The 56442-nt window shown below is 71.8% G+C and carries 51 protein-coding genes and 1 pseudogene (2 of these 52 cut by a window edge); 24 read left to right on the top strand and 28 right to left on the bottom strand.

Annotated features, from left to right (window positions below; all coding sequences use genetic code 11):
• The 3 genes in view from AB0F72_RS00540 to AB0F72_RS00530 are tightly spaced (at most 18 nt apart) and all read right to left on the bottom strand, a layout consistent with a single transcriptional unit that may run on beyond the window.
• Positions 1–1601, bottom strand: the 5' portion of a protein-coding gene (locus tag AB0F72_RS00540; RefSeq protein WP_360422815.1) for an SMC family ATPase. 889 nt of this gene lie to the left of the window's left edge; only the first 1601 of its 2490 coding nucleotides appear in the window; its start codon is at positions 1599–1601; its stop codon lies beyond the left edge, outside the window.
• Positions 1598–2770 carry an exonuclease SbcCD subunit D gene (locus AB0F72_RS00535; protein WP_360422812.1) on the bottom strand — a complete coding sequence of 391 codons (1173 nt, stop codon included), beginning with the start codon at positions 2768–2770 and terminating at the stop codon, positions 1598–1600. Before AB0F72_RS00535 ends, AB0F72_RS00540 begins: the two co-directional genes overlap by 4 nt.
• An 18-nt stretch (positions 2771–2788) precedes the next feature.
• Positions 2789–4534 (bottom strand): ATP-binding protein, encoded by a 1746-nt coding sequence (locus tag AB0F72_RS00530; protein ID WP_360422809.1) that lies wholly within the window; start codon positions 4532–4534, stop codon positions 2789–2791.
• Positions 4535–4713: 179 nt separating this feature from the next.
• Here AB0F72_RS00530 and AB0F72_RS00525 point away from each other — a divergent pair, with 179 nt between their 5' ends.
• A complete protein-coding gene (locus tag AB0F72_RS00525) occupies positions 4714–5322 on the top strand; it encodes an RNA polymerase sigma factor (protein ID WP_360422807.1) in 609 nt (202 codons plus the stop codon).
• Positions 5319–6293 (top strand): CU044_5270 family protein, encoded by a 975-nt coding sequence (locus tag AB0F72_RS00520; RefSeq protein WP_360422804.1) that lies wholly within the window; start codon positions 5319–5321, stop codon positions 6291–6293. Before AB0F72_RS00525 ends, AB0F72_RS00520 begins: the two co-directional genes overlap by 4 nt.
• A 23-nt stretch (positions 6294–6316) precedes the next feature.
• Here AB0F72_RS00520 and AB0F72_RS00515 read toward each other — a convergent pair whose 3' ends face one another.
• The gene (locus tag AB0F72_RS00515; RefSeq protein ID WP_360422801.1) at positions 6317–7024 is read right to left on the bottom strand and encodes a pyrimidine reductase family protein; all 708 of its coding nucleotides are present in this window, start codon (positions 7022–7024) and stop codon (positions 6317–6319) included.
• Positions 7025–7145: 121 nt separating this feature from the next.
• Between AB0F72_RS00515 and AB0F72_RS00510 the strand changes: the two genes are divergently transcribed.
• Complete coding sequence (locus tag AB0F72_RS00510; protein WP_360422798.1) at positions 7146–7859, top strand: amino acid-binding protein; 714 nt, start codon at positions 7146–7148, stop codon at positions 7857–7859.
• 125 nt (positions 7860–7984) lie between these two features.
• Positions 7985–9025: a GNAT family N-acetyltransferase gene (locus AB0F72_RS00505; RefSeq protein WP_360422795.1), complete on the top strand. Its 1041-nt coding sequence runs from the start codon at positions 7985–7987 to the stop codon at positions 9023–9025.
• Between the two features lie 220 nt (positions 9026–9245).
• Here the strand turns inward: AB0F72_RS00505 and bioB are convergent, their stop codons facing one another.
• Complete coding sequence (gene bioB / locus AB0F72_RS00500) at positions 9246–10241, bottom strand: biotin synthase BioB (protein WP_360422792.1); 996 nt, start codon at positions 10239–10241, stop codon at positions 9246–9248.
• A gap of 85 nt (positions 10242–10326) precedes the next feature.
• Here bioB and AB0F72_RS00495 point away from each other — a divergent pair, with 85 nt between their 5' ends.
• The 4 genes from AB0F72_RS00495 to AB0F72_RS00480 all read left to right on the top strand — a co-directional run bounded on the left by AB0F72_RS00495 (position 10327) and on the right by AB0F72_RS00480 (position 14241).
• On the top strand, positions 10327–11460 hold the full coding sequence (locus tag AB0F72_RS00495; protein ID WP_360422789.1) for an 8-amino-7-oxononanoate synthase: 1134 nt from the start codon (positions 10327–10329) through the stop codon (positions 11458–11460).
• Between the two features lie 455 nt (positions 11461–11915).
• Positions 11916–12623: a dethiobiotin synthase gene (bioD, locus tag AB0F72_RS00490; protein WP_360423788.1), complete on the top strand. Its 708-nt coding sequence runs from the start codon at positions 11916–11918 to the stop codon at positions 12621–12623.
• A gap of 122 nt (positions 12624–12745) precedes the next feature.
• Positions 12746–13498, top strand: coding sequence for an ROK family protein (locus AB0F72_RS00485; RefSeq protein ID WP_360422787.1), 753 nt, complete (start codon positions 12746–12748; stop codon positions 13496–13498).
• The gene (locus AB0F72_RS00480; protein WP_360422784.1) at positions 13498–14241 is read left to right on the top strand and encodes an HAD family hydrolase; all 744 of its coding nucleotides are present in this window, start codon (positions 13498–13500) and stop codon (positions 14239–14241) included. Before AB0F72_RS00485 ends, AB0F72_RS00480 begins: the two co-directional genes overlap by 1 nt.
• A 203-nt stretch (positions 14242–14444) precedes the next feature.
• On the opposite strand, the gene AB0F72_RS00475 is transcribed toward AB0F72_RS00480, so the two are convergent.
• A complete protein-coding gene (locus tag AB0F72_RS00475; protein WP_360422781.1) occupies positions 14445–15071 on the bottom strand; it encodes a 50S ribosomal protein L11 methyltransferase in 627 nt (208 codons plus the stop codon).
• 114 nt (positions 15072–15185) lie between these two features.
• On the opposite strand from AB0F72_RS00475, the gene AB0F72_RS00470 reads away from it, so the two are divergent.
• The 6 genes from AB0F72_RS00470 (at position 15186) to AB0F72_RS00445 (ending at position 22490) form a co-directional block, all read left to right on the top strand.
• Positions 15186–18215: an EAL domain-containing protein gene (locus tag AB0F72_RS00470; RefSeq protein WP_360422778.1), complete on the top strand. Its 3030-nt coding sequence runs from the start codon at positions 15186–15188 to the stop codon at positions 18213–18215.
• A gap of 401 nt (positions 18216–18616) precedes the next feature.
• Positions 18617–18964 (top strand): Lsr2 family protein, encoded by a 348-nt coding sequence (locus tag AB0F72_RS00465; RefSeq protein WP_014446911.1) that lies wholly within the window; start codon positions 18617–18619, stop codon positions 18962–18964.
• Positions 18965–19111: 147 nt separating this feature from the next.
• The gene (locus AB0F72_RS00460) at positions 19112–20182 is read left to right on the top strand and encodes an NAD-dependent epimerase/dehydratase family protein (RefSeq protein ID WP_360422775.1); all 1071 of its coding nucleotides are present in this window, start codon (positions 19112–19114) and stop codon (positions 20180–20182) included.
• A 487-nt stretch (positions 20183–20669) separates the two neighbouring features.
• A complete protein-coding gene (locus tag AB0F72_RS00455) occupies positions 20670–21221 on the top strand; it encodes a hypothetical protein (RefSeq protein ID WP_360422772.1) in 552 nt (183 codons plus the stop codon).
• 181 nt (positions 21222–21402) lie between these two features.
• Positions 21403–22125 carry a HipA family kinase gene (locus AB0F72_RS00450; protein ID WP_360422769.1) on the top strand — a complete coding sequence of 241 codons (723 nt, stop codon included), beginning with the start codon at positions 21403–21405 and terminating at the stop codon, positions 22123–22125.
• The gene (locus AB0F72_RS00445) at positions 22122–22490 is read left to right on the top strand and encodes a DUF3037 domain-containing protein (RefSeq protein WP_360422767.1); all 369 of its coding nucleotides are present in this window, start codon (positions 22122–22124) and stop codon (positions 22488–22490) included. The genes AB0F72_RS00450 and AB0F72_RS00445 overlap by 4 nt, the downstream gene beginning before the upstream one ends.
• A 119-nt stretch (positions 22491–22609) precedes the next feature.
• Here the strand turns inward: AB0F72_RS00445 and AB0F72_RS00440 are convergent, their stop codons facing one another.
• Both AB0F72_RS00440 and AB0F72_RS00435 read right to left on the bottom strand, forming a co-directional pair.
• Positions 22610–23542: a transglutaminase-like domain-containing protein gene (locus tag AB0F72_RS00440; protein WP_360422764.1), complete on the bottom strand. Its 933-nt coding sequence runs from the start codon at positions 23540–23542 to the stop codon at positions 22610–22612.
• A 5-nt stretch (positions 23543–23547) separates the two neighbouring features.
• Complete coding sequence (locus tag AB0F72_RS00435) at positions 23548–24357, bottom strand: MerR family transcriptional regulator (protein WP_360422762.1); 810 nt, start codon at positions 24355–24357, stop codon at positions 23548–23550.
• A 170-nt stretch (positions 24358–24527) separates the two neighbouring features.
• On the opposite strand from AB0F72_RS00435, the gene AB0F72_RS00430 reads away from it, so the two are divergent.
• On the top strand, positions 24528–25595 hold the full coding sequence (locus AB0F72_RS00430; RefSeq protein WP_360422759.1) for an ATP-dependent DNA ligase: 1068 nt from the start codon (positions 24528–24530) through the stop codon (positions 25593–25595).
• Positions 25596–25630: 35 nt separating this feature from the next.
• Complete coding sequence (locus AB0F72_RS00425) at positions 25631–27193, top strand: alpha/beta hydrolase (RefSeq protein WP_360422756.1); 1563 nt, start codon at positions 25631–25633, stop codon at positions 27191–27193.
• Here AB0F72_RS00425 and AB0F72_RS00420 read toward each other — a convergent pair.
• Positions 27144–27602, bottom strand: coding sequence for a potassium channel family protein (locus AB0F72_RS00420; RefSeq protein WP_360422753.1), 459 nt, complete (start codon positions 27600–27602; stop codon positions 27144–27146). The two genes, AB0F72_RS00425 and AB0F72_RS00420, sit on opposite strands and share 50 nt — an antisense overlap.
• 56 nt (positions 27603–27658) lie before the next feature.
• Between AB0F72_RS00420 and AB0F72_RS00415 the strand changes: the two genes are divergently transcribed.
• Positions 27659–28114 (top strand): GNAT family N-acetyltransferase, encoded by a 456-nt coding sequence (locus AB0F72_RS00415; RefSeq protein WP_360422749.1) that lies wholly within the window; start codon positions 27659–27661, stop codon positions 28112–28114.
• Here the strand turns inward: AB0F72_RS00415 and ligD are convergent.
• The 3 genes from ligD to AB0F72_RS00400 all read right to left on the bottom strand — a co-directional run bounded on the left by ligD (position 28109) and on the right by AB0F72_RS00400 (position 30348).
• A complete protein-coding gene (gene ligD / locus AB0F72_RS00410; protein WP_360422746.1) occupies positions 28109–29131 on the bottom strand; it encodes a non-homologous end-joining DNA ligase in 1023 nt (340 codons plus the stop codon). The two genes, AB0F72_RS00415 and ligD, sit on opposite strands and share 6 nt — an antisense overlap.
• A 91-nt stretch (positions 29132–29222) precedes the next feature.
• Positions 29223–29759 carry a hypothetical protein gene (locus AB0F72_RS00405; RefSeq protein ID WP_360422744.1) on the bottom strand — a complete coding sequence of 179 codons (537 nt, stop codon included), beginning with the start codon at positions 29757–29759 and terminating at the stop codon, positions 29223–29225.
• A 100-nt stretch (positions 29760–29859) separates the two neighbouring features.
• The gene (locus tag AB0F72_RS00400; protein WP_360422741.1) at positions 29860–30348 is read right to left on the bottom strand and encodes a hypothetical protein; all 489 of its coding nucleotides are present in this window, start codon (positions 30346–30348) and stop codon (positions 29860–29862) included.
• A gap of 62 nt (positions 30349–30410) precedes the next feature.
• Between AB0F72_RS00400 and msrB the strand changes: the two genes are divergently transcribed.
• Positions 30411–30815 (top strand): peptide-methionine (R)-S-oxide reductase MsrB, encoded by a 405-nt coding sequence (gene msrB / locus AB0F72_RS00395; RefSeq protein ID WP_360422738.1) that lies wholly within the window; start codon positions 30411–30413, stop codon positions 30813–30815.
• 3 nt (positions 30816–30818) lie between these two features.
• Here msrB and AB0F72_RS00390 read toward each other — a convergent pair whose 3' ends face one another.
• The 6 genes from AB0F72_RS00390 to AB0F72_RS00365 form a co-directional block, all read right to left on the bottom strand.
• Positions 30819–33209: a hypothetical protein gene (locus AB0F72_RS00390; protein ID WP_360422735.1), complete on the bottom strand. Its 2391-nt coding sequence runs from the start codon at positions 33207–33209 to the stop codon at positions 30819–30821.
• A 1-nt stretch (position 33210) separates the two neighbouring features.
• Positions 33211–34239 carry a glycosyltransferase family 2 protein gene (locus AB0F72_RS00385; RefSeq protein WP_360422732.1) on the bottom strand — a complete coding sequence of 343 codons (1029 nt, stop codon included), beginning with the start codon at positions 34237–34239 and terminating at the stop codon, positions 33211–33213.
• A 103-nt stretch (positions 34240–34342) separates the two neighbouring features.
• Positions 34343–34843, bottom strand: a complete 501-nt coding sequence (locus tag AB0F72_RS00380; RefSeq protein WP_360422729.1) for a dihydrofolate reductase — start codon at positions 34841–34843, stop codon at positions 34343–34345.
• A gap of 46 nt (positions 34844–34889) precedes the next feature.
• Complete coding sequence (locus AB0F72_RS00375) at positions 34890–35687, bottom strand: thymidylate synthase (protein WP_360422726.1); 798 nt, start codon at positions 35685–35687, stop codon at positions 34890–34892.
• 49 nt (positions 35688–35736) lie between these two features.
• Entirely contained in the window at positions 35737–36342 is a 606-nt protein-coding gene (gene wrbA / locus AB0F72_RS00370; RefSeq protein WP_360422723.1) for an NAD(P)H:quinone oxidoreductase type IV, read from the bottom strand.
• A 65-nt stretch (positions 36343–36407) separates the two neighbouring features.
• Complete coding sequence (locus tag AB0F72_RS00365) at positions 36408–36683, bottom strand: isoamylase early set domain-containing protein (protein WP_360422720.1); 276 nt, start codon at positions 36681–36683, stop codon at positions 36408–36410.
• Between the two features lie 82 nt (positions 36684–36765).
• On the opposite strand from AB0F72_RS00365, the gene AB0F72_RS00360 reads away from it, so the two are divergent.
• Complete coding sequence (locus AB0F72_RS00360; protein ID WP_360422717.1) at positions 36766–37212, top strand: GNAT family N-acetyltransferase; 447 nt, start codon at positions 36766–36768, stop codon at positions 37210–37212.
• Positions 37213–37570: 358 nt separating this feature from the next.
• On the opposite strand, the gene hemQ is transcribed toward AB0F72_RS00360, so the two are convergent.
• From hemQ to hemE, 3 genes are all read right to left on the bottom strand, one after another.
• Positions 37571–38272 (bottom strand): hydrogen peroxide-dependent heme synthase, encoded by a 702-nt coding sequence (gene hemQ / locus AB0F72_RS00355; protein WP_360422714.1) that lies wholly within the window; start codon positions 38270–38272, stop codon positions 37571–37573.
• Positions 38269–39702, bottom strand: coding sequence for a protoporphyrinogen oxidase (hemG, locus tag AB0F72_RS00350; RefSeq protein ID WP_360422711.1), 1434 nt, complete (start codon positions 39700–39702; stop codon positions 38269–38271). The genes hemQ and hemG overlap by 4 nt, the downstream gene beginning before the upstream one ends.
• Positions 39703–39922: 220 nt before the next feature.
• The gene (gene hemE, locus AB0F72_RS00345; protein WP_360423785.1) at positions 39923–40981 is read right to left on the bottom strand and encodes a uroporphyrinogen decarboxylase; all 1059 of its coding nucleotides are present in this window, start codon (positions 40979–40981) and stop codon (positions 39923–39925) included.
• A gap of 60 nt (positions 40982–41041) precedes the next feature.
• Here hemE and AB0F72_RS00340 point away from each other — a divergent pair, with 60 nt between their 5' ends.
• Positions 41042–41614: a DUF3000 domain-containing protein gene (locus tag AB0F72_RS00340; protein WP_360422708.1), complete on the top strand. Its 573-nt coding sequence runs from the start codon at positions 41042–41044 to the stop codon at positions 41612–41614.
• A 109-nt stretch (positions 41615–41723) separates the two neighbouring features.
• Here AB0F72_RS00340 and AB0F72_RS00335 read toward each other — a convergent pair whose 3' ends face one another.
• Complete coding sequence (locus AB0F72_RS00335; protein WP_360422705.1) at positions 41724–42725, bottom strand: S1C family serine protease; 1002 nt, start codon at positions 42723–42725, stop codon at positions 41724–41726.
• 144 nt (positions 42726–42869) lie between these two features.
• On the opposite strand from AB0F72_RS00335, the pseudogene AB0F72_RS00330 reads away from it, so the two are divergent.
• The 4 genes and pseudogenes from AB0F72_RS00330 to AB0F72_RS00315 form a co-directional block, all read left to right on the top strand.
• Positions 42870–44141, top strand: a pseudogene (locus tag AB0F72_RS00330) (ribonuclease D); the annotation flags it as partial.
• A gap of 946 nt (positions 44142–45087) precedes the next feature.
• Positions 45088–46284, top strand: a complete 1197-nt coding sequence (locus AB0F72_RS00325; RefSeq protein WP_360422702.1) for a thiolase family protein — start codon at positions 45088–45090, stop codon at positions 46282–46284.
• Entirely contained in the window at positions 46281–48341 is a 2061-nt protein-coding gene (locus AB0F72_RS00320; RefSeq protein ID WP_360422699.1) for a 3-hydroxyacyl-CoA dehydrogenase NAD-binding domain-containing protein, read from the top strand. Before AB0F72_RS00325 ends, AB0F72_RS00320 begins: the two co-directional genes overlap by 4 nt.
• Positions 48342–48469: 128 nt before the next feature.
• Positions 48470–49426: a hypothetical protein gene (locus AB0F72_RS00315; protein ID WP_360422696.1), complete on the top strand. Its 957-nt coding sequence runs from the start codon at positions 48470–48472 to the stop codon at positions 49424–49426.
• A gap of 28 nt (positions 49427–49454) precedes the next feature.
• Here the strand turns inward: AB0F72_RS00315 and AB0F72_RS00310 are convergent, their stop codons facing one another.
• The 6 genes in view from AB0F72_RS00310 to dxs are tightly spaced (at most 50 nt apart) and all read right to left on the bottom strand, a layout consistent with a single transcriptional unit that may run on beyond the window.
• Positions 49455–50627, bottom strand: a complete 1173-nt coding sequence (locus AB0F72_RS00310; protein ID WP_360423782.1) for a HAMP domain-containing sensor histidine kinase — start codon at positions 50625–50627, stop codon at positions 49455–49457.
• A 41-nt stretch (positions 50628–50668) separates the two neighbouring features.
• Positions 50669–51343 carry a response regulator transcription factor gene (locus tag AB0F72_RS00305; RefSeq protein WP_360422693.1) on the bottom strand — a complete coding sequence of 225 codons (675 nt, stop codon included), beginning with the start codon at positions 51341–51343 and terminating at the stop codon, positions 50669–50671.
• 9 nt (positions 51344–51352) lie between these two features.
• Positions 51353–52642 (bottom strand): PQQ-binding-like beta-propeller repeat protein, encoded by a 1290-nt coding sequence (locus AB0F72_RS00300; protein ID WP_360422690.1) that lies wholly within the window; start codon positions 52640–52642, stop codon positions 51353–51355.
• Positions 52643–52692: 50 nt separating this feature from the next.
• Positions 52693–54060: a PQQ-binding-like beta-propeller repeat protein gene (locus tag AB0F72_RS00295; protein WP_360422687.1), complete on the bottom strand. Its 1368-nt coding sequence runs from the start codon at positions 54058–54060 to the stop codon at positions 52693–52695.
• A 25-nt stretch (positions 54061–54085) separates the two neighbouring features.
• Positions 54086–55381, bottom strand: a complete 1296-nt coding sequence (locus tag AB0F72_RS00290; RefSeq protein WP_360422684.1) for a PQQ-binding-like beta-propeller repeat protein — start codon at positions 55379–55381, stop codon at positions 54086–54088.
• Positions 55382–55429: 48 nt separating this feature from the next.
• Positions 55430–56442: the 3' portion of a 1-deoxy-D-xylulose-5-phosphate synthase gene (gene dxs, locus AB0F72_RS00285; RefSeq protein WP_360422681.1), read on the bottom strand. 913 nt of this gene lie beyond the right edge of the window; only the last 1013 of its 1926 coding nucleotides appear in the window; its start codon lies beyond the right edge, outside the window; the stop codon is at positions 55430–55432.

Here is a 56442-nt window from a genome sequence, read left to right as displayed (position 1 = left end):
CGCTGCTGCTCCTCGGCGGCCCGGACGGCGGCCTGCGCCCGGCGCTGCGTCTCCCGCGCCGCACGCACGGCGGCCGCCGCGTCCTCGAGCCGGCCCTGCAACCGGCCGAGGTCGGCCAGCCGGGCCCGCACCGCCTCCACGTCGGGCAGGCCGGACACCGCGGCGCGCACCTCGGCGAGACGGGACAGATGGTGCTCGTACTGGCCGCGCTTGCGCTCCAGGTCGCTCTCCAGGTTGCGGGCCACCGCGTCGCGTTCCCGCCAGCGCGCCGCCGCTGACTCGGCGGCCGCTTTCGCCGCGGCGCCGGCCGCCTCGGCCAGCCGGACCGCCGACTCCCTCGGCACCTCCGGGACGACCGTGACGGTCTGCTCGCAGACCGGGCACTCGTGACCGGCGACCAGATGGCCGCGCAGGGCCGTGGCCCGGTCGCGCTGCTGGGCGTCCCGGTAGTCCTGGCGGGCCTGCTCCAGCAGCTGCTGCGCGCCGGTGTGCTCGGCCTGGGCCAGCTCGGCGGCGGCGCTGGCGTCCCGGTACTCCACCTCGGCGACCGACACCTTGCCGGCGAACCAGTCCTCCTGCTCGGCCAGCCGCTGCAGCTCGGTGTGCCGATCGAGCATCAGCCGCAGCGTCCCGGCGTCGCCCGCCGCGGCGAGCTCACCGCGGATCTTCTCCTCCGCCTCCTCGGCCGCGTGCACCTCCCGCGCCGCCTGCTCCGCGGCGGCACGGGCCGCGGTGGTCGCCCCGGTCGCCTCGGCGAGCCCGTCGGGGGTACGCACCGACTTCAGCGCCGTCAGCTCCGCGTCGATCGTGTCCCGCGCCGCCACCGCGGACTTCTCCGCCTCACGGGCGGTCCGCAGCCCCGGCACCGCCAGCTCCACCGCCCGGGTCAGCTCGCGCATCCGCTCCAGCCGCTCGGCAGCCGCGCCGACCGCCTCGTCGGTGGCGTCCGCCAGGGCCTCGAGCTGCTGCTCCACCACGGACAGCTTGGCCTCCGCGGCCTTGCCCCGCTCGGACGCCTTGAGCTGCACGTTCTCGTAGACGTGCAGGCCCAGCAGGTTGACCAGGATCTGCTGACGGGTGGCCGGCTTGGCGTGCAGGAAGTCGGCGAACTGCCCCTGCGGGAGCACCACGCAGCTGGTGAACTGCTCGTACGGCAGGCCGACCGCGTCGAGCACCGCGGCTTCCATCTCGGCCGGGGTGCCGGCCAGGGCCTCGCCCAGGTCCTCCAGGTCCATGCCGGTGTCGAGCTTGGTGACGTCGAAGCCGGCCGGCATCAGCTGCAGTCCGGCGCCGGCCGTCTTCACGTTGCCCCGGCCGTCGCGGCGCACCACCCGGGTCGCCACGTACCGATCGCCGGCCGACTCGAAGCAGAGCCGCACCCGCGCCTCGGTGGCCGAGGGCGCCAGCGCGTTGGCGATCCCCCGGGCGCCGCCCCAGCGCGGCACCGTGCCGTAGAGGGCGAAGCAGATCGCGTCGAGCACCGTCGACTTGCCGGAGCCGGTCGGGCCGATCAGGGCGAAGTAGTCGGCGTCGGTGAAGTCCACGGTCGTCGGGTCGCGGAACACCGTGAATCCGGCCATGTCGAGCCTCAGTGGCCTCATTGGTTGCTGCTCACCTCGTCGTACAGCTCGTCGAAGAGCTCGCGGACACCCTCTTCGGCGTTGCCGCGACTGTCCAGGTAGTCGCCGAACAGCTCGCGTGGAGAACGGCCGGCCCGCTCCGCCGACCGCTGTTTCGACGTGTCGGGCAGCATGTCCGGATCGATGCGCACCTCCAGCGCGTTCGGCAGGAGCTCCTGCACGTCCTCGCGCAGACCCGGCCGGGGCGTCTCCCGGACCAGGACACGAAGCCAGGCGTCCGGAAGGTTCACCGTGCCGAGCTGTTCCAGGGTGCCGCGCACGGTGCGCAGGGTGAGCGCCGAGGTCACCGGCACGTCGCGGACCCGGGCGGCCTGGTCGGCGGAGACGTCGACGATCGCGACCGAGGAGACGTTCTCCTCCTCGCCGAAGTCGACGGCGAGCGGGCTGCCGCAGTACCGCGTCGGGCACGGCGAGATGATCTGCTGGGCGCGGTGCAGGTGGCCGAGGGCCACGTAGTGCGCGTTCGGCGGGAACACCGTGGCGGGCACCGCGTAACCCATGATGGTGTGCGCCTCCCGCTCGCCGCCGCCGGTGCTGGCGCCGACGATCGTCAGGTGCGAGGTGAGCAGGTTGACCACGCCCCGCCCGTCCGGGCCCGGCTCGGCGAACGACGCGCTCAGCTTGGCGATCAGCCGGGCGACCAGGTCCGCGTAGGTCTGGTTGGCCTCGGCGGCGGTCAGGTCGTACATCTCGGCGGCGCGGATCGCCAGCCGCTGCGAGAGGAACGGCAGGGCCACCAGCCGCCAGCGCTCGCCACCCTCGGTGACCCCCTCGATCAGCAGGTCACCGACGTCCTCGGCACGGGGGAACGAGCCCCGCAGCTCGATGCCGGCGGCATCGGCCCACGGCCGCAGCGCGTCGAGCGCCGCGCCGTTGTCGTGGTTGCCGCCGATCGCCACCACCCGCGCACCGGTCTTGCGCAGCGCGGACAGCGCCCGGGTGACCAGGCGGGTGGCGTCGGCCGTCGGCGCCGCGGTGTCGTAGAGGTCACCGGCGACGATCACCAGGTCGGGGCGCTCCGCCCGGGCGATCTCGACGACCTGGGCGAGGACGCGGATGTGCTCCTCGTGCCGGTTCCGGCCCTTCAGGACCTTGCCGACGTGCCAGTCGGAGGTGTGCAGGATGCGCATCGCGAAACCTTAGAACGCTCAGAAGGGGATGTCGTCGTCGGAACGGCCGCCGCCGCCCACCACGGCGAACGGGTCGGCGCCCTGGACTATCGAGCGCAGCGTCTCGGCGGGCGGCGGCCCGGACTCCGACTTGCGGGTCGCCCAGGCCGGGAACGGGAACTCGACGCAGAGCGGCACCGGGATGTCCGGCTGGTTCACGAACATCGTGCCGGGCCGGGCCAGCAGCGCGCGCTGGCGCATCGCGGGCGGCAGGAACCCGTACTCCGGCCGGGACGCCTCGGCCGGGTCGAGCCGGCCGACCACCCGGATCGCCGAGTTCGTCACGATCCGGCGTTCCACCTCGCTCGCCGTCTGCTGGGCGCCGATCAGGATCACCCCGAGCGAGCGGCCGCGCTCGGCGATGTCGAGCAGCACCTCCTTGATCGGCGAGCTGCCCTCGCGCGGCGCGTACTTGTTCAGCTCGTCGAGGACCACGAAGAGCAACGGCCGGCCGGTGCCGGACTTCTCCTTCTCCTCGAACTCGGTCTTCAGCGTCACACCGACCACGAAGCGCTGCGCCCGGTCCGGCAGGTTGTGCAGGTCCACCACGGTGACCTGGGCGCTCGCCGCCGTCTTGATCTGGTGCGGCCGGCGCGAGGCCAGGTCGCCGCGGATCAGCCGGGACAGGTCCCGCTTGCTGCCGATCAGCCGGCGGGCGAACGCGTTGACCGTACCCATGTTGACAGCGCTGCCCGCCCAGGTGGACCGGGTCTCGTCGTCGGTGAGCTGCTCGACGACGTGGTCGACCAGATCCTGGTACGACCCGATGCGCTTGCCGTCGATGCTGATGCCACCCTCGGCGGGCACCGCGTACCGGTTCAGGTGGGCGGTGACCGAGTGGACCACCATCGTGTACTGCTGGCGCTCGTCGTCGGCGTCGGCGAACACGTAGGGCAGCAGCTTGTCCGAGCAGAACTCGGCGAGCGTCCAGTAGAACGAGTCGACCCCGGTGAGCCGGCTGCTGACATCGGGCGCGCCGGACGAGTCGCCGGGCCGGGGCGGCGCGTAGACCCGGACGTCCGGGAACGGCGCCGCCGGCAGGCCGAGCAGCGCGTACGCCTCCCGGGTCCGGTCGTCGAGCTTGGTGTTCGGATGGTCGAGGAAGAGCAGGTCCTCGCCCTTCACGTTGAAGATCAGGGCACGCGCGTTGGCGCCGTCCGCGCCGAGCTGACCGGACCGGAACACCGAGTAGAGCAGGAATGTCGCGAAACTGGTCTTGGTGGCCACGCCGGAGATGCCGGAGATCGACACGTGGGCGCCCCGGGTGCCGTCGAGGAAGTCCGCGTTCAGGAAGACGGGCACACCGTCCCGGCCGGTGCCCATCGGGACCCGCCGCTCCATCCGGTCGAAGTGCAGCGCCGCGTCCCGGGCCTCGCCGCTGGCCCGGTGCACGATCGCGCCGGGCGCGGGCGGCACGTAGAGCTCCGGGTCGACCCGGGTGGTGGTGATCTCGGCAGCCTCCTGGACCATGGCCGGCAGCGTGCCGTCGGCGATGGCGAAGACGTCCGAGTCGAACTGGGCCCCCTCGTGCCGGGCGCGGACCTGGGTCACCACGCCCGCGATCGTCACCGGTTCGCGGTCCGGCAGGTCACGCTGGGTCACCACGACATCGTCGAGCTGCAGGTAGGAGCCGGGAGCCACGGCCGTCCAGAACTGCAGCGGGGTGGCGTCCGCGGTACCGAGCACCCGCCCGACCGGGGAAGTTTCGTCAGACACGGGGATCATGGTGCCTCAGGTGTACGACAAAATGCCCGTCGCGTTCGCGGTCCACAACTTCTGGTGTCCATCCACAGAGTTATGCACAAGATCTTGATCAGATGACGGAGGCGCGCCCCGGACCGAACCGATTACCCCGGATCGGTCAATGGCAATTGACGAACCCATCCGACACCGGAGAGGCGCCGATGCCGCGAACCGCCCCCGCCGCCCCGCCACACACCGGCGACGACGACGTGATCAGAAGATCGCTCGCCGAGCCGGAGACCTTTGGAACGATCTTCGACCGGCACGCCGACGACATCCACGCCTACCTGGCACGGCGGGTCGGCCGCTCCCTCGCGGAGGATCTGACGGCGGAGACCTTCCTGGTCGCCTTCCGCTCCCGGGACCGGTACGACCAGAGCCGCCCGGACGCCCGCCCCTGGCTGTACGGGATCGCCGCCAACCTGGTGCGCGGACAGCAGCGCGCCGAGGTGCGCCAGTACCGCGCCCTGGCCCGGACCGGCGTCGACCCGGCGCAGGACGGCCCGGCCGACCGGGTGTCCGCCCGCGTCACCGCCGCCGCGCACGTGCGGGCGCTGGCCGCCGTCCTGGCCGGGCTCTCGGTCCGCGAGCGCGAGGTCCTCACCCTGGTCAGCCAGACACAGCTCAGCTATCCGGAGGTGGCCCGGGCCCTGGAGATCCCGATCGGCACGGTCCGCTCCCGGCTGCACAGCGCCCGGCAGCGCATCCGCCGTGCCCTCCGCGACCACCCCGAGCTCGACCTGGATCCCACGAACGGAGCCGACGCATGAACGACCTCGACCTGATGGCCCGCTTCCGCGACGACGCCGGCTCCTTCGACGGCCCGGCCCGCGACCGGGCCCGCGCCCGCCTGATGGCGGAGGCCGGCGGGCTCACGGCAGGACGGCGCGCTCCCCGCCCGGTCGCCGGGCGGTGGGGCCGGTGGCTCGTCCCGGCAGCCGCGTTCGCGGTCCTCGTCGCGGGTGCGGGTGCGGCGGTGGTCGCGTCCCGGTCCACCGGGCCCGGCCCGAGCGACGCGCAGGCCGCCGAGGTGCTGCGCCTGGCCGCTGCCGAGGCCCGCGCGGAGCCGGTGCTCGCGGCGCGGCCGGACCAGTTCGTCTACGTCGAGTCGCTCGCGGCCTGGGCCGGCGGCGAGACAACCACCACCGGTGACCAGATCTGGCACGCGCCGGTGGCGATGGCGCGCCGGATCTGGCTCTCCGCCGACGGCAACCGCGACGGGCTGCTCCGGCAGAAGCCGGCCGACCCGGGAACAGAGCACCCGATGCCGGAGACGGCCGAACTCGCCCTGCCGGCCTGCACCGAGGAGCCGGTGCGCTCGTGTGGCGGCACGCCCGCCTACCGCCGTGACCTGCCCACCACCGTGGAGGGCATGCGGGCCCTGCTCTACGCGGACGGTGCCGACGATCACACCGCCTTCGGCCGGGTCGCCGACGTGGTGCGTGAGGCGTACGTGCCGCCCACCTCGGTGAGCGCGCTGTTCGAGGCGGCGGCCACCGTGCCGGGCGTGGTCCGGGTGCCGGAGGCCGTCGACCTGGCCGGCCGGCGGGGAGTGGCAGTGGCCCGCACCGAAGGCGCCAGCCGAACCGAGTTGATCTTCGACGCGGGCACCTACCGGTTCCTCGGGGAACGCATGGTGATCGACGAACCGGCGGCCGGCGACCCGCCGGCGGGCACCGTCATCGGGTTCACCGCTCAACTCCGCGTCGCCATCGTCGACCAGGCCGGCCAAGAGCCCTGATCAGGCGCTACCCGCGTACCCCATCAGTTCTTTCGCACGTAGCGCAGGAACAGCATGTCCTCGCGGGTGAGCACGTGCCGCAACCGCATCCGGCGCCCCGGCCCGTCCGGGCCGTGGGCGATCCGGCCGGCGCCGCCACCCACCAGGAGCGGCGCGACGGTGAGGCAGAGCTCGTCGACCAGGTCCTCGGCGATCAGCGAGCCGAGCAGACCGGGACCGCCCTCGCAGAGCAACTGGGTGGCGCCGCGCTCGTGGAGCAGCCGGACCATCGCCGGCAGATCGACCCGGTCGTCACCGAGAGCCACCACCTCGGCGACCTCGCGGAGCCGGTCGCCGGCCCGGGCCCGGGCGTGGGTGATCACTATCGGGCGGATCGGTGCGTCCGAGAAGATCAGCTGCTCCGGGTCCAGGTCGAGGCTGCCGGAGACGATCACCATGAGCGGGAACTCGGGCAGACCCGCGGCGGTCCGCCAGGCGCGCGCCGCGGGGGTGAGCCGCAACGCGTCGTAGTTCTCCGCACGGACCGTGCCGGCCGCGACGATCAGCGCGTCACAGACCATGCGCAGCGTGTCGAAGACCTCCTTGTCACCCGGGCCCTGCAACCCGGCGGAAAGTCCTTCGACGGCGACCGCACCGTCCGCACTCGTGATGAAGTTGACCCGTAGGCCCGGGTCCGGCTCGCGAGGGTAGAGCTCGGTCAGCGGGACGGGCCAGGTGTGAAGATCGGTCACGCCGGCCGACACTATCGCAGCTTGACAGGCGGGACATGGCGGTGCAACGGGTCGGAAACGCCCGGTCGGCACGCTTGTCCCAGGACGGCGGCCACCGGCCGTTCGCGACGGGAGGAGTTTCATGTTGCTGCGGGTACGAGTCACCCTGCCGGACCGTCCCGGCGCGCTCGGCCAGGTCGCACGCACGCTCGGCGTCGCCGGCGCGGACATCGTCCAGGTCGTGGTGCTGGAACGACTCGGCGGCCGGGCCGTCGACGACTTCACCGTCGTGTGGCCGGGCGCGTCCCGCGTCGAACGGCTCCTCGCCGGTCTCGCCGCCATCCCCGGCGTGCAGGTCGACGGCGTGTGGCAGGCGATAGGAGCACCGGTCAACGGCAGTCACGACGCGGAGCTGCTCGCCCAGGTCGCCGCGAATCCGGCCGACGGCCTCGCCACCCTGGTCGACGCGGTGCCCGGGCTGCTCGCCGCGGACTGGGCCGCCGCCGCGATCGTCCCGGCCGACTGGGCGGCACGCAACGGCTCCGGCGGCGCGGCCGGCGAGCCGCAGGTGGTGTACGCGAGCTGGCGCGCCCCGTCCCCGCTGCACCTGCCCGAGGTGACCCCGTTGCGGGCCCGCCCGTTCGCCGAGCCGGGTGGCGCCCGGTACGCGGTCGCCCCGTTCGGCCGCGGCGGACTGGTCCTGCTGGTGGCCCGGAGCGACGAGGGCGAGCTGCCGGCCGCCGCCTTCCACGTGACCGAGGTGGACCGGGTCGCCCAGCTGGTTCGCGCCGCCGCTGTCATCCTCGGTGACCGGCTGGACGCGGTGACCACGCGCGCGCATCTCGACGTGGTGTGACGACCGTGACGGGCTGTGATCGTTCTAACCCGGAAATCGCGTTTGAGGCAACACTCGGGTAACAACGCCGGGGCACCCTTGAGTACGGACAACGAGTGACTGACGCGCCGAGAGGAGTGCCCCGCATGGCGTTGTGGCGAATTCGAGCCACGGTCGACGACCGGCCCGGCTACCTTTCCGTGCTGACCGCGAGCCTGGCTCTGCGATCGGTCAACATCCTCGCGGTCCAGGTGCACACCACCGAGGAGGGCGCGGTCGACGACTTCCTCGTCGACGCGCCGGACACGCTGGCCGAGTCGGACATCATGGCCGCCGTGCTCAAGGGGCGCGGCCGCGACGCGTTCGTGAGCAGGGCCGAGGCGCAGGGTTTGGCCGACCAGCCGACCCGGGCGCTGATGCTGGCCGGCCGCCTGGTGCACGAGCCAGACACGCTCGGCGAGACGCTCGTGGCGCTGCTCGACGCGACCGAGGTGCGGTGGCGTCCGAGCGGCGGCTCGCACGGTGAGCAGCCCGGCTTCCACGGCGGGCGGATGACGCTGGCCGACCCGGCCGGCGGGACGTACGAGGTGCTCCGCGCCCTGCCCGCCTTCACCCCCGCCGAGTACGCCCGGGCGCAGGCCCTGGTCGAGATCGCCGGCGCGGTGGTGCGGCAACGGCACGAGCACGTCACGCTGCTGCTGGCCGACGGCGCCGAACTGGTGGTGCGACCGGCCACGAAGGACGACCTGGCCGCCGTCCGGGACCTGCACGAGACCTGTTCACCGGCCACGCTGCGCGACAGGTACCTGGGTGGCGCGGTTCCCCGGGACGCCCGGATGCGTCAGCTGCTCGAACCGGCCGGCGGCGTGACGCTCGTCGCGACGAGCCCGGCCGGCACCGTGATCGCGATGGCGAACCTGGTGACCGAGGGTGACCTCGGCGAGGTGGCGCTGCTGGTCGAGGACGGCTGGCAGCGGCGTGGCCTCGGCACGGCTCTGCTGCGCCGGCTGCACGCCCACGCCGAGCGTTCCGGCTTCGCGGCGATCGTCGCGCACACCGGCGCGGAGAACGTGGCGATGCTGCGCACGCTGCGGCGGGTCGGCGCCGGCTCGATCGAGCGCGACGGCTCGCTGGTCAGCGTGACGATGCCCGCGGCCGGGAAGAAGGCTCCTGCCACCTTCGGGTGACGGGTGAGAGGGGTGACGGGGAGTCCGGTTCGGACTCCCCGTCACCCATGGGTAATCCCATGCTCCACGCACCTCGCGGTCCAGCCGGTCGGGACGACCTGGACCTTCATGCGGCGGCGGCACTCCGGGCAGAAGCGCGGCGGCTCCAACCGGCGGGCGGCCGCACAGGCCTCGTGGTCGCCCTCCGCGGCCGGGAGCCCGCAGCGGTCGCAGTACATCGTCAGAACGTCGCGGACAGCGACTTGACCGGCATCTTCAGGTCCTGCAGCAGCTCGAGGTCGGCGGTGGCAGGCCGGCCCAGGGTGGTCAGGTAGTTGCCGACGATCACCGCGTTGATGCCGCCGAGCAGGCCGTCACGCGTACCCAGATCGCCCAGGGTGATCTCGCGGCCGCCGGCGTACCGCAGGATGGTCCTCGGCATCGCCAGCCGGAAGGCGGCGATCGCGCGCAGCGCGTCCTTGCCCTCCACCACCGGGCGGTCGCCCAGCGGCGTCCCCGGACGGGGGTTGAGGAAGTTCAGCGGGACCTCGTGCGGGTCCAGCTCGGCCAGTTGCGCCGCGAACTCGGCACGCTGCTCGACCGTCTCCCCCAGACCCAGGATGCCGCCGCAGCAGACCTCCATGCCGGAGTCGCGCACCATCTTCAGCGTGCTCCAGCGCTCCTCCCACGAGTGGGTGGTCACCACGTTCGGGAAGTAGGACTCGCAGGTCTCCAGGTTGTGGTTGTAGCGGTGCACGCCCATCTCGACCAGCTCGTCGACCTGCTCCTGGGTGAGCATGCCGAGGCTCGCGGCGACCTGGATGTCGACCGCTTCCTTGATCGCTTTGACGCCGGCCCGCATCTGCTCCATGAGCCGCTTGTCCGGCCCGCGGACGGCGGCCACGATGCAGAACTCGGTGGCGCCGGTGGCCGCTGTCTGTTTCGCCGCCTCCACTAGAGAGGGAATGTCCAGCCAGACCGCGCGTACGGGAGATGCGAAAAGTCCCGACTGGGAACAGAAGTGACAGTCCTCGGGGCAGCCGCCGGTCTTCAGCGAGACGATGCCCTCGACCTCGACCTCGGGGCCGCACCATTTCATCCGCACGTCGTGTGCCAGCTGCAACAACGCCGGCAGATCCGGGTCGGGCAGGCGGAGCACCTCGAGGATCTCCGCCTCGGAGAGGCCGATGCCGTCGTCGAGAACCTTGGTCCGGGCGCGGTCGAGGATGTCGGGCATGCCCGTACCCTACAGAGTTCCCGGCCCGGACAGGACTGTCGGTGGTGGGTGGTAGTTTCCGGTTCTCGTGATCTCTGGGGGTGTCTTGACCGGCTGGTTGGAGGCGATCGATCGCCTGGCCCGCGAGCGGGCCAAGGCGGGGCTCACCCGTCAGCTGCGCCCCCGGGCCGCCGGTGACGGCGTCGTCGACCTCGCCGGAAACGACTATCTGGGTCTGTCCGTTCACCCGGAGGTGGTGGCCGCCGCCGGCGCCGCGCTGAGCTCCTTCGGGCTGGGCGCGACAGGTTCCCGGCTGGTCCGCGGCACCACCGGCGCGCACACCGAGCTGGAGTCCGCACTGGCCGGTTGGCTCGGCGCGGAGAGCGCGCTGGTCTTCTCCTCGGGCTACCTGGCGAACCTCGCGGTGGTCCGGGCCGTCGGCGCGGTCTGCGACCTGGTCGTGTCGGACGCCTACAACCACGCCTCGCTCATCGACGGCTGCAAGATCTCCGGGATCCGGACCGCTGTCGCGCCGCACAACGACCCGGCGGCCGTCGCCGCCCTGCTCGACGCCCATCCCGGCCGCGCCGCGGTGGTCACCGAGTCGGTCTTCTCGGTCGACGGCGACCTCGCCCCGCTCGCCGCGCTGCACGAGGTGACCTCGGCGCGCGGCGCGCTGCTGATCGTCGACGACGCGCACGCGCTCGGCCTGCTCGGTCACCGGGGCGCCGGCGGGGTGGCCGCGGCCGGCCTGGCCGGCCGGCCGGACGTGCTGGTCACGGCCACGCTCTCCAAGGCCCTCGGCGGCGCCGGCGGCGTGGTGGCCGGTCCGGCCGCCGTCATCCGGCACCTGGTCGACACCGGGCGCACGTTCATCTACGACACCGCGCCGCCGCCGGCCGTGGTCGCCGGCGTGCTGGCCGCCGTGCGGGTGGCCCGCGACGCCGACGACCGCCGTGCCGTGCTCGCCCGGCGCGGCACGGAGATCGCCGCCCGGCTGCGGTCCGCCGGCTACCCCGTGCCCGATCCGGCGGCCGGGGTGCTGTCCGTGCCGGCGCCCGGCCCGGAAGCGGCCGTCGCGTGGGCCGCCGACTGCCGCGACCGTGGCGTCGCGGTGGGCTGCTTCCGGCCACCCTCGACGCCGGACGGCAGCTCACGCCTCCGGCTGACCTTGAACGCGGGCGTCGACGGGGCGGATTTCGCCCGCGCCCTGACCGTGATCGTGGAGTGCGCACCATGACCGCCGATCCCCCTTCGGGCACCTACTACTCCGGGATCTCGCTGGCTCCCCCGCCACGCGGGCGCAGCGGCGGGCACGGGCTGCCGGTCGGCGTGCCACCGCGCCGGCGAATCACCGACGATCCGCTCCAGGCGCACGGCGGCGGGCACCGCGCCGGGCACCCGGCCGGGGCGCCGGTGAGCGGCGCGCCACGGGACGGCGCTCCCGCCGTACCCTCGCCAATCGCCACCGCGCCGCCCGCCGAGCCGGAAGCGGACCCGCCGGCCCTGCCGGTGGAAGATCCGGGCGGAAGCCCGGCGGGAATCCCGGCCGAGCCGCTCACCGACGCCGAGGTCGACGGCGAGGCCCTGGTCGCCGAGATCGACAACGAGCTCGCCGCACAATCCGGCGAAAGCCCGCAGAACGGTGAGCCGCAACCCGCCCCGGCCCGGGCGGAACCGCACGAGTGGCGCGGGATCATCCTGGTCACCGGCACCGACACCGAGGTCGGCAAGACCATCGCCACCGCCGCGATGGCCGCCGCGGCCCGGGCCGCGGGCCTCCGGGTCGCCGTGATCAAACCCGGTCAGACCGGCGTCGCCACCGGTGCGCCGACCGACGCTGAGGTGATCAGCCGGCTGGCCGGTCCGGAAACCGTGCGCACCCTGGCCGAGTACCCGGAGCCGCTGGCGCCGCTGGCCGCCGCGAAAGTCGCCGGCCAGCCCGCGCTGGACCTGTTCGAAACGGTCGACGCGATCCGTGCCGAGGCCGAGAAACACGATCTGGTGCTGGTCGAGGGCGCCGGCGGGCTGCTCGTGCCGATGGGACTGCGGCCGTCCGGCGAGCAGTGGACCTTCGCCGACCTGGCCACCACGCTGGGCGCCAACGTGATCGTGGTGGCGCGCGCCGGGCTCGGCACCCTCAACCACACCGCGCTGACCCTGGAGGCGCTGCACCGGCGCGGCGTCTACGCCCGGGTGATCCTCGGCGCCTGGCCGCACGAGCCGGAGCTGGTGCACTGGGCCAACCTGGGCGAACTCGTCCCGCACCTGGTCGGCGCCCTCCCGTCGGACGCCGGATCGATGGACCCCGGCGTGTTCCGCAGATCGGCGCCGGGCTGGCTGACACCGGCCCTGCACGGCGTCCTGGACAACTGGCGCGTCTGGGCGGAGGAGGCCGGATGAGGGTCTGCCGACCCTGCTTCGCAGGGCTGCGGCGCGGCCCCGGGAAGTAGGCACGACAGACCCTGCGACGCGCCCGTCACAATTGTTGTGTCCGGGAGGTGGTCGACATGCACACTGGCCGCGTGGCTTTCACCCTGACGATCGACTGTGGCGGCGGCGGCATCAAGGGCTCGGTCCTCGACGAGGCCGGCACGATGCGGGCACACCCGATCCGGGTCCCGACCCCGTACCCGTTGCCTCCCGAGCTCTTCGTCAAGACTCTGGTGAGTCTCGGCGAACAGCTGCCGAGCGCCGACCGCGTCACCGTGGGCATGCCCGGCATGATCCGGCACGGCGTGGTGGTGGCGACCCCGCACTACGTGACCCGCAGCGGCCCGCGGACCAAGGTGGACCCGGAGCTGTTCGAGGCGTGGCGGGGGTTCGACGCGCGGACCGCCCTCGCCGACGCGTTCGGGCTGCCCACGCTGGTGCTCAACGACGCCGAGGTGCACGGCGCGGGGGTGGTCGCGGGCACCGGCTGCGAGCTGGTGCTGACCCTCGGGACCGGGCTGGGCTGCGCCCTCTTCGACGGCGGTGAGCTGGCGCCGCACCTGGAGATGTCGCAGGCGCCGGTGCGCTGGGGGATGTCATACGACACGTACATCGGCGAGCACGAGCGCCGCCGCCTCGGTGACGCCCTCTGGTCGCGCCGGGTCCGCAACGTGATCGAGGGCCTGCGGCCGGTCTTCCTCTGGGACCGGGTCTATCTGGGCGGTGGCAACAGCCGCCTGATCACCGCCACGCAGCTGGCCCGGATGGGTGACGATGTGGTCGTCGTGCCGAACACCGCGGGCATCGTCGGCGGTGTCCGTGCCTGGACCCTTGGCCAGCGCTGATGCCGGGCGCGGTGCTGTTCGACTTCGGCGGGGTGCTGGCGGATTCCCCGCCGCAGCGCGCCGCACCGCCGGAGCTCGTGCTCCGCGTCTTCAACGTGATCAAGAGCGCGCTCACGCCCGGCGAGATCCAGCGTTCGCTCACGGCGGGCGCCGAGGCCTACGCCCGGTGGCGTGACGAGGACTGGCCGGACGAACTGCCCCAGGCCGAGGTCTGGGAACGCTTCGTGATCGGTGACTGGCCGGCCGAGGCGCAGGCACGGGTGCGAGCCGCCGTGCCGCGTCTCAGCTACGACTGGGCCTGGCGGGACGGCTGGCATCTGCGACCGGGCATCCCGGAGGTGCTGGCGGCCCTGGCCGGCCGTGGCATCCCGATGGCGGTCGTCAGCAACACGCTCTCCGGCGCCGCCCATCGCGACTTCCTGGACAAGAACGGTGTCGGGCGCCTCTTCGCGGCGCAGATCTACAGCGACGAGGCGGGCGTCCGCAAACCCAACCCGCAGATGATCTGGAACGCCACGGACAGCCTCGGCGTCTCCCCCGCGGACTGCTGGTTCATCGGCGACAGCCGCCGCCGCGACGTGCTCTGCGCCCGCCGCGCCGACATCGGCCGGGCCATCCTGATGATCTCCAGCCGGACCGCTCGCGAGGACCCGAACGGCTGGCCGGAACCGGACACCGAGATCCAAGACGGATTCGGCCTGCTTGCGCTTCTTCGAGGGTACGAGTCCGGCCCGGTGCCCTGACGCCCCGGCGGACCGGCCAGGCGCGGCCTCCCGGCCGTCCCCCGCCGCCGGCTCATGAGATCCCCTTACCGCGTGTGGATTTCGGGCGCGCTCCGCACCTCAACTCCACACGCAGCGCGGAAGCCCGGCCCGCGTGTGGATTTCAGGCGCGCTCCGCACCTCAACTCCACACGCAGCGCGGAAGCCCGGCCCGCGTGTGGACTTCAGGTGACCTGCCAGACCGTGGTGCGGCGGATCGCCACGCTCTCCAGCGCCTCGGAGACCGGCACGTCGTAGACGGCTCGCCGGATCAGGCCCTCCGGCAGATAGGCCCGCCCCGGATCGCCGACCAGCACGAGCGAGCCCCGCCCGGCCGCCCGGCGCAGGAACGGCAGCACCCGCCCGGCCATCTCGCGGCTGTAGAAGACGTCGCCGGCCAGCACCACCCCGTACTTGTCGTCGCTGTCCAGCAGGTCCGCCTCCACGGTCTCGATCGTGACGTCGTTGGCCGCCGCGTTGGCCGCGGCCGCCGCCAGTGAGAACGGATCGATGTCGTTCGCGGTCACCGGCGCCGCGCCGGCCCGGGCCGCGGCGACCGCCACCAGGCCGGAACCGGTGGCCAGGTCGAGCACGCTGCGCCCGGCGACCAGATCCGGGTCGTCCAGCACGTGCCGGGCCAGGGCCTGCCCACCCGCCCAGGCGAACGCCCAGAACGGCGGCGGCTGCGACGAACCACCCGCCTCGGTGGCCTCCCAGAGCGCGATCGGCTCCTCGGCCTGCCACAGCGAGATCTCGGGGAGGAAGGGGACCGGCGCGAGCCTGGTGTGGGCGTGAAGGAACTCCGATAGCACCTCCCGATTGTGCCGCTATCGCTCAGTCTCGCGGCGATCGGGCCGATCAGGCCGACAAAGCCGTTCGCAGATCGGGCCGGCAAGCCGTTCGCAGGGCCGCTCGAAGGGAGCAGGATGCCGAGCAGGTGGTCCGCCGCCCTCTTCGGCGCCTGGATGGCGCTCCTCGCCGTGGTTCTGGTGCTGGAACCCGGACTGCAGAGCCCGGTACGCCTGCTCGCCGGCGCGTCCGCGGTCGCCGCCGTGGTCACCGGGGTGCACGGCCGCCAGCCCGACGACACCCGTCCCTGGTGGTTGCTCGCCGTGTCGGTCGGTCTGTCGGCGGCCGGCGGCGGGGCGTCCACGGCGCCCTCGTTCCTCACCGACCGGCTGGTCTGGCTGGAGCCGGCCGGGACCGTGCTGCTGCTCGTCGCGTACCTGCTGCTGGCTGTCGCTCTCGGCCTCTTCGTCCGCCGCCGCACCGAGTCGGCGCGGGACCGGGCCGGCCTGCTCGACGCGCTCACCGTCACCGCCGGGGTGGCGCTGCTGATCTGGACGTTCGTGGTCGGGCCCCGCTTCGACGGCGCCACCGCCGACACCTGGGAAGATTTGGCCATACCCTTCGCGGACCTGCTCTGCCTGGGCTTCCTGATCCGGCTGGCGACCATGCCGGGCAGGCTCGTGGCGCCCGGGCACTGCCTGGGGGCCGGCGTGTTCGCGATGCTCGTCGCCGATGTCGCCCGGCAGCCGGCCGTCGGACACCTGGCGTTCTCCACGGCGGCCGGGCTGGCCGCGCTGATCCCGTCGATGGCCGAGCTGACCCGCCCCGGCGAGAAACCGCCGGTCGAGACGAGCCGGGGGCGGCTCGCGCTGCTCGCGGTGGCCGCCCTGGTCGCGCCGACCGTGCTGCTGCTCAAGATGTACCGGGACAGCCAGGTGGCCGGCCTGACCGTGGTGGCCGCGCTGAGCATGCTGATGCTGCTGCTGGTGCTGGCCCGGATGGCCGGGATCATGACGAGTCACGGGCAGGTGATGGCACGGGAGCGCGGCCTGCGGGAGGCGTCCGCGGCCCTCGTCTCGGCCGCCGACACCGAATCGGTCGGCCTCGCGGTGCGTACCGCGGTGGCCCAGCTCATCCCCGGCGACGCGCCGCACGGCGTGGTCCTCGCGGTGACGATCGTGCAGGCAGAGCCGCAGTCGCCGGAAGCCGCCGCGCAGGCCGCCGTGGACCGGGCGACGGGTACGGCCGCGCGCCTGGTCTCCACCCGTGACGTGGACTGGGCCGTCGCGGTGCGCCTCAGCCAGTTCAACAAGACGCTGCGCTGCCCGATGGTGCTCAAGGACCGGCCGACCGGCGACCCGCTGCTCGGCGTGCTGCACGTCGGCGCGCCGACCTGGGCTCTGCTGGAGCTGCAACACTCGGTGGAGGTGCTCGCCGGTCAGGTCGCGCTGGCCCTGGAACGGATCGCGCTGAGCCAGGAGGTGGCCCGGCGCAACAGCGAGACCTACTTCCGCACGCTGATCCAGAACACCGCCGACGTCATCATGATCATCGACGAGCGGGACCGGATCCGGTACGCGAGCCCGTCCGCGGTCGGCGTCTTCGGCGGCGACCCGACCGGCGCCCTGCTTCCCGAGGTGATCCACCCCGGCGAGCGGGACCGGCTGTCCGAGGTGCTGACCGCGGTCCGCGGCGGCGACCAGTTGCAGCAGCAGCTCGACTTCCGGGCACGGGGCAACCGCCGTACCGAGGTGTTGCTCGAACTGCACTGCCGGGACCTGCGCGCGGAGCCGACAGTGGCCGGGCTGGTCGTCACGATGCGCGACGTCACCGAGCAGCGGCAACTCGAACGCGAGCTCACCCATCAGGCGTTCCACGACGCGATGACCGGGCTGGCGAACCGGGTGCTCTTCAACGACCGGCTCACGCACGCCCTCGCTCGCAGCGCCCGGGACGGCTCGGTGGTCGGCGTGCTCTTCATCGACCTGGACGACTTCAAGATCGTCAACGACACGCTCGGCCACGCCGTCGGCGACCAGCTGCTGATCGCCGTCGCGCACCGGATCGCCGGGGCGCTGCGGGCCGACGACACCGCGGCCCGGCTCGGCGGCGACGAGTTCGCCGCCTTGGTCGAGAACGTCAACGACCGGGGCGCCGTCGAGGAGACCGCCAACCGGATCTTCGAGGCCTTCGCCCAGCCGGTCGAGACCGACGCCAAACCCCTCTATCCGGCGGCGAGCATCGGCATCACCACGACACCCGAGGCGAACGACGCCGACGAGCTTCTCCGCCAGGCCGACCTCGCGCTCTACGTGGCGAAGGGCGCCGGCAAGAACCAGTGGCGCCGCTACCAGGCGCACCTGCACGCCGAGATGGTCGAGCGCCTGGAACTGCGCTCGGCGCTCGACCACGCCGTCAACGAGGGCCACTTCCTGCTGCACTACCAGCCGATCGTGGACCTGGCCGCCGGCACGGCTGTCGGTTTCGAGGCGCTGGTCCGCTGGCACCACCCGCGCCGGGGCATCGTCACGCCGGATCAGTTCATCGAGGTCGCTGAGGAGAGCGGCCTGATCCTGCCGATGGGCCGGTGGGTGCTCGAGGAGGCGCTGCGGACGGTCGCCGAGTGGCGCCGGATCCTGCCGGTCGGGCAGGCGCCGTACATGAGCGTGAACGTGTCGGTCCGGCAGTTCCGGGAGTCCGGATTCGTCGATCAGGTGCGCACCGCGCTGAAACACACCGGGGTTCCGGCGAACAGCCTGATGCTGGAGATCACCGAGTCCCTGCTGGTGAAGGACGACGAGCAGATCTGGACCGATCTCGGCGTTCTGCGGGACATGGGCATCCGGATCGCCATCGACGACTTCGGCACCGGTTACTCGTCGCTCGGCTACCTCCGCCAGCGCCCGATCGACGTCGTGAAGATCGACAAGATGTTCATCGATGACATGGTCACCAGCCAGCAGCCGATGGCTCTGGTCAGCGGAATCGTCGACCTCGCGCAATCACAGGGCCTTCTGGTGGTGGCCGAGGGAATCGAGCACCTCGCGCACCGGGATCTGCTCGTGAAGATGGGGTGCCCGCTGGGGCAGGGCTATCTGTTCAGCAGTCCGCTCGGGCCGACCGAGGTGCTGGCCTGGCTCCGCAACACCCAGTCGGTAGCCGTCTGACCGGCGCGTTCTGGGTACGCTGCCACTTCAGCCGAAAGCTCCAAGATCAAATCCTGGGTCCGGAAATCCGGGGCTCGGGAACCTGGGCCCGGGAACCCGGGTCCGAGAATCCTGGAGCCGGGAAATTAAATGGACGAACCGCCCCGGCACCGGAGGATCGGCGACGAGGCGGCTCGGGTCTATGAGCAGGCGCCCGCACAGGTTCCCATCGACACCCCTGGAACCCTGGGAGCGCTCCCACAGCGAACGTACCGCACATTCCCGGCCAGGAAAAGAGCCCTCCCCATTGCGACATGCCAGAACGGGCAATTTGCACTCGATACCGCGTGCGAGACAGAATGAATGCGACGACGACGATTCGCTGTCCACCCGAATGACTTCGCTACAGGAGCGACGACCACATGGCCAAGCAGGTAATTACTCTTCTCACCGACGACCTTGACGGCGGTGAGGCCGACCGCACCGTCGAATTCGGGCTGGATGGCGTGAACTACACCATCGATCTGTCCGAGAAGAACGCCGGCAAGCTGCGCAAATCCCTCGAGCCGTTCCTCTCCGCGGCCACCCGTCTGGGCCGGGCGGGTGTTGTTCCGTCCACCGCCCGCCGTGCCGCCCCGGCCAGTTCCAGCCGATCGAGCCGCGATCAGAACCAGGCCATTCGCGAGTGGGCCAACAAGAACGGGCACCCGGTCTCGGAGCGCGGCCGCATCCCGAGCCACATCGTGGAGGCGTACCACAACAAGCGCTGACGCAAAGGTGGCGCCGCCGGGTGCGGCGCCACCTTTCCGGCCCGGCCAGACCGTTTGACGCCGACTCTGCCCCGGCCAGACCCTTTGACACCGGCCGATTACTGCTGAAACCTGGTTCAACCCGCTCTGACGGGGTACGCGAAACACATGCGTGTAGTCATCGTGGGTGCCAGCGGCAACGCCGGAACCGCCCTGCTGCGCCGGCTCCGGACCGAACCCGGCATCGAGGCCGTCGGTATCTGCCGACGGCTTCCGGAGCAAACGGACCCCGGCGTCGAATGGCATTCGGTGGACGTGGGGCACGACTCCGCCACCGAACTCCTCACGCCGATCTTCGAGACCGCGGACGCCGTGGTGAACCTGGCCTGGCAGATCCAGCCGAGCCATGACCAGCGCCGGCTCTACCGGACGAACGTGCTGGGCAGCCGGGCGATCTTCCGGGCGGTGCTGCGTGCCGGTGTGCCGTCGCTGGTCCAGGCGTCGTCGGTCGGCGTCTACTCACCCGGACCGAAGCACGCGTTCGTCACCGAGGACTGGCGGCGCACCGGCGTGCTGGAATCGTCGTACAGCCGGCACAAGGCGCTCGTGGAACGCATGCTCGACGAGATCGAGTCGGACCATCCCACCCTGCGGGTGGTCCGCGTGCGCCCCGGCCTGATCTTCCAGCGGGACGCCGGCACCGAGATCGGCCGCTACTTCGCCGGCCCGCTGCTCCCCGCCCGCCTGCTCCGCTTCGGCTGGATCCCACTGCTCCCCGCCCACCCGAACCTGCGGATGCAGGCGGTCCACGCCGACGACGTGGCCGAGGCCTACCTGTCGATCATCTCGTCCGACGTCCACGGCGCCTTCAACCTCGCGGCCGGCCCGGTCCTCGACCCGGACTCGGCGGCGCGCGCCTTCCGCAGCCTGCCCGTTCCGGTTCCCGGTGTCGCCCTGGAGGGCGCCGCCGCGCTGAGCTGGTGGCTGCGCCTGCAACCGGTGGACCGCGGCTGGGTGCGCCTGGCACTGAAGGCCCCGCTGATGAGCTGCGACCGCGCCGCCTCCGAACTGGGCTGGCGCCCGCGCATCGACGCCCTCTCGGCGTTGCGCGAGCTGGTCGCCGGACTCGCCGGCCGCGCACACACGGAAAGCCCGCCGCTGCGCGCCGACCCCGACCTCCCCGGGCGGATGGGCGGCCTCCTGCGCGGGCGCCTGCCCGGCACGGGAAACCCTTACTGACGGGTACGCCCTCAAGCCCTCCACCCGCTGACCCGCGTGTGAATTTCAGGCGCGGACCACACCCCCATTCCACACGCAGCAGTGCTCCCACCCTGCGTGTGAACTTCAGGCACCCAGCGCACCCCAATTCCACACGCAGCCGTACTCCCACCCTGCGTGTGAACTTCAGGCACCCAGCGCACCCCAATTCCACACGCAGCCGTACTCCCACCCTGCGTGTGAACTTCAGGCGCGCAGCGCACCCCAATTCCACACGCGTCGGGGCTCCACGCCTGCGTGTGGAATTCGGGTTCGGAGCGCTGTGCTCGAGCCTTCGATTGCGGCCGTCCTCCGGCGATTTTTCGGCATTTAAGCGACTCGCTCCGTGCGCACACCGTCATTGACGAGCGCTCCACCATGCGCGGCTTCGCTCAGGGTGAACACCACTGGCGGCTTGCTGTCGCAACGGTGTAAGCATGTAATCACGTAAGTTGCTGAGGAGGCTGGCATGCGTATTCGAATGAACCCACCCGGAGGACGTACCGAGCCGCCGAACGCGGACGATGCTCCCGCCTGGATCACCGGCGCTATTCCGGACGGGTGGTTCACCGAGCCGCCCGAGGTGATCGTGGACCGCGACGAGATCATCATCTGGGGACGGCTGCCGCAGCCCGAGATGACCGCCGAGGCGACCGACGCTGACCGGTCCGCCGGGCAGGCGGGGCGGATCGCCCAGTTCCGGGAGGACACCCGGGACGCCCGGATCCGGGTCGCCCGGCAGGTGGAGCACCGCTACCAGCGCAAGGTCGCGTGGGGCGCCCGCTGCGGCGACACGTCAGAACTGTTCACCCACCTGTCCGCGCCGGTGATGACCCGGCTACGCCAGCCGGAACGCCAGGTTCTCGACACGCTGGTGGACGCTGGCGTGGCACGTTCCCGCTCGGAGGCGCTGGCCTGGTGCGTCAAGCTGGTCGGCCGCCACACCGAGGATTGGCTCAGCGACCTGCGAAACGCGATGACCCGCGTCGACGAGCTACGCCGGCAGGGTCCCGAAGCCTGACAGCCGCCGCCCGGCAGGTTTGACGCCCGGCGGCGGGAGAGCAGCGCGCCCCGGCGGCGGAAGAGCGGCACGCCCGGCGGGCGGGAGAGCGGCGCGCCCGGCGGGCGGGAGAGCGGCGCGCCCAGGCCGCCGGAGGCGGGGCGCGCGCCGGCGGGCCGAGGCCGGCCGTAGGGTTGGCGGCGTGCTTCGTGAGGTCACTGCTATTCGGTATGTCACTCCGTTACGCGAGGGCGGCTCCCTCCCCGGCGTCGTCGAGGCGGATGACCTCGGCACCTACGTGGTCAAGTTTCGTGGGGCCGGGCAGGGACCCAAGGCGCTCGTCGCTGAGGTGATCTCCGGGGAGTTGGCTCGGCGGCTCGGGCTGCCGGTTCCGGATCTGGCGAGGGTGGAGCTCGATCCGGTGGTGGCGCGCGCCGAGCCTGACGAAGAGGTCCAGGAGCTGATCAAGGCGAGCGCCGGCAGCAATCTCGGCATGGATTTCCTGCCCGGCTCGCTCGGTTACGACCCCAACGCGCACCCGGTCGAGCCGGGACTGGCCAGCCGGGTGGTGGCCTTCGACGCGTTCGTGGAGAACGTCGACCGCAGCTGGCGCAATCCGAACCTTCTCATCTGGCACGGCGGTCTCTGGCTCATCGATCATGGAGCCACCCTCTATTTCCACCACAACTGGGCACGGGCAGCGGCTGTCGTGCACCGGCCGTACCGCTGGGACGACCACGTGCTCAAGCAGTTCGCCACCGAGCTGGCGACCGAGGGCCCGCGGCTGGCCGAGCGGATCACCCCGGAGTTGCTGACCGAGGTGCTGGCGCTGGTGCCGGACGAGTGGCTGGAGGACGGCGACCGGAAGGCGTACCTCGACCACCTTTCCCAGCGCGCCGCGCAGCCGGAGGCGTGGCTGCCGTGAAGGTCCCTTACGAGTACGCCGTCATCCAGGCCGTCCCGCGGATCGAGCGCGGCGAGCTGATCAACGTCGGGGTCGTGTTGTACTGCCAGCGCCACGATTACCTGGACGCCCGCACCCATCTGGACCCCGACCGGCTGCGAGCGCTGGACCCGGCCGCCGACGTGCCGGCGATCAGCGCCGCCCTGGCCGCGTGGGGCCGGACCTGCGCGGGTGGCGGGCCGTCGGCCGGTATGAAACTGGGCGAACGGTTCCGCTGGCTCGTCGCGCCGCGCAGCACGATCCTGCGGGCCGGCCCGGTCCACATGGGTCTCGCCGAGGACCCGGCCGCCGAGCTGGAAAGGCTCACCGCGCTGCTGGTGCGCTGACCCGACGCGCCGGCCGTGACCGCGCAGCAAGGCACGCCGGCCCGCACCGCGCAGAGAAGCACGCCGCCCGTGACCCCGGCGAGGAAGCGCGCCGCCCGTGACCCGGCGGGGAAGCGCGCTCAGACCCCGGCCGGGGACCGCCGGCGCAGGTCCACCTCGTAGCGGACGCCCCGGGGCGAGTGACAGCTGATCACGTCGCCCGGGCGCAGGCGCGGATCGGACGCATAGCGCTCGGTGAGCGTCCGCTCGGCGGCCCGGTCGCCGGCGTCCGCGGCGAGCAGCAGGCCGGCGACCTCGTCGATCAGCTCCGGGTTCTCCCCCGGCCAGGACGGCGGCAGTGCCGCCCAGGACTCGGCCAGCGGCGCCGGGCCCAGCGACTCGACGAACACCGCCTCCTCACCCCAGAGGTCCCAGAGCAGCAACTCGTCGCCCATCCGATGAGCGAGCTCCAGCAGCACGTAGCTCCGGATCATCAGCGGGCCCCGGATCGGCACGGCACGGCCCACCCCGTACGTCTGTGGATCGTCCTCGCCGTGCCGGAAGGCGCGCCACGCCTGCGCCGCCGTGCGCAGCCCGCCCGGTCCGAGCGGCACGTCGGCGACGTCGACCGGGAAGCCCGCCGCCGGGTCGAGCTGGGTGTCGGTGGCGATCCAGCGGGACCCGTCGTGCCACTCGGTCACGACGTGGTCGACGTGGAAGCCCTCCTCGAAGTAGTCGGCGAAACCGACCCGGCTGCGCGCCGGGATGCCGTGCGCCCGCAAGGCCGCCACCGAGAACAGGGTGAAGTCACGGCAGCACCCGACCACGCGCTGCCCCGCCGGGCACGGCGTGCCGAGCGGGCCGTCGAAGCGGACCGCGTCGAGGATGCGCTCCACCCAGCGGCTGTCGATCTCGGCGAGCCGGTCGGGCGGGAAGTCCAGCCCGGAGGCGCGATAGTGCACCAGCACGTTGCGGGCGACCGCGCCGATGCCGGCGATGTCGGCGGGCACCGCGGCCAGGCGGTCCCGGTGCCGGCCGGGGTCGGAGAAGCGGGTCTGTCGTGTGTAGTCCATCTCTCTCACCCTTCGAAGGGCTGGGCGACGTGCACGAACGGGTCGGTGCCGGTCAGCCGGTCCCAGCTGTTCAGATAGATCTCGCGGGGCGGCGCGGTGAGGATCAGACCGGCCTCGGTGACGTGCTCGTGGACCGCCTCGTAGGCCTGGGTGATGCGCGGGTAGAAACAGTCGTCCCGGGTCACCTCGGCGAACGCCACCAGGCGCTCCGGCTCGATCCGGATGGCGACCTTGCCGGCCGGCTCGACCGAGCCGGTGAACGGGACGCAGACCTCGATCGGCGCCTCGCTCTCCGGCGTGACCGCGCTGTGATAGATCACCCAGTGCTCGCCGGTGACAGCGGCCCGCTGCTCCTCGAGCAGCCGCCGGATCTCCCACTCCGCCGCGCCCATGGCCGGCACGAGGTTCTCCTGGTCGACCTCGAAGAGCAGGGTGGCGACCTTGTGCGACGGCCGCAGCGCGACCCGCACCGGATAGCTCCGCTCCGGCTCGTCGCCGTGCGCGAGGCGGGTGCGCAGCCAGGTGTAGCTCTCCCGCCGGGCCGAGAACGCCGCCTGCTCCCCCGCCCACCAGCGATCCAGCCGCTTGCCGGCCTCGGCGTCCGGCCTGTCGAGCACCTCACCGATCACGGCGAGCGGCATGCCGAGGCGGCGCAGCAGACCGATCCGGGCGGCCCGGTCCAGCTGGCCGGCGCTGTAGCGCCGGTAGCTGCTGGCGGTGTCCACCTCGGCCGGTGGCAGCAGGCCGGACGCCTCGTAGAGCCGCAGCGCCTTGACCGAGAGCCCGGCCCGCCGCCCGAACTCGCCGATCGTCATCCCCTGCGAAGAGGAAGCCCGAGCGGGCGAAGAAGAAGCCCGACCGGAAGAAGCCCGGATGGAAGAAGCCCGCGACACACCCCGTGAAGTCATGCGGTCGATGGTGAACCCTGCCCCAGGGGACGAGTAAAGGGACTTCCGGGAAACGATTTTGCGGGCACACTGGGCGGATGCAGCTTCCGCTCAGCCCACCGGTCAAGCCGATGCTCGCCAAACCGGTCGCCGACATCCCACCGGACCAGGTCTACGAGCCCAAATGGGACGGATTCCGTTCGATCATCTTCCGGGACGGCGACGAGGTGGAGATCGGCAGCCGCAACGAGAAGCCGATGACACGCTACTTCCCGGAGGTCAGAGCCGCCGTCCTGGCGAACTTCCCGGAGCGAGCGGTGATCGACGGCGAGGTGATCGTCGCCGACACCGAGCGGAACACTCTCGACTTCGAGGCGCTCCAGCAGCGCATCCATCCGGCGGCCAGCCGGGTCACGCTGCTCTCCGAGCAGACGCCGGCGAGCTTCGTGGCGTTCGACCTGCTGGCGCTCGGCGACGAGGACCTCACCGAGCTGCCCTTCGTCCAGCGCCGGGAGCGCCTGCTGGAGGCTCTGAAGGACGCGAAACCGCCGGTGTACGTCACCCCCGCCACCGACGACACGGCGGAGGCGAGGCGCTGGTTCGAGCAGTTCGAGGGCGCCGGCCTGGACGGCCTCATCGCCAAGCCGCGGGACCTGACCTACCAGCCCGACAAACGGGTCATGTTCAAGGTCAAGCACAAGCGGACGGCGGACTGCGTGGTCGCCGGTTACCGGGTGCACAAGTCCGCGCCTGACCGGATCGGATCGCTGCTGCTCGGTCTGCACGACGAGCGCGGCGTGCTCGTCTCGGTCGGCGTGATCGGCTCCTTCCCGATGAAGGTCCGCGAGGAGCTCTTCGCCGAGCTGCAGCCGCTGGTCACGACGTTCGAGGGGCACCCCTGGGACTGGGCCGCGCACGAGCAGGGCGAGCGCACCCCGCGCAAGAACGAGTACAGCCGGTGGAACAACGGCAAGGACCTGTCGTTCACGCCGCTGCGCCCGGAGCGGGTGGTCGAGGTCCGCTACGACTACATGGAGGGCGTGCGTTTCCGGCACACCGCCCAGTTCGAACGGTGGCGGCCCGACCGGGACCCGGCCACCTGCACGTACGACCAGCTGGAGCGCCCGGTGCGGTTCGATCTGGCCGAGGTGCTCAGCAGTCGGTGACCGCCGCGCTCCTGAAGACCGGATAGGGTCGTCGTGTGGATCGCCGCTTCGTCGCACTCCTCGCCGTGCTCGTCCTGTCGCTGTCGGGGTGCACCCTGCCCGCGTTCGCGCCGAACGGGGCGGACGAGCCGGCCCGGCCGGCCGGCGCCGGCGCGAGCTCGGCGACGACCGGCACGGCCGACTGGAGACCGTGCCCGGAGGTGCCCCGCGAGCTGGTCGGACAGGGCGCGCGCGGGATGTCCTACGACTGCGCCTCGGTGCCGGTGCCTCGTGACTGGAACGCGCCGCACAGCGGCGAGACCTACGAGGTGGCGATGATCCGGATCCGGTCGGAGCGCCAGCGTGACCGGATCGGATCGCTGCTGCTGAACCCCGGCGGCCCCGGCGGCTCGGGCATCGACTACGCCGTCTACCTCTCGTTCGGCCAGGCCCTCGGCGGCCTGCCCACCGAGATCACCGACCAGTTCGACATCGTCGGCTTCGACCCGCGCGGCGTGGGCCGGTCCAGCCCGGTGAAGTGCATCTCGGACGCCGATCAGGACGCCAGTTTCGGCGCCGATCCGGACCCGGTGAGCCAGGCCGACTTCGACGCGATCGCCACGCTGAACAAGAAGATCGCCGATGGCTGCGCCGCGAAGTACGGCGCCCAGCTGCCCTACTTCTCCACCGAGCAGGCCGCTCGTGACATGGACGCGCTGCGCGAGGCGGTCGGCGACGAGAAGCTCAGCTACCTCGGCTTCTCCTACGGCACCCTGCTCGGCGCCACCTACGCGCAGCTCTTCCCGGACAAGGTGCGGGCGCTCGTGCTCGACGGCGCGATCGATCCGACCGAGAACTACGTGCGGGGTTCCGAGGCGCAGGCCAAGGGCTTCGAGCGGGCATTCGCGAACTTCACCGCCTGGTGCACGAAGACGCCGGCCAAGTGCCCCATCGCGCCCGACGCGCGAGGCGCTGTCACCGACGCGCTGGCCAAGGCCAAGACCTCTCCGGTACGGGGTGCCGACGGCCGCGACGCCACGCCGGGCTGGATCTTCTTCGGGGTGATCTCCTCGCTCTACACGGAGTCCGGCTGGACCCTCCTCGCCAAGGCGATCGCCGAGCTGCAGACCGGTGACGCGGAGGACATCTTCGAGCTCGCCGATCAGTACGCCGAACGCGAGCCGGACGGCACCTACAGCAACATGTTCGACGCGAACCTCACGGTGAACTGCGCGGACAACGAGGACGCGCCGACCGTCGCGGAGGTGCGCAAGCTGCAGAACGAGTGGCGCACCAAGTACCCGATGTTCGGCCCGGCTCTGGCGGTCGGCATGCTGCCGTGCACGTACTGGAGCGGCGAGCGCGACCCGTACCCGGCCGGTGCGGCGAAGGGCGCCCCGGACATCGTGGTGGTCGGCACGACGGGCGACCCCGCCACGCCGTACGAGAACACCACCGACCTGGCGAACATGCTCGGACCCGACGTGGGTCACGTGCTGACGTGGGAGGGCGAGGGCCACACCGCGTACCCGCAGACGAAGTGCATCGTCGACGCGGTGGACGGCTATCTCATCGATCTGAAGGTGCCTCAGGAGGGGCTGCGCTGTCCGGCACGCTGATCCCCTCCCGGGCCGCCATCTCCTCCAGCAGTTTCCGGACCTGGCGCAGGTTCGCCTTGAGCTCCTCCTGCTCCTCGTGCCGGAACGCGTCGGTGTCCACGATCAGCTTGCTGGCGAAATGAGCGGTGATCAGCGGGATCACCAGGAGCACCATGGTCGAGATGAGCAGGGCGGCCATCAGCCGTGCCGGCACGGCCTTCGGCGAGATGTCGCCGTAGCCGACGGTCGACGCGGTGACCACCGCCCACCAGATCGAGTCCCCGAACGACGTGTTCGGCTCGAAGACGTTGTAGAGCGACCCACAGATCACGATCATCAGGGCGTACGCGAGAAGGAGTTTCTTGGGCGAGTTGGCCAGCCAGACCACACCGCGATAAGCCCATCGCGGCAGCGTGAGCAGCGCATGCATACGGCCATCGTGCCCGAGGTGACCTCCGCGCGACAGGCCGTGACAGGGTAGGGATCATGGAATTCCGGACAGCCACCCGCGCCGACGTCCCCGCCGTCCTCGATCTGCTCGCGGACGACGACATCACCCGGGAGCGCGGGTACGGGACGGTGCCGGAGCATGTGGACGCGGCGATCTGGGCGGCGTTCGACGCGATCGACGCCGACGACCGCAACGAGCTGATCGTGGCGGTCGATCGGCACGAGGTGGCCGGCACCTGCCAGCTCACCTTCATCCCGGGGCTGAGCCGCGGCGGCGGCGAGCGCATGCTGATCGAGGCGGTCCGGATCCGCTCCGACCGGCGCGGGCAGGGCCTCGGCGGCGAGCTGATCCGGTGGGCCGTCGATCGGGCTCGCGAGCGCGGCTGCCGCATGGTCCAGTTGACCACCGACAAGCGGCGCACGGACGCCCACCGCTTCTACGAACGGCTCGGGTTCACCGCCTCGCACGAGGGCTTCAAGCTGGCGCTATGACCAGTTCGCCTTGTTGATTTTGCTGGGCTGCACGCGCGGCGGCTCGCCCGGCATCTTCGGGTGGTCCGGCGGGTAGGGCAGGTCGCCCTGTCCGGCTTTCTCGTCGCGTTCGGACCACTCCAGCAGCGGGGTGATGTCGTGCTCGACGTCGTCGATGGCGGCGTGCGGGTCGCCCGCCGCCGCGAACCGGACCGGCATGGTCCGCAGGTCGAAGTCGTCCGGCTCCACGTCGGCCAGCTCGTCCCAGGTCACCGGCGCCGAGACGGTGGCCCGGGCGTTGGCGCGCAACGAGTAGGCGCAGGCGATGGTCCGGTCCCGGGCCATCTGGTTGTAGTCGAGGAACACCTTCTCGCCGCGCTCCTCCTTCCACCAGGAGGTGGTGATGCCGTCCGGGTTGCGCCGCTCCACCTCGCGGGCCAGCGCGATCACGGCCCGGCGCACCTCGACGAAGGACCAGCGCGGGGCGATCCGGACGTAGACGTGCACGCCCCGGCCACCGGACGTCTTGGGGTAGCCGGTCCAGCCCAGCTCGGCGAGCACCTCACGCACCACACCGGCGGTCGCCACGACGTCGCCGAAGCCGGTGCCGGGTTGCGGGTCGAGGTCGATGCGCAGCTCGTCCGGGTTGTCCGGGGCGGCGCCGCGCACCGGCCACGGGTGGAAGACCACGGTGCCCATCTGGGCGGCCCAGGCGACGTGTGCCAGGTCGGCCGGGCACAGTTCGTCGGCCGTACGCATGCTCGGGAATGTGATCGTGGCGGTCCGGATCCAGCCGGGAACTCCGCGGGTGGGGATCCGCTTCTGGAAGAACGTCTCGCCCTCGAGCCCGTCGGGGAAGCGTTGCAGGGTGGTCGGCCGGTCCCGCAGAGCTCGCAGGATGCCGTCGCCGACCGCGAGGTAGTACTCGAAGACGTCCCGCTTCGTGTAACCCCGGCTCGGGAACATCACCCTGTCGGGGCTGGAGAGGCGCACGGTGTGGCCGGCGATCTCGATCTCTTCCGCGGCGGCTTTCGGCATGCTCCGACCTTATGCCCCGGCGCGTCCCCGGTCTGCCCGTAAAGAACGGGAAGGCCACCTGCGCGGGCGGCCTTCCCGAGTGATGCGCGGATCAGGCGCGGCGGCGCCGGGTGTACCAGACCGCGCTGACGCCGGCGGCGACCAGCAGGCCACCGAGCGCGATCGTCCCGGCCATCGGCGCGCCGGTGACCGGCAGGGTGCTGCCGGAGCTGACGCCCGCGCCCTGGGTGGTCACGGCCGGGCCCGGCGAGGCGGTCTCCGAGCTGACCCCGGCCGGCGGCGTGGCCTGGACCGTGCCGGGCGGCGCGGTCGGCGGGGTGGTGGCCGGCGGAGCCGTGGTGGGGCTCTCCCCGCCGTAACCCGGATTGCCGCGGGTGCCGCCGGTGGTGTCGGTGGTCGCTGGCGCCGCCGGCGTCGCGGTGGCGGGTTGCTCGGCTCCGGTGTCGCCGTTGTAGTCGTCCGCGCCCCGGGTGCCGCCCGGCTCGGGGCTCTCCACGGCGGCCGGGCGGGCCGCCGCGGGTGCGACGTCGGTGGCAGCGGAAGCCGGCGACCCGCTGAGGGCCAGAGCGGCGAGGACGGTGACGCCGACCGCGGGAATCCCGGCGGTCAGCCGACGCGAGAAGCTCATGAGAGGAGTATCCGTTCTGTCGCTGAAGATACGTTCCATGGTCGCACGGGAGCTTAGCGGAGATTGCCCGTTTTACCCGGAAACATCCTTCAGCGGGTCTTCAACTAGGAAGACCACCGAAACGGTGACTCCTCCATAAATGAGACAAAGCAAACAGCTTGAGCTCGAACTGCGGGTCCGCCGCGAAGAACCCCCCGCTGTACGGTGCGTGCAGTTGCACGCTGGCACCGGAATCCAGGTAGACGGAGACCACGGTGCGCCGGCCGCGCCGCTCGGCCCGCAGGTCGACGACCCGGTGCCAGGGCGCCATGCCCTCATGGAAAACCGACGAGGTACGGATGCCGCGGGTGCCCACCTCGACCCCGGTGTGCCGGCCCGCCATCAGACCGAGAACCGCGCCGAGCAGCAGCGGCACCGTGAACACCACAGCGAACGCCCACCCCGGCGGCCCGCCACCGCCCGGCCAGGCCAGCGTCACCATCACCGCCGCGGTGACACCCGCCACAGCGCTGAGCGCGCCGAGATAGAGACCGTGACCGAGAGCCTGCTGCCAGGTCGGCCGGAACGTCGCCGGGGATGCAGCTTCCATGAATAGCTCAACGGGATCGTTCTCACCTCCGGCGCACGCCGGGTGCGACGTACGGTTGACACATGGCAACCGATGAGACCACGCTGCCGACCACCGAGGACGAGTGGCGGATCCGCCTCTCCCCGGACGAGTTCCGGGTGCTCCGCGAGGCGGGCACCGAGGCGCCGTGGACCGGCGAGTATGTGGACACCAAGACCGAGGGCGTTTACGACTGCCGCGCCTGCGGGGCGCAGCTCTACCCGAGCGACACGAAGTTCGACAGCCACTGCGGCTGGCCCTCGTTCGACGACGCCATCCCGGGCGCGGTCAAGGAGATCGAGGACCGCAGCCACGGGATGGTTCGTGTGGAGATCAGGTGCGCGCGCTGCGACTCGCACCTGGGCCACGTGTTCCGGGGTGAGGGCTTCACCCCGAAGAACACGCGGCACTGTGTGAACAGCCTGTCGATCAGGCTGGACCCGAAATAGGGTTCAGCGCACCTCATAGACGGTGACGTCACCCGCGCGGTAACGCTCCGTCGCGAACTGGGCCAGCTCCGGGCTGGCCCAGACCTCGCCCTTCCGGTCCGGGTCGGGCAGCGGCACGCTGCCCACCGCGACCAGCCAGCGGACGCCGTGCTCCGCGGTGAACGAGTTCACCCGCTCCGCCGTCGGGTCGGTGAAGACCTCGTCGTTGCGCTGCAGCAGCCCCGGGTCCCAGAACTTGCTGCGGTACAGCGTCCGGTCCCAGAGGCCGCCGGTGGAGAACGCCGGCTCGGTGTAACTCCAGCCCTCCAGCACGACCTGCCGCTCGGAGAACGCCGCCAGCCAGAAGTCCCGGCTGTCGCACGGGCTGTACCCCTGCCGGCAGTGGCTGTTGGTGGCGACGCGGTCGCGCGGATCCGAGTTGTCCCGCAGCCACCGGCTCGCCTTGATCGCACCGGGCGGCATGGCGAAGACGCTGCTCCCGGAGACCAGGTCCCGCTGCGACTTCCCCGAGGTGAGCGCGTCCCAGATTCCCCGGTTCGTCACCACCCCGCTGGTCACGGCGATCGCCGTGACCGCGACGGCGGCGGCCGCCAGCACCTGAGCCCGGCCCAGCTTGACCAGCAACGCGACCACCACGACCAGCGCCACCAGGCCGGCGATCGCGGCCAGCAGCACCAGGTAGGGCCGGGTCGCCTGCGCCACCGTGAAGCTGTCCAGGGGCTTGGCCGGCCCCCGCTCGCCCACGGTGGCCCGGATGACCAGCAGCACGGCGGCGCCGCCCGCCGCGCCGAGACCTGCCACGGCGAAGAACCGGCCCGGGACCGGCTTCCCGGCGGGAAGCAGCGCGGCGAGACCGAGGGCGGCCAGGATCCCGAGGTACGGGGTCGCCGACCGGCCGAAGTAGGTCTGGCTCATGCCCGGGTGCGCCAGGATGTACAGCGCGCCCAGTCCGGCCACCGCGAACCCGAGCATCACGTGCACGATCGGGTCGGTCCGCCAGCCCTTGCGCAGCAGGCCGGCCGCGCCGGCCCAGCCGAGCAGGCAGGCGCCGAGCGAGATACCGGTCAGCGCCACGAGCGTGCTCCAGTCGTTGAGCGCGCTCTGGGTGCCCATCACCGCCCGGCCCAGCACCGAGTACTTCACCGTCTGCAGCGGGTTCACCTCGGTGCCCTGCGAGCCGGAGCCGTAGAGGATGAGCTGCGCGAACGCCAGCCAGCCGAGCGAGATCAGCAGCGCCGGCAGTTCCGGGCCGGGCCGCTTGCGCTGGACCAGGCGGAAGAAGAGCGCCAGCAGCAGACCACAGATCAGCATGGGTACGAACGTGGCCTTCGCACCGGCCATCGCGCCGATCAGCACGGCCAGCACGATCCACGGCGCCGGGCGGCGACGCTCGGCGCCCTCCGGGGCCTGGAAGATCCCGCAGAGCACGTAGATCGCCACGATGGCGAAGAACGCCGCGAACGTCTGTGTCGGGCTGACCCAGAGGTTGTCGATGAAGACGATCGCGTCCATCGGCTTGTTCGACCAGCCGGACGGGACGGTCACGGCCGCCACGATCATCAGGAGGATCGCGACGTTGCCCGGCCACCAGCGACCGGTGATCCGGTACACCAGGCCGATCACGGCCAGCAGGAAGGCGGCGATCATCGGAACCGGCAGCAACCGCATGATCAGAACCTGCGGCTCGACGCCGCTGATCCAGCTCGCCGCCGCGCCGTGGGCGTAGACGTACCAGTGGTAGACCAGCTCGACGCCGGCCACCCAGGGCGTGTTCAGCGGCACGTCGTGCTTGAACTCGCCGACCAGCGCGAACTGGAACGGGAAGTCCACGTGCATGACCGCGTAGTTCGGCCCGGTCAGGGAGTTCCACCGGAAGACCGTCAGAGCGCCGCTGATCAGGATGAACGACGTGCCCAGCGCGGCCGACCAGGAGGCGCCGGCGGGCATCCGCTCGCCGTTGCCGCGCCAGAACCGGCGCAGCCGCGGCACCGCGGCGAACGCCACGACGGTGAGGATCGGCCAGGACAGCACCGCGTACGGCAGGTCGGCCTGGCGGGCCAGCATGTAGACCGGCAGCTCCACGGCGAAGCCCGCCGCGGTGCCGAACGCGGCGTCCAGCGGCAGATAGCCGGAGCGGCCCTGCAGAGCGCGCCAGATCAGCGTGCCGGGCAGGGTCACGCAGCCGAGCGAGTACGCCGCGAACGCGAGCTGGGCTCGCTCGCCGACCCCGTAGTAGCTCATCGCCACAGCGGTGACCGCGAGCGTGAAGATCAGGGCCAGCCAGCCAGGGGATGGCAGGGTTGTCTTCAAAATCGAGCGCCGACGACCGGCCACCGCAGCGGTGGCCGGTCCGGTCTTTTCAGTTCGGGGGGTGTCGGTGACTTCTGTGGTCATGTCACCGATGGGTTGCCAACTGCGTCGGTACAGCCGCCGTCTCCATCGAGACGGCCTCCGGCTTCGTGCTCATCGGCTCCTGCTCATCCGTGTCGAACGCGACCAGGAACTTCGGGCGGTTCTGGGTCGCGGCATAGATACGTCCCACGTACTCGCCGAGCAGGCCGAGGCAGATCAGCTGCACCGCGCCGAGCAGCAGCACGGCGATGTAGAGGGACGTCCAGCCAGGCACGGTAACACCGAACCCCCACGCGGCGATCCCACTGATCACCAAACCGAGACACACCATGAAGGTGACCAGGCCGAGCCAGGTGGCGACCCGCAGCGGCGCCGCCGAGAAGCTGGTGACGCTGTCCACGCTCAGCTTGATCATCTTGGTGAGCGGGTACTTGGTCTCGCCGGCGACGCGCTCCGCCCGGACGTAGGCCACCTCGCCGCTGGCGAAGCCGAGCGACGGCACGACCAGCCGGTACACCGGCTGCTGCTCCTGCAGGTCGTTCAGGGTGTCCACGACCACGCGGCTCATCAGGCGGAAGTCGCCGGCCTGGTCACTGAGGTGCGGGCCGACCAGCTTGCGCATCAGCCAGTAGTAGACGCCGGCGGTGTTGCGCTTGAACGACGTGTCGGTGCTGCGGTCGCTGCGGACGCCGTAGACCACGTCCAGGTTCTCCGCACGCGCCTTCGTCAGCATGTCGCCGATGACCTCCGGCGGGTCCTGGAGGTCGGCGTCGATGCTCACGACGTACTCACCGCGGGCGGCCTTCAGGCCGGCCGCGAGCGCCGACTGGTGCCCCACGTTGCGGCGCAGCTTGACCACGCGCAGCGCCGACCAGTCCTCCCGCAGCTCGAGCAACCGCTTGACCGTCTCGTCCCGGCTGCCGTCGTCAACCGCGACCACTTCGTACGTGACGCCCAGGCCGTCCAGCACCGGGCGCAGACGCGCCACGAAGTGGTCCACCGCCTCGCGCTCGTTGTACATCGGCGTCACGACCGAGAGGGTCAGTGAGTTGAGCACGAAGTCACGTGACATTTGCCGTCCCCAGGTAATGGCTCTCAGTGAAAAGGCTTACGTGCGCCCGCGTAACGCGAACGATCTTCGCCAGCCAATGGTCGCAGAAGATACCTCAGATCCGCTAATGGAAGGTGTCACCCCCGTGGAAGTCAAGCCGCTCCAGGTCGTCTATCCGGTAACGGTGACCTGTCTCGGCCGTGATCCAGCCGGTGGACGAGGACACCACCCACTCCGGACCGAGGGCCGGGGCGAACGTGTCACCCTCCGCATCGAAGTCTATGGTCGTGCGGACCACGTGCCCGGCCCGGGGCAGGAACGCGGCATAGATTCCGCCCCCGCCGATCACCCAGAAGTCGTCCTCGGTGATGTCCGCCGGGGAGTGGGTGACCACCGCGCCCTCGGCTTTCCAGCCCGGGTCCCTGGTCAGTACGACATTACGGCGGCCCGGTAGCGGGCGGAACCGTTCCGGCAGCGAATCCCAGGTGGCCCGCCCCATCACCACTGTCGAGCCCATCGTGCGCTCCTTGAACAGGCGCTGCTCGCCGGGGAGCCGCCACGGGATGTCACCGGCCGCGCCGATCACCCCGTTCCGCGCCTGCGCCCAGATCATGTGCACGCTCATGCCGCGCCTTCCGAGCATGGAGGCGAGAGCCGCGGTAGGAGCTCTCTCATACCGCGACGGGGGCTTTCAGAGCCGGGTGGTGCCGGTAGTTCACCACCGTGAAGTCCTCGTACGCGTACGTGAAGAGATCGGGCCGCTCGGCGATCTCCAGCTCCGGGAACGGGTACGCCTCGCGGGTCAGCTGCTCGGTGACCTGCTCGACGTGATTGTTGTAGATGTGGCAGTCGCCGCCGACCCAGATGAAGTCACCGGGCGCCAGGCCGGCCTGCGCGGCGACCATCCGGGTGAGCAGCGCGTAACTGGCGATGTTGAACGGCACGCCGAGGAAGAGGTCGGCGCTGCGCTGGTAGAGCTGGCAGGAGAGCTTGCCGTCCGCCACGTAGAACTGGAACATCGCGTGACAGGGCGCGAGCGCCATCTTCGGCAGGTCGCCGACGTTCCACGCCGAGACGATCATGCGGCGCGAGTCCGGGTTCTTCCGGAGGGTGTCCAAGATCTCAGAGATCTGGTCGACCTCGCCGGACGGCGTCGGCCACGACCGCCACTGGTGACCGTAGACCGGCCCCAGCTCGCCCGCGTCGTCCGCCCACTCGTCCCAGATCGTCACGCCCTGCTCGTGCAGCCAGGCGACGTTGGTGTCGCCGCGCAGGAACCAGAGCAGCTCCACCGCGATCGACTTGAAGTGCACCCGCTTCGTGGTGATCAGCGGGAAGCCCTGGGAGAGGTCATACCGCAGGCGCTCGCCGAAGAGGCTTCGGGTGCCGGTCCCGGTGCGGTCGGTTTTCGGCGTTCCGGTCTGCAGCACCCGCCGGAGCAGGTCTTCGTACTGGGTGTCGACGGCCATGGCGAAACCGTAGCGCCCCGACGGGTGCCGGCGGGAGCAAGGACAGCCCTCAGGCGCTCAGCTTCCCGGCGATCGTGACCATCCGGGTGGCGAGGTGATCCAAAGCGGCGAACTGCACGCCGGTGAGCGGCGCGTCGTTGCTGCCGCCGGTGACGTGCGAGACGCCGTACGGGTTGCCGTCGGCGAACTTCAGCGGGTCGGTGTAACCGGGCGCCACCACGATGCCGCCGAAGTGGTAGATCGTGTTGTAGAGGGCCAGCAGGGTGGACTCCTGACCACCGTGCTCGGTCATCGACGCGGTGAACCCGGCGTACGCCTTGTTCGCCAGCAGACCCTGCCCCCACTGCGGTCCCAGGGTGTCGATGAACTGCTTGAGCTGGCTGGACACGTTGCCGTACCGGGTCGGGGTGCCGAAGAGCACGCCGTCGGCCCAGACCACGTCGTCCGCTGTCGCCTTCGGCTCGTTCTTGGTGCGGTCGAAGTGCTGGCTCCACGCCGCGTTCGAGGCGATCGCCTCCTCCGGGGCGAGCTCCGGCACCTGACGCAGACGTACCTCGGCGCCGGCCTTCTCCCCCGCCTCCCGCAACCGTTCCGCCATGCCGTGGATGGTGCCGGTGGACGAGTAGTAGATGATCGCCAGTTTGACGTCTGCCACGGTTCCTCCTCGAAGGTGAGCTGCTTACCGATCAGCAGATCCCCCCGGACGACCGGCCGTAACGCTTATAGGCGGATTTCACTGCCGTGCGGACCGACCACGTCGGCCTGCTCGTCGTCCAGCCAGACACCGTCGCTCGCCAGATAGCGGAACTTGTAGTGGCCCGGATCGAGCGGAACGCTGACCGTGCGCGTGCCGTTGCGCCGCGCCTGGAGCTCGTGCCGGCCCGGCTCCCAGTCGTTGAAGTCGCCGACGACGCTGACCCGGCCCGCCGGCTCGTTCGCCGGCAGGCTGAACGTGACGCGGGTCTTGTTGCCGAACAACTTGCTGCGTTTGATCATGGCGTCCTCCACAAAACGGTGCCTCATCCGTACAACGGCAGGAATGCCCCGAAGGTGAGGACACGCCGCGTATGTTGTGCCGATGCATCCTGAACCACACGATGAGCTGCGAGTGGCCTCGTTCCGCGATCTCGACACCACAACTCTTTACGCGATCCTGCGGTTGCGCGTGGACGTCTTCGTGGTCGAACAGGAATGCGCCTACCCGGAACTGGACGGCCGGGACACCGAGCCCGGAACCCGGCACCTGTGGTTCGAGCGTGACGGTGCGGTCCGGGCGTACCTGCGCGTGCTGCGGGACCCGGACGCCGAGCGGATCGGCCGCGTGGTCACCGCGAAGGAGGCCCGGGGCACGGGCCTGGCCGGCCGGCTGCTCACCGAGGCGCTGACCGTGATCGGCAACCGTCCCGCCGTGCTCCACGCGCAGGCGCACCTGGCCGACTATTACGCCAGATTCGGATTCGCCCGGACCGGCCCCGAATACCTGGAGGACGGCATCCCCCACATCCCGATGGCGAAACCCGCATAGGTACGCGCCGCGCCGTCCCCAACCGCAGCCGGCCCGCCCACCGGGAGACGCACACCTGACGGTCCTCCGGGCCGGCGCTTCCCGCCGCCGGCCCCGGCGTGCCGCGCCGGCTCCCACACCCGCGTGTGGAGTTGAGGCGCGCTCCGCACCCCAACTACACACGCAGGGCAAACCCGGGGCCGGCGTGTGGATTTCGGGCGCTGTCCGAACCTCAACTCCACACGCAGGGCGAAACCGGGGCCGGCGTGTGGAATTCGGGCGCGGTCCGCACCCCAACTCCACACGCGGGGCGAAACCGGGGCCGGCGTGTGGAATTCGGGCGCTGTCCGCACCCCAACTCCACACGCGGGGTGGTGGGTCAGGGGAGGTTGGCGACCAGCTCGGTCATCGAGCGGCGGCGGCCGGTGTAGAACGGGACCTCCTCGCGGACGTGCCGGCGGGCGCCGGAGGCACGCAGGTCGCGCATCAGGTCGACGATGCGGTGCAGCTCGTCGGCCTCGAAGGCGAGCATCCACTCGTAGTCACCGAGGGCGAAGGAGGCGACCGTGTTGGCGCGCACGTCCGGGTACGGCCGGGCCATCTGACCGTGCTCGGCCAGCAGCTGGCGGCGCTCGGCGTCGGGCAGCAGGTACCACTCGTAGGAGCGGACGAACGGGTAGACGCAGATGTAGGAGCGGGCCTCCTCGCCGGCCAGGAACGCCGGCAGGTGGCTGCGGTTGAACTCGGCCGGGCGGTGCAGCGCCATCTGCGACCAGACCGGCTCCAGGTGCCGGCCGAGCGCGGTGCGGCGGAACAGCCCGTAGGCGTCCTGCAGCGCGTCCGGCGACTCGGCGTGCCACCAGATCATCACGTCGGCGTCGGCGCGCAGGCCGGAGACGTCGTAGGTGCCGCGGATCGTCACGTCCTTGGCGGACAGCTGCTCGAAGAGCGCGTCGACCTCACCGGCCAGGTCGTCGCGAAGCGCCGGCAGCGGCGTCGCGGCCCGGAACACCGACCACATGGTGTAGCGGATCGTCGCGTTCAGCTCGTTGATCCGCGCCGCGTTGGTCTGCTCGCTCATGCTTCCTCCAAGAACTTGCTTACATCGTCCGCGGCGCGCTCGCCGCTTGCCACACACACCGGAATGCCGACACCGTCGAACGCCGCCCCGGCCAGGGCCAGACCCGGCGGCAGCGCTGCCCGGGCCGCCGCGACCCGGTCGGCGTGGCCGGGAGCGTATTGCGGGAGGGCGCCGCCCCACCGCTGGATCCAGGACGCGGCCGGCGGCGGCAGCGGCGCGCCGGCCGGCTCGCCGAGCTCCTGGCGGGCCCGGTCCAGCAACTCGCCCAGCTCACGGCGGGCCCGCGCGAGCAGCGCGGCGTCGTCCAGCTGCAAGCGGTCCTCCTCGCCGGCCCGGCCCAGCGAGGCGCGCACCACGACCGGGCCGGCCGGCCGGTCCAGGTGCGGCCATTTGCGGGTGAAGAACGTGGCCGCCTTGACGAGCGTGCCCTCGCCCGGCGGCACCAGGAAGCCGGAGAGCTCGGGCAGCACGGTGCCCGGCGGGAGCGCCAGGCCCACCAGGGCCACGCTCGCGTAACTCAGCGAGCCGACCGCCTCCGCCACCGCCGGCGCCACCTCGGCCAGCAGCCGGGACGCCGGTTTCGCCGGGACGGCGAGCACCACGGCGTCCACGTCCTCGGTCTGCGGCGCGGGCACCGGCCCGAGCACGAGACGCCAGCCGCCGGCGGTGCGGAGCAACTCGCGCACCGGCAGTCCGAGGCTGATCCGGGCCCGGCTCGCCGTCGCGGCGGCCGACACGAGACGGCTCATCCCGCCGTCAACGGCCGCGAAGACCGGCTTGCCCGGCACCCGCCGGGACTGGGCCTGTGCGGCCCGGACCGCGGCGCGCAGCGTGTGCTCGGTCTCGGCGGCGCGGGCCAGCTGCGGCATCGTGACACGCAGCGAGAGCTGGTCGGCGCGGCCCGCGTAGACCCCGCCGAGCATCGGGTCGACCAGCCGGTCGACCACCTCGGCGCCGTAGCGCGAGCGGACCAGCGCGCCGACCGCGACGTCCTCGTCCGGCCCGAGCAGCGGGCGGCCGAGGTCCTGATCGGCGGCGGGATCGGCGTCGGCGATGCCGTCCAGCGTGGAGAGGTCGCCGGGGACACCGACCAGGGTGCCGCCCGGGATCGGGGTGAGCCGGCCGCCGATGGCGAGCGCGGCGGGCTGTCGTGCCGGGTGCACCAGGGCGTCGCCGAGGCCGAGCCGGCGGGCCAGCGCCACCGCCGCGGACTCGGCGCCGTCGGAACCGCTCGCCAGGAACGACTCGGCGCCTCGCTCGACCGTGAGACCGCCGAGCTCACCGGTGCGCAGTTTGCCGCCCAGGGCGCCGCTCTGCTCGAACACGACGATGTCGGCGCCCTCCGGGATCTGCTCCCGCAGGCGCACGGCAGCCGCCAGCCCGGCGATGCCGCCACCGATGACCGCGATCCGCTTCCGCACGCTTCTCACACTCCCAGGTCCGCCCGGTTCCGCCCACCCAGGGTCGGCCGCTGTGACGCAGCCGGTCCCGCCGGATCGGCCGCTGTGCCGCAGCCGGTCCCGCCGGATCGGCCGCTGTGACAGCAACCCTTCCAGGCTCGTGTCCCGGGCGGCCAGAGACACAAGTCCCTAATCCCGCCGGGACGAAAAACGGCCCGCCGAGGCGGCGATCACACCGGCGGGACAGCGATCAGGACCGGCCGGAGACCTCGTGGACCAGGGCGACCAGGCGGGTCAGGACGTCCGGGTCGGTCTCCGGCATCACGCCGTGGCCCAGGTTGAAGACGTGACCCGGCGCGGCGGCGCCCTGCGCGAGCACCCGGCGGGTCTCCCGCTCCACGGTCTCCCAGCCGGCGAAGAGGATCGCCGGGTCCAGGTTGCCCTGGACGGCCTTCGCCGGGCCGAGACGCTTGGTGGCGGCGTCGAGCGGGGTACGCCAGTCGACGCCCACCACGTCCGCGCCGGCCTCACCCATCGCTTCGAGCAGCACCGCGGTGCCGACCCCGAAGTGGATCCTCGGCACTCCGGTGCCGGCCAGCCCGCTCAGCACGGCGGCCGAGTGGGGCAGCACGTACTGCCGGTAGTCGGCCTCGGAGAGCGCGCCGGCCCAGGAGTCGAAGAGCTGAACCGCGCTGACCCCGGCGTCCACCTGGGTACGCAGGAACGTCAGCGTGATCTCGGAGAGCCGGCCGAGCAGGGCGTGCCACAGGTCGGGCTGCCCGTACATCATCGCCTTGGTCTTCAGGTACGTCCGGGACGGGCCGCCCTCGATCAGGTAGCTGGCCAGCGTGAACGGCGCGCCGGCGAACCCGATCAGCGGCGTGCCGCCGAGCTCGGCGACGAGCAGCCGCACCGACTCGGCGACGAAGCCCACGTCGTCCGGGGTGATCGGGCGCAGCCGTTCCAGGTCGGGCGCGGATCGGATCGGATCGGCCACCACCGGGCCGGTGCCGGCCACGATGTCCAGGTCGATCCCGGCCGCGGCGACCGGCACCACGATGTCGCTGAACAGGATCGCCGCGTCGACGCCGTGCCGGCGGACCGGCTGCAGGGTGATCTCGGTGACCAGATCCGGACGGCGGCACGACTCGAGCATGCCGACCCCTTGACGGATCTTGCGGTACTCGGGGAGCGAACGCCCGGCCTGCCGCATGAACCAGACCGGCGTGTGCGGGCCCGAAAGGCCCCGACACGCCCGGACAAAGGGGGAATCTTCGAGAACGGTCACCGAGTCATGGTGCCACGGCAGTGTTCCCCTCCGGCGGCGTGCCGAGTACGGAGGGCCCTGGGATCGGCTTAGTCTGCCTTCATGGCGTCCCCCTCCGCTGCCCCCGAGGCGTTCACCCGCGCCGTCACCGGGTTGCGCGTGGACTCGCCGTGGTCGGAGATCCTCCTCGAGGAGATCACCCCACCGCAGAAGCTCGCTCCGTACGCGTTCGCGCTCAGCGCCACCGTGCTGCGCGGCGAGGACGAGGTGGCGAGCGGGCGGCTGATCCTGCTGCACGAGCCGGACGGCCACGAGGCGTGGCGCGGCACCCTGCGCCTGGTCACGCTGATCACCGCGGATCTGGAGGCGGACCTGGCCACCGACCCGCTGCTGCCGGCCGTGGCCTGGAGCTGGCTCTGCGACGGGCTGGAGCACTACGCGGCCGCGTACACGGCGATCGGCGGCACCGTGACGCAGACCGCGTCGACCCGGTTCGGTGAGCTGGCCGGTCCGGAGCCGACAGCGGATCTGGAGGTGCGCGCGTCCTGGACGCCGACCTCCGACGACTTCGGCGCCCACCTGCGCGGCTGGTGCGCGATGCTGGCGTCGACGGCGGGACTGCCACCGCCGGGGGTGGCGTCGCTCAGCGATCGCCATCGCGCCCCCGCGGGGTGACCACGCACCGGTAGCGAAAGGCGCGCAGCGGCCTTTCGTGGCAGGTGGTCGCGGTGTAGTCCGGGACGGGTAGGACGCGGAATGAGCGGTTTGTCCCGTACCCTATGAATTAGCCTTTTCCGCAGGATCCCAGGGTGTCGCAGGCGGTCTCGATCGGGATGGCGAGCCCGATGCCCTCGGCGTCACGGGCTTTCGCGGTGGCGATGCCGACGACCTGCTTGCTGGTGTTGACCACCGGGCCGCCACTGTTGCCGGGGTTGATCGGCGCGTCGAACTGGATCGTCGGGCCGTCCGCGTCGTCGGGCCGGTACGCGCTGATCACGCCCGTGGTGACCGAGTCGTCCAGCCCGAGCGGCGCACCCACGACCACCACCTGCTGGCCCGGTCGCACGTCGTCGGGGGCGACCGCGAGCCCTTTGATCTCCCGTGTCGTGCGCAGCAGCGCGAGATCCTTGCCCGCGCTCACCTTCACGATCGTCGCCTCGATCCGGGTGTTGCCACGCTCCAGCGACACCGACTTGTCGCCGCTCTCGAACGTCTCCTCGATCACGTGATAGTTCGTGAAGAGGTTGGTGCGCCCGTCGTCGGTGCTGCCGACCGCGAACGCGGTGCCGGTGAAGTCGCCGGCCCGGACCCGGAAGACGCTCGGCAGCACCGCCGCCGAGATGCCCTCCGGATCGAAGACGGTGGCGAGTTGTTTCTCGAGGTCCTGGCTGCGGCCCTGTTCGGCGGTGACCGCGTCGGCGAGATCTGCGCTGGTGCGGATCATGCCTTCGACCCGGAACGCCTGCCAGGCGGAGACCGCGAGCAGCGCGACCACCAGGGCGATGATCACCATGCGGCCGCGGCCGATGCGCGCGACCGGGGCCGGGGTTGCGGCGGCCGGCACCGGATCCTGGTAAACCGGCTGCTGGTACGCGGGTTGGGGGTACCGCTGCTGCCGGTCCCATTGCTGCTGGTCCCATTGCTGCTGGTCCCATTGCCGCTGGTCCCACTGCCGTTCCTGGGCCCACTGCTGTTCCTGGAACCACTGCTGCTGCTCGGGTGCTGCCCACTCCCCGCGGCGCTGGTCATAGCCGTCGGCAGGGGTGAAGGGTTCGTATGGGCTCATCCGGCGCGGCCTCCCAGTTTTCAGCGCTGCGTGTAGTGATACGCACGAAATCGCCCCGCGGTTGAGTCGCAGGAGAAGATCGAGAATCGACGCGCCGGACCCCGGCTGCGCACGGCAAGGGCGTCGCCCCCGTACGGTTACGGAGTGACCGACGAAGCACCCCTGCGCCGTCGGGACGCGCCGGACACAGCAGGGGACGGACCGCACTCCGTGCCGCCCGACCCGAATTCTGGCGGTCCCGCATCGACACCTCTCACCGCCCCGCGCGACGGAACCCCGCGTCCGGTGGAGACCTCGGCCGAACTGGCCGATGTGGTCTCCCGGATGTCGGCCGGGACCGGACCGGTCGCCGTGGACGCCGAACGCGCCTCCGGCTACCGCTACACCCAGCGCGCCTACCTGGTGCAACTGCGCCGGGCGGGCGCGGGCACCGTCCTGATCGACCCGTTGCCACTGGACGACCTGCGCACCCTCGACGCCGCGCTGGCCGAGTCCGAATGGGTGCTGCACGCCGCCAGCCAGGACCTGCCCTGCCTGGCCGAGCTGGGATTCAAGCCGCGCCGCCTGTTCGACACCGAACTGGCCGCCCGGCTCGCCGGTTTCGAGCGGGTCGGCCTGGCCGCGCTCACCGAGCAGCTGCTCGGCTACTCGCTGGAGAAACACCACTCGGCGGCGGACTGGTCCACCCGTCCCCTGCCGGACTCCTGGCTCACCTATGCCGCGCTCGACGTCGAGCTCCTCACCGACCTGCGTGACCTGCTCGCCGCCGAACTCGAACGGCAGGGCAAGACCGCCTGGGCCGCCGAGGAGTTCGCCGCTCTGGTCGCCAGCGCGGACCGGCCGCCGCGGGTCCGTCCCGACCCGTGGCGGCGAACCTCAGGCATTCATCGGGTACGGGGGGCGCGGGCACAGTCCCGGGTCCGCGCTCTCTGGTACGCGCGCGACGGTGTGGCCGCCCGCCGCGACTCCGCGCCCGGACGGGTGCTTCCGGACTCGGCGATCGTCGCGGCGGCCGAGGCCGACCCGAAGGACGAGCGCACCCTGCTCGGCATCCCCGGGTTCGGTGGCCGTTCGGTGCGCCGGCTGGCCCGGATCTGGCTCGACGCGCTGGACCAGGCGCGGGCGCTGCCGGACGACGCGCTGCCGGTGAACCAGCCGGTGGAGGGCCCGCCCCCGCCGCACCGCTGGGCCGAGCGCGACCCGGTCGCCGCGGCCCGGCTGACCCGGTGCCGTGCCGTGGTCGTGGGCACCGCCGAGCAGCACAACCTGCCGCCGGAGAACCTGATCAGCCCGGACTTCATCCGCCGGCTGGCCTGGTCCCCGCCGGACGAGGTCTCGCCGCAGACGGTGGGCGACACGCTGCGCGGCTTCGGGGCGCGGAACTGGCAGGTCGGTCTGATCGCCGAACAGCTGGCGGCGGCGCTGCCCGCGCCGGAGGCGGTGCTGCCCCCGCCGGAGGCGGTGCTGCCCCCGCCGGAGGCGGTGCTGCCCGCGCCGGAGGCGGCTGACTGAGCACGTGAGCGCAGTGGCACGGCGCGCGCAGTGGCACGGCGCGCCAACCCGAGCCGTAGGTGAGCGCTGTAATGCAGCCGCCATACCTGCGCCGGCTACGGCTCGCCGCTCCGGGCCGTAGCTGAGCGCTGTAATCACGCGCTGGTAGCCTGCGCCGGCTACGGCTCGGTTGTGTGAGCCGTAGCTGAGAGCTGCAAACCAGCCGCCATACCTGCGCCGGCTACGGCTCGCCGCACCGAGCCGTAGCTGAGCGCTGTAATCATGCGCCGTTAGCCTGCGCCGGCTACGGCTCGCGTCGCCGCAATGCCACTTGGAGCACGTGGATCTTGGAGTCGGTGCTGGTGAGCGACGAGTCCGGGGCGATTCGGCCGCCCCTCGCAGCCGGACGACTACCCCTGGATCGTCACCGGGCGTGCCGGCATCCGGGGTAAAGCCGGCGCTTTCCGGAAAGCCGCGGACGTGGGAGGCCCCACAGAATGCCGCAGGCCCCGTAACGCTCCCCGCGGACAGTCACCCATCGTGACGCGGGCTGGCTCGACGAGGCCGCCCGGACGCAGAGGCGTCGCCGGGCCCTCGTGTCGCCGAGTCCTCGCGTCGCCGAATCGCCGCGTCGCCCAAATCGCCGCGTCGCCGAATCGCCGCGTCACCCAATCGCCGCGTCGCCCAATCGCCGCGTCGCCGGGTTTTCGTTCGTCCGGGCGGCTCAACGGCACTGACCTCGGCTTTCCCGCCACCGGCACGCGAAATGGAAACAGGCCTGTGACGTTTTCGCGATGCGGTGGCACGCTCTAGTTACCGGCGAGTAGCATTCGGGGCACGCTTTGGGTTCACGCCCGCAAGGAGGCTTGCTGTGCCCCGTGAAGTACGCGAGGTCGTCTTCGTCGACGGCGTCCGCACCCCGTTCGGCAAGGCGGGCGGCATGTATGCCGAGACCCGCGCCGACGACCTGGTGATCCGCTGCATCCGAGAGCTGATTCGGCGGAACCCCCAGCTCCCGACCGACCGGGTGGACGAGGTCGCCATCGCGGCCACCACCCAGACCGGCGACCAGGGCCTGACCATCGGCCGCACGGCCGCGCTGCTGTCCGGCCTGCCGAAGACCGTCCCCGGCTACGCCATCGACCGGATGTGCGCGGGCGCCATGACGGCGGTGACGAACGTCGCCGGCGGCATCGCGATGGGCGCGTACGACATCGCGATCGCGGGCGGCGTCGAGCACATGGGCCGGCACCCGATGGGCGAGGGCGTCGACCCCAACCCGCGGATCCTCGCCGAGAAGCTGGTCGACCCGTCGGCGCTGGTGATGGGCTCGACCGCGGAGAACCTGCACGACCGGCTGCCGCACATCACCAAGGAGCGCACCGACCGGTACGGCTTGAACTCGCAGATCAAGACCGCCAAGGCGTACGCCAACGGCAAGCTCCAGCCGGACCTGGTGCCGGTGGCGATCCGCAGCGCCGAGCAGGGCTGGGGCCTGGCGACCGTCGACGAGGCGCCGCGCGAGACCTCGATGGAGAAGCTCGCCACGCTGAAGACCCCGTTCCGCCCGCACGGCCGGATCACCGCGGGCAACGCCGCCGGCCTCAACGACGGCGCGACAGCGGCCATCCTCGCCGACGAGGCGACCGCCCGTGAGCTGGGCCTGCCGGTCGCCATGCGGCTGGTGTCGTACGGGTTCGTCGGCGTCGAGCCGGAGATCATGGGCTACGGCCCGATCCCGTCGACCGAGAAGGCCCTCAAGAAGGCCGGCCTCACCATCGACGACATCGGCCTGTTCGAGCTGAACGAGGCGTTCGCGATCCAGGTGCTGGCGTTCCTCGACCACTACGGCATCGCCGACGACGACCCGCGGGTCAACCCGTGGGGCGGCGCGATCGCGATCGGTCACCCGCTCGCCTCCTCCGGCGTGCGGCTGATGACGCAGCTGGCCCGTCACTTCGAGGAGCACCCCGAGGTCCGCTACGGCCTCACCGCGATGTGCATCGGCATCGGCATGGGCGGCACAGTGATCTGGGAGAACCCGAACTGGGAAGGCGCTGGCAAGTGATCGAGAACCCGAACGAGGTAGTGACCAAGGCGCTCGTCCGCCTGGTCAGCGTGCCCGGCCTCGACAAGAAGGCCGCTCTGATCACGCTGGACAACGGCTTCGACCACAAGAAGCCGAACAGCTTCGGCCCGGCGGGTCTGAAGTCGCTGGACGAGGCGATCACCACGGCGACCGCGGCGGAGCCGGCGTTCATCGCGATCACCGGTAAGCCGTACATCTTCTGCGTGGGCGCGGACATCACCGGCATGCCGCTGATCAGCTCCCGTGAGCAGGCCGTTGCGCTGGGCGAGCTCGGTCACCGGGTGTTCGCGCGCCTGAGGAACAGCGAGATCCCGACGTTCGCGTTCATCAACGGCGCGGCGCTCGGTGGCGGCCTCGAGGTCGCCCTGCACTGCCACTACCGCACGGTCTCCGGCGGCGCGGCGGCGCTCGGCCTGCCCGAGGTCGCGATCGGCCTGATCCCCGGCTGGGGCGGCAGCCAGCTGCTGCCGAACCTGATCGGCGTGCCGGGCGCTGCCCAGGTGATCCTGCAGAACCCGCTCACCCAGAAGACGCTGCGCCCGAAGCAGGCCCGCGAGCTGGGTGTCGCGGACGCGCTCTTCGAGCCGGCCGAGTTCCTCGAGGACTCGCTCGCCTGGGCGGCCGGCGTGGTCAAGGGCGACGTCACGGTGGAGCGTCCCGAGGTCGACAAGGACATGTGGGACGGGGTGCTGTTCTTCGCCAAGCAGCAGCTCGACGAGAAGCTGCACGGCGCGGTCCCGTCCGCGAACAAGGCGCTGGAACTGCTCGCGCTCGCCAAGGAGTCGTCCTTCGAAGACGGCACCGCGGCCGAGACCGAGGCGCTCGCTGACCTGATCATGGGTGACGAGTCGCGTGCCAGCCTGTACGCGTTCGACCTGGTCCAGCGCCGGGCGAAACGCCCGGTCGGCGTGCCGGACAAGTCGCTGGCCCGCAAGGTCACCAAGGTCGGCATCGTCGGCGCCGGTCTGATGGCGTCCCAGCTGGCCCTGCTCTTCCTGCGCCGCCTCCAGGTGCCGGTCGTGCTCACCGACCTGGACCAGGCGCGCGTCGACAAGGGCGTGGCCTACGTCAACGAGCAGATCGACAAGCTGGTCGGCAAGAGCCGGATGGACGAGGGCACCGCGGCGAAGCTGCGCGGCCTGATCAGCGGCTCGGTCGACAAGTCGGTCTTCGCGGACGCCGACTTCGTGATCGAGGCGGTGTTCGAGAACCTCGACCTGAAGAAGCAGATCTGGGCCGAGTTCGAGAAGATCGTCTCCCCGGAGGCCATCCTCGCGACCAACACCAGCTCGCTGTCGATCACCGAGATGGCGGCGGACCTCGCGCACCCGGAACGGGTCGTCGGCTTCCACTTCTTCAACCCGGTCGCGGTCCTGCCCCTGCTGGAGATCATCAAGGGCGAGCAGACCGACGACGCGACGCTCGCCACCGCGTTCGAGGTCGGCAAGCAGCTGAAGAAGTCGTCGGTGCTGGTCAAGGACGCCCCGGCGTTCGTGGTGAACCGGGTGCTCACCCGATTCACCAGCGAGGTCTTCAAGGCGGTCGACGCCGGCACCCCGCTCGACGTGGTCAACGAGGCGTTCGACCCGCTGGGCCTGCCGATGCGCCCGGTCGCGCTGCTGCAGCTGGTCGGCCCCGCCGTGGCGTACCACGTGGGTGAGACGCTGCACGCCGCGTTCCCGGACCGGTTCGTGGACTCGGCCAACCTCAAGAAGATCGTCGACCTCGGTCAGCCGCTGCTCGTCGACGACGAGATCAACCCCGAGGTGGCCAAGGCCCTGGTGCTCGGCGACAGCCCGCTGACCGCCGACGAGGTACGGCAGAAGGCCCTCGACGCCCTGGCCGAGGAGATCCGCATCATGCTCGACGAGGGCGTGGTCGCGGAGGCGCAGGACATCGACCTGTGCATGATCCTCGGCGCGGGATACCCGTTCCACCTGGGCGGCATCACGCCGTACCTGGACCGCAGCGGCACCGCCGAGCGGGTCACCGGCAAGCGCTTCCTGCGCCTCGGTGTGGCGAACGTCCCCGCCTGATCCGGAAGCGTCACGTGAGGAGCCCCCGCCGGTGCGGGGGCTCCTTGCTGTCACCCGGCTGTGAGAATCCTCCTGGGCAGACCGCAAGACCCTCGATAAGCTGCGTCAACCCCGATCATGGAGTTTTGATGTCGCAGCCACCTTACGGCCCGCCCAACCCGGATCAGCCGCCCTACGGCTCGCCCAACCCGGATCAGTCGCCCTACGGGCCGCCGAACCCGGACCAGTCGCCCTACGGCCCGCCGTCCTACGGGCCGCCGGCTTCCGGCCCGCCCGCCTCGGGTCCGCCCGGATACCCGCCCGCCTCCGGCCCGCCGGCCTCGGGCCCGCCCGGATACCCGCCGCCGCCCGGATACCCCGCGCCCGGCCAGCCGCCCTACGGCCAGCCCGGCTACGGCCCGCCGCCCGGATACCCGGCGGCGCCGCCGCCGAAGAAGTCCAAGGTCCTCCCGATCGTGCTGATCTCGGTAGCGGTCTTCCTGGTACTCTGCATCGGCGGTATCACCAGCCTCTACCTGATCGGCAAGGACGCGGTCGAGGACGCCCAGAACACCATCGACTCGGTCACCACCAGTGAGCCGACCACGGGCACCGCGACGAGCGACCCGCAGCCGACCGAGAAGGCCTCGACCATCACGATCGTCGAGCCGAAGACCCTCGGCGGCCGCCCGAAGCTGACCGACGGCCAGTTCGCCGGCATCACCAAGGAGCTCGAGGACGGGCTCGCCTCCGGCTACCCCGGCAGCAAGTCGTTCGGCGCGTTCTACGGCAAGATCGAGAAGCAGGACATCGTCATCGCGATCGGCGTCGAGACCGACGTCCCGGATCCGAAGTCGGCGCTGAACGGCACGTTCGCCGGCATCGGCATCGGCGGCCTGGAGGTCAAGAACCTCTCCGACGCCGGCACCGGCGACCTCGGCGGCGAGGCGCAGTGCGGCACCGCCAACGCGTCCGACATCGACGTCGCGGTCTGCAGCTGGGCCGACGAGGGCAGCATCGGCATGGTCATGTGGTACTTCAAGACCGCCGCGAAGGTGAAGACCGAGTTCCCGAAGCTCCGCGCGCAGATCGAGAAGAAGAGCTGACCGCGCGCCGCGCCGGCCCGGGACGCGATCAGGGCCGGCGCGGAACGCTCACGCTGGCCGTCACGACCGGCGTGGTGTCGGCGGCCGGCAGGGTCACGGTGACCTCCAGCCCGCCGCCCTCCTGCGCGACGGCGGAGACCGTGCCGCCGTGCGCGTCGCAGACCGCCCGGACGATGGAGAGCCCCAGGCCGGAACCACGCGACCCGGTACGCTCCCAGCCGCCCCGCTGGAACGGCTCGAACAGCCCCGGAACGTCGGCCGGCTCGACCTCGTAACCGGTGTTGCCGACGATGAGCCGGGTCTGCCCGTTCACCGACTCGGTCCGCAGCCAGAGCCGGCCGAGCAGGTGGTTGTAGCGGATCGCGTTCTCGATCAGGTTGCCGGCCAGCCGGTCCAGCAGGCTCGGATCGCCGACCACCGGGGCCGGTTCCAGGTCGGTGGTGACGTCCAGTTTCAACCGCTCGGCCTCGGCCTTCACCGCGGAGAGCGCGTTGTAGACGCTCGTCGCCAGGTCGGCCGGGACCTTGCGGACCAGCCGCCGGCCGGACTGCGCCTCCGAGCGGGCCAGCACCAGCAGCGCGTCGACCAGCCCGTTCGCCCGCTCCGAGGCGTTGCGGACCACCTTGGCCATCCGGCGGTACTCGGCCACATCGGCCTCGTCGTCGCTGAGCGTCACGTCGATCTCGGTCCGCATCACCGCGAGCGGCGTCCGCAGCTCGTGCGAGGCGTTCGCCACGAACCGTTTCTGCGACTCGAACGCGGCCGCCAGCCGGTCCAGCATCGCGTCGAACGTGCGCGCCAGCTCGGCCACCTCGTCGTCCGCTCCGGAGTAACGGATCCGCTGGTCCAGCGTCTCCTCGCCGAGCCGCTGGGCGGTCTGGGTCACGCTGTGCAGCGGGCGCAGGGCACGGCCGGCCACCGCGTACGCCCCGGCGATGCCGATGATGCCGATCGCGGCGAGCGCGCTGAAGCCTTTCACCAGCAGTTCCCGGGACGCCTGCTCGACCATGCCGGTCTGCCAGGCCAGCGCGTCCCGGGTGCTGCCGTCGTTCAGCGTCACGGTCGAGCCGGCCCGCAGCTCGTCGACCGGGTGCAGCGACTCGCTGACCAGCAGCCAGGCGAGCAGCACCAGCACGGCGCCGGCCCCGACCAGCAGAATGCCGTTGAGCAGGGTGAGCCGCAGGCGGAGCGTGGGGCGCATGCTGAGGCTCAGCGCCCGGCGTTTCGTGCCGAGGTAGACGGTCACGAGGCCACGACCGGCTCGGGCACCCGGTAACCGGCGCCGACCACCGTCTCGATCAGCGGTGGATCGCCGATCTTCTTGCGCAGCGTGTTGATGGTGACCCGGACGGTCGTGGTGAACGGGTCGGTGTTGGCGTCCCAGACCCGCTCCAGCAGCTCCTCGGTGGACACCACCCCGCCGCGCGCCTTGACCAGCTCCTCCAGGACGCCGAACTCCTTGTTGGTGAGCTCGATCGGCACGCCGCCGCGGGTCACCACCCGGCGGGTCTGGTCGAGCACCAGGTTGCCCACGGTGAGCACCGGGGGCGCGGCCGGGGTGGCCCGCCGGCCCAGCGCCTGCACCCGGGCCACCAGCTCCTCGAACGCGAACGGCTTGGCGAGGTAGTCGTCGGCGCCCAGCTCCAGGCCCTCCACCCGGTCGGCGACAGTGCCGCTGGCGGTGAGCATCAGCACCCGGGTCAGCGCGCCCGAGGCGACCAGCTCGGCGCAGATCTGGTCGCCGTGCATGCCGGGCAGGTCCCGGTCCAGCACCACCACGTCGTACCGGGTCACGTAGGCCATCTCGTGGCCCTGCAACCCGTCGTACGCGACGTCGACAGCCATCCCCTTGCGGCGCAGCCCGCGGGCGATCGCGTCCGCCAGGTTCCGCTCGTCTTCCACCACCAGCACGCGCATGACCAAAGCCTAATCAAGCCGCCAAACGCCGACCGCGGCGTCGAGGCGGCGGCAGACGAGCGCGCCGGCGGCGAAGTGGCAGTCACCGGCGACCCGGTCGGCCACCCCGGACACCCGGATCCGCATCCGGCGCATGTCGAGCACCCCGTACCAGACCCGGTCCTCGCCGGGGACGACCCGCCGCACGTACGCGGTGTCCGGTTCCGGCCCCGGCCCGCCGCTCTGCCAGCGACCCGCCTCGCCGAGCACGTCACCGGTGGCCGGGTCGAGCACGAAGTGCTCCGGGAACGCGGTGCCGGGCAGCCCGGTGACCAGGTAGCCGCCGACCCGCTCGGCGTAGTTCCACCGGTCCGAGGACCAGCGTTCCCGGCCGGTCCGCGGGTCGATCACCATGATCCCGCGCTGCGGCAGGAACGCGCAGATCAGGTCGCCGCACGGGCTCGGGTTGCGATACCAGCTCAGGTTCACCCCGCTGTGCCAGCGCTGCCGCAGGCCCTCCGCCGCGTCGTACCCGGTGGTGCCGTCGCGGCGCGCCCCGATCAGCGCCATGTCGCCGGCCGGCCAGAGCGAGAGGGTCTCCGGGCCGCGCTCCGGGATGTTCTGCGTGGCGCTGAGCCGGCCGGTGCGGGTGTCCCAGGCCAGCAGCCGGCGGTCCGTGGTGAGCTGGTAGAGCCAGTCCGGGTAGCCGCCGCCGTGCGTGGACGGCGACATCACGTCGCCGGCGGGCTGGCGCACGCTCCAGCGCACCTCCCCGGTCGACAGCTCCAGCCCGCGCCACCAGAACCCGGTGCCGTCCTCCTCGCGGACCAGCGCCAGGCGGTCGGCCGCGGAGACGCCCTCGACCAGGACCGGGCGCCGCCACACCGGGTCCGGATCGGTCGCCCGCAGCGCTATCGCGCCGAACCGGGAGGTCCGCTCGTTCAGGACGCTGAGCAGCAGCATGTCGCCGGCGGCGGCCACGTCGAGGATCTCGCCGGTGATGGCGACCAGGTGCCAGGAGAGCAGTCGTGCGTCCGGCAGCGAGAGGGACCGGACGACGCGGACGCCGGGAGGCATCTGCCGGCCGATCACGTAGAGCCGGTCGCCGACCACCCGGAGCACGTCACCCTGCGCGGCCGGCACGATCGCCGGCCGCGTGGGCGGGTCCGGTCGGACGGCCCCGCCCAGGCCGGCCGCCAGGATCACCGAGAGGATCGCGAGCAGCACACGGGACGGCACCGGCGGCGCCTCGGCCGGGACGGCCGGGGCCAGTGACTCGCCGCGCGGCACCTCGCCGAGATCGATCAGCACAGGGCTCACACCGGGCTCCCCGCACTCGGGGACTTCGCCTCAGTGTGCCTCGTGAAGGGTCAGATCCGGTACGCCCAGACGCCCAGTCCGTGCTCATCCCGGCAGACCACGTGCCGCTCGTCCGCCGCGCAGTCGGCGCTCTCCGTCTCGGCGGCCCCGAGCACCCGCACCTCGGCGTGCCCGGGCAGGACCACGCCGAACAGCGGCCGGCCGCCCTCATGGTCGCGCCGCAGCACCAGCGTCTCGTCCAGCGACCGGCCCGGCGCCGACCGGACGAGCGAGTCCCAGCCGGTCAGGTCGGCACGGGTCCGGCCGGTGAGCGGGTCGGCCAGCCGGATCGGCAGGTCGGTGTCGGCCCGGGTCTCCAGCACCGATCCGGCGCGTACCTCCAGGTCGGTCTCCGCGGTCACCGGCCAGGCCGGCTCGCCGGTGGCCGGGTCCAGCACGGACTGCTCGCCGCGCGGCCCGGAGCAGATCACGCCGATGCAGACCGGGATCTCGCCCGGCGCCTGCGGCAACCGCTGGTCCCAGAGCTTGCGCAGCGTCCGGACGTCGTAACCGGACTGCCAGCCGGCCTGCTCGTAGCCGACCAGCGCGACACGGCCGGCGACCGCGCCGCTGGACGGGCCGGCGCCGTCCCGCTCGGGCAGCGTGGTCTCGGCGAGGGTCTCCCCGGTCGCCCCGGCGAGCAGGGTGAGCCGCTGCGACGAGGTGATCAGGACGGCGGCCGGGGCGCCGGCAACCGGGTCGACGGTCACCGAGCCGCCGGGTGTCGCCGTCCACCGGGTCTTGCCGGTCACCAGGTCGACGCCGCGTACCTCGGTGCGGATCGGCGGCTCGGTGTGCGGCACGCCGGTGGCCGAGAAGTAGAGCGCGCCGGGATCGCCGGAGGCCTGGTCGTACTCGGTGCCGGGACGGAACACACGCTCGACCACGACGCCGGTGGTACCCGAGTCCAGCAGCGTGAGCGAGTTCGTCAGGCTCCACCGGATCCGCCCGGTGGCGACGTCCAGAGCGGTCGTGGTGTACCCCTCGGAGACCAGCACCGAGTCGGCGGCCTGCTGGATCGTCACCCCGCCGAACAGGCCACGGCCGACCTCGTACTCGGCGCCGATCGGCACCGCGGTGGTCCAGATCGGCTCCGGTTCCGGGTCCAGCCGCCAGGCGGTCAGCTCCCGTTCGATGCCCCGCGACGAGGCGGTGTAGGCGTTGCCTCCGGCCAGCTTCAGCGGCATCTCGACGACGTCCATCGGCCCGGCCAGTCCCAGGTAACGCCAGCGGACCGCGGCGCTGGGCGCGGCGCCACCGAGCGTGACCAGCAGGACCGCCGCGATCAGCAGGCCGGCGTGCCGGTACCGCCAGGGCGGCGGGCGGCGGGCCGCTGCCGGGCTGGGCTCCGGGACGCGGTCCAGGTCGATCAGCGTCACACCGAAACCCTTCACCTGTACGTGGTCAGCCGGCTCCCGTCTCGGTCCGGTAGGCCCAGACGACCAGTTCACCGACGGACGACCGGCAGACCAGTCGTTCCGGGGCGGACTGGCAGCTGCCGGTTCCGGCCGGCAGCTCCGCCAGCAGCCGCGGCCGCCGGGTCTCCGGCGCCGCGATCGCGACCATGGTACGCGTGCTCGTGGAGGCCTCCCGCGTCACCAGTAACTCCCCGTTACCGGGACTGCCCGGCACCAGGTCCCAGCCGGACAGGTCCACCAGTGTCGCCCCGGTCTCCGGGTCGGCCAGCGCGACCGGGTCCTGGCCCGCGTACCCGACCAGGGCGGTGCCCTCCTGCTCCACGGTCCGCCAGTCCCCGCGCTGCCAGCGGCCGTCGCCGGTGGCGGGGTCGACGGCGCGGACGCCGTACTGGCCGATCAGGCAGGCGAGCAGGCCGCACGGGACCAGCCGGTCGGTGCCCCGCGCGGTCGTGCTCCACAGCGGCCGCAGATCCGCCGGGTCGTAGGCGGAGATCGCGGTCCCGGAGGGTCCGGGATGCCGCAGCAGCAGCGTTCCGCCGGCGACCACCGGGTTGTCCGGGTCGTAGTCGGCGGCCGGCAGCTTCCGGGAGGCCAGATGCCGGCCGTCCGCCGTGTCGTACAGGTCGGCGAGCTGGTCGTCGCCGATCAGCAGCATCCGGGGCTCGGTGTCGGCCGGGCCGGGCACCCCGAGCAGCACCGCGGTCCGGCGCAGATGGATCTGCCAGCGGACGTCGCCGATCGCCGGGTCGATCACCTGGACGGTGTTCTCCACCCGGCGGCCGGGGCCGGAGCTGGTCCGCACGTCGTCCACCGCGAACAGCGGCGAGGTGCCGGCGAAGCTGATCACGTTGTGCTGGTTGCGCCACTGATGTCCACCGGTGGAGAGCGACAGGGCCGTGGTGCCGACCGCGAACCGCCCGAACGGCCGCAGCAGCAGCATGCCGGCGGCGGTGCGCAGCCGGGAGACCTGCATGTCCTGCCGGACGCTCCACCGCAACTCACCGCTCTGCAGGTGGTACGAGCTGAGGGTCGCGCCGGTCTGGGCCAGCAGCCGGCCGCCCTCGGTGATCGCGTACGGCTCGCCGGGTCCGATCGGGATGCGCAGCAGCGGGGTGAGCACGGGCGCCCGGCGCATCGGCGCGGAGGCCCCGGCGAGCAGGAGCACGAGGACGGTCAGGAGCGCCGGGGCGAACCAGGGCGACGTGGTGGGCCGCCCCGGTCGCTCGTACGTCTCCGGTTCCCCGCGATCCAGCCCGAGATCGATGACGACTGGCTCCCCCATGCATCCAAAGTAACGGTTACATAACGAGATCGCCCGTCGGCCGACCGCTCAGACCGTGGCCGGCGCCTCCCCGGCCGGAGCGGTGTCCAGACGGGACACCGTCTCGGTCACCTCCCGGGCGATGTCCTGCGCGGTCAGGCCCAGCGCGGTGAGGATCTCGGCACGGGTGCCGTGCGGGTGGAAGCCGACCGGCACGCCGAAGTCGCGCAGCGGCACCGCGACGCCGGCGTCGCGCAGGGCGCTCGCCACCGCGTCACCGACGCCACCGGTACGGACGCCGTCCTCCAGCGTCACCACGAGGCGGTGGCCGGCGGCCAGGCCGGTCAGCTCGATCGGCACCGGGCGGACCCAGCGCGGGTCGACGACCGTCACGCCGTACCCCTGCTCGGCGAGCCGCTCCGCGGCGTCCAGGCCGAGGCCCGCGAACGAGCCCACCGCGACGAGCAGAATGTCTTTTCTCTCGTCCTCGCGCAGCACGTCGATCTGGCCGACCCGGCGCAGCGCCGGGGTGGCCGGGGCGACCGAGCCGGTCGGGAAGCGGACGATCGTCGGGCCGTCGTCGACCGCGATCGCCTCCCGCAGCTCCTCGCGCAGGGTCTCGGCGTCCCGCGGCGCGGCGATCCGCAGACCCGGCACCACACCGAAGACGCTCATGTCCCACATGCCGTAGTGGCTCGGCCCGTCCGGTCCGGTGATCCCGGCCCGGTCCAGCACGAACGTCACCGGCAGCCGGTGCATCGCCACGTCGAGCAGCACCTGGTCGAACGCCCGGTTCAGGAACGTGGCGTAGACCGCCACCACCGGGTGCAGCCCGCCCATCGCCAGGCCGGCCGCGCTGGTCGCCGCGTGCTGCTCGGCGATGCCCACGTCGTAGGTCCGCTCCGGGTACTTCTTCGCGAGCGCGGCGATGCCGGTCGGCTCGGCCATCGCGGCGGTGATGCCCACCACGTCCGGCCGCTCGTCGGCGATCCGGACCAGCTCCTCGGAGAAGACCTTCGTCCACTTCAGCGACGGCTTCGCGGTCAGCGCGCCGGTCTGCGGGTCGAACGCGCCCGGCCCGT

The sequence above is a fragment of the Actinoplanes sp. NPDC023936 genome (genome assembly GCF_040639325.1).
Taxonomy (GTDB): Bacteria; Actinomycetota; Actinomycetes; order Mycobacteriales; family Micromonosporaceae; genus Actinoplanes.
Note: the sequence above shows the minus strand (reverse complement) of the source record. Positions and strands in the feature narration are given on the sequence as shown.

What these genes read in the sequence shown, in the direction of transcription:
- AB0F72_RS00535 (WP_360422812.1), bottom strand. Translation starts at nt 2,770, where the DNA reads ATGCGCATCCTGCACACCTCCGACTGGCACGTCGGCAAGGTCCTGAAG.
- AB0F72_RS00530 (WP_360422809.1), bottom strand. Translation starts at nt 4,534, where the DNA reads ATGATCCCCGTGTCTGACGAAACTTCCCCGGTCGGGCGGGTGCTCGGT.
- AB0F72_RS00525 (WP_360422807.1), top strand. Translation starts at nt 4,714, where the DNA reads ATGCCGCGAACCGCCCCCGCCGCCCCGCCACACACCGGCGACGACGAC.
- AB0F72_RS00520 (WP_360422804.1), top strand. Translation starts at nt 5,319, where the DNA reads ATGAACGACCTCGACCTGATGGCCCGCTTCCGCGACGACGCCGGCTCC.
- AB0F72_RS00510 (WP_360422798.1), top strand. Translation starts at nt 7,146, where the DNA reads ATGTTGCTGCGGGTACGAGTCACCCTGCCGGACCGTCCCGGCGCGCTC.
- AB0F72_RS00505 (WP_360422795.1), top strand. Translation starts at nt 7,985, where the DNA reads ATGGCGTTGTGGCGAATTCGAGCCACGGTCGACGACCGGCCCGGCTAC.
- bioB (WP_360422792.1), bottom strand. Translation starts at nt 10,241, where the DNA reads ATGCCCGACATCCTCGACCGCGCCCGGACCAAGGTTCTCGACGACGGC.
- AB0F72_RS00480 (WP_360422784.1), top strand. Translation starts at nt 13,498, where the DNA reads ATGCCGGGCGCGGTGCTGTTCGACTTCGGCGGGGTGCTGGCGGATTCC.
- AB0F72_RS00470 (WP_360422778.1), top strand. Translation starts at nt 15,186, where the DNA reads ATGCCGAGCAGGTGGTCCGCCGCCCTCTTCGGCGCCTGGATGGCGCTC.
- AB0F72_RS00465 (WP_014446911.1), top strand. Translation starts at nt 18,617, where the DNA reads ATGGCCAAGCAGGTAATTACTCTTCTCACCGACGACCTTGACGGCGGT.
- AB0F72_RS00460 (WP_360422775.1), top strand. Translation starts at nt 19,112, where the DNA reads ATGCGTGTAGTCATCGTGGGTGCCAGCGGCAACGCCGGAACCGCCCTG.
- AB0F72_RS00455 (WP_360422772.1), top strand. Translation starts at nt 20,670, where the DNA reads ATGCGTATTCGAATGAACCCACCCGGAGGACGTACCGAGCCGCCGAAC.
- AB0F72_RS00440 (WP_360422764.1), bottom strand. Translation starts at nt 23,542, where the DNA reads ATGGACTACACACGACAGACCCGCTTCTCCGACCCCGGCCGGCACCGG.
- AB0F72_RS00435 (WP_360422762.1), bottom strand. Translation starts at nt 24,357, where the DNA reads ATGACGATCGGCGAGTTCGGGCGGCGGGCCGGGCTCTCGGTCAAGGCG.
- AB0F72_RS00430 (WP_360422759.1), top strand. Translation starts at nt 24,528, where the DNA reads ATGCAGCTTCCGCTCAGCCCACCGGTCAAGCCGATGCTCGCCAAACCG.
- AB0F72_RS00420 (WP_360422753.1), bottom strand. Translation starts at nt 27,602, where the DNA reads ATGCATGCGCTGCTCACGCTGCCGCGATGGGCTTATCGCGGTGTGGTC.
- AB0F72_RS00415 (WP_360422749.1), top strand. Translation starts at nt 27,659, where the DNA reads ATGGAATTCCGGACAGCCACCCGCGCCGACGTCCCCGCCGTCCTCGAT.
- ligD (WP_360422746.1), bottom strand. Translation starts at nt 29,131, where the DNA reads ATGCCGAAAGCCGCCGCGGAAGAGATCGAGATCGCCGGCCACACCGTG.
- AB0F72_RS00405 (WP_360422744.1), bottom strand. Translation starts at nt 29,759, where the DNA reads ATGAGCTTCTCGCGTCGGCTGACCGCCGGGATTCCCGCGGTCGGCGTC.
- AB0F72_RS00400 (WP_360422741.1), bottom strand. Translation starts at nt 30,348, where the DNA reads ATGGAAGCTGCATCCCCGGCGACGTTCCGGCCGACCTGGCAGCAGGCT.
- msrB (WP_360422738.1), top strand. Translation starts at nt 30,411, where the DNA reads ATGGCAACCGATGAGACCACGCTGCCGACCACCGAGGACGAGTGGCGG.
- AB0F72_RS00390 (WP_360422735.1), bottom strand. Translation starts at nt 33,209, where the DNA reads ATGACCACAGAAGTCACCGACACCCCCCGAACTGAAAAGACCGGACCG.
- AB0F72_RS00385 (WP_360422732.1), bottom strand. Translation starts at nt 34,239, where the DNA reads ATGTCACGTGACTTCGTGCTCAACTCACTGACCCTCTCGGTCGTGACG.
- AB0F72_RS00380 (WP_360422729.1), bottom strand. Translation starts at nt 34,843, where the DNA reads ATGAGCGTGCACATGATCTGGGCGCAGGCGCGGAACGGGGTGATCGGC.
- AB0F72_RS00375 (WP_360422726.1), bottom strand. Translation starts at nt 35,687, where the DNA reads ATGGCCGTCGACACCCAGTACGAAGACCTGCTCCGGCGGGTGCTGCAG.
- AB0F72_RS00365 (WP_360422720.1), bottom strand. Translation starts at nt 36,683, where the DNA reads ATGATCAAACGCAGCAAGTTGTTCGGCAACAAGACCCGCGTCACGTTC.
- AB0F72_RS00360 (WP_360422717.1), top strand. Translation starts at nt 36,766, where the DNA reads ATGCATCCTGAACCACACGATGAGCTGCGAGTGGCCTCGTTCCGCGAT.
- hemQ (WP_360422714.1), bottom strand. Translation starts at nt 38,272, where the DNA reads ATGAGCGAGCAGACCAACGCGGCGCGGATCAACGAGCTGAACGCGACG.
- AB0F72_RS00340 (WP_360422708.1), top strand. Translation starts at nt 41,042, where the DNA reads ATGGCGTCCCCCTCCGCTGCCCCCGAGGCGTTCACCCGCGCCGTCACC.
- AB0F72_RS00335 (WP_360422705.1), bottom strand. Translation starts at nt 42,725, where the DNA reads ATGAGCCCATACGAACCCTTCACCCCTGCCGACGGCTATGACCAGCGC.
- AB0F72_RS00315 (WP_360422696.1), top strand. Translation starts at nt 48,470, where the DNA reads ATGTCGCAGCCACCTTACGGCCCGCCCAACCCGGATCAGCCGCCCTAC.
- AB0F72_RS00310 (WP_360423782.1), bottom strand. Translation starts at nt 50,627, where the DNA reads ATGCGCCCCACGCTCCGCCTGCGGCTCACCCTGCTCAACGGCATTCTG.
- AB0F72_RS00305 (WP_360422693.1), bottom strand. Translation starts at nt 51,343, where the DNA reads ATGCGCGTGCTGGTGGTGGAAGACGAGCGGAACCTGGCGGACGCGATC.
- AB0F72_RS00290 (WP_360422684.1), bottom strand. Translation starts at nt 55,381, where the DNA reads ATGGGGGAGCCAGTCGTCATCGATCTCGGGCTGGATCGCGGGGAACCG.